Below are 57,671 nucleotides of genomic sequence, written 5' to 3' on the forward strand. Positions count from 1 at the left end.
GCTTTTACCTTATCATCTTGCTCTATATTTATAAGATTTTGGATAGCTCTTCCCTTAGATGTTTTGCTTCCCTCTGGAATTTCATAAACACGCATCCAGAAACATTTTCCTTTTTGAGTAAAGAACAACATGTATTGATGGTTGGTGCCTACAAACAAGTGTTCTAGGAAATCTTCATTTCTTGTTGAAGATGCCTTTTGACCAACTCCGCCCCTATTTTGGGTTTTATATTCGGTTAAAGGCGTTCTTTTTATATAGCCTGCATGAGAAATGGTAATTACCACTTGCTCATCTGGAATCATATCTTCTATACTAAGGTCACCTCCAGCAAAATTAATTTCGGATCTTCTTTCGTCTCCATATTTACCTTTAACCTCTAATAGCTCATCTTTAATGATTTGCATTCTTCGGTCTTTATTGGCCAAAATATCCTTTAAATCTTCAATTGTTTTAAGTATTTCTTCGTATTCTGACCTTAACTTATCTTGCTCTAGACCTGTAAGCTGTCTAAGGCGCATTTCAACAATTGCCTTAGCCTGAATTTCAGAAAGCTTAAATCTCTCCTGCAAGTTCTCACGAGCCTCATCTGCATTGGAAGATGCCCTGATAATAGAAATTACCTCATCTATATTATCAGAGGCTATAATAAGCCCCTCAAGGATATGAGCTCTGTCCTCTGCTTTTTTAAGTTCATACTTGCTTCTTCGTACCACTACATCATGCCTATGCTCAACGAAGTAATGTATCATCTGTTTAAGATTCAACAATTCTGGTCGCCCATTCACTAGAGCAATATTGTTTACACTAAAAGAAGATTGTAGGGCAGTGTACTTATACAATGTATTAAGTACTATATTGGGAATAGCATCACGCTTAAGAATATAAACAATACGCATTCCTTTCCTATCAGACTCATCTCGTATACTGGAAATTCCTTCTATTTTCTTATCATTGATTAAATCTGCGGTTTTTTTGATCATATCCGCCTTATTAACTTGATAAGGTATTTCCGAAACAATGATACATTCCTTTCCCTGAACCTCTTCAATGGTGGCTTTGGCCCTCATTACTACTCTACCTCTACCTGTATGAAAGGCTTCTTTTACACCATCATATCCATAAATTATTCCACCAGTAGGAAAGTCCGGAGCTTTAATATGGGTTATCAATTCATCGATTTCAATATCATTGTTTTCAATAAAAGCCACGGTACCATCTATAACCTCAGATAAATTATGGGGAGGCATATTGGTAGCCATACCAACAGCAATACCAGACGCACCATTTATTAATAGGTTTGGGATTCTTGTAGGCAATACGGTTGGTTCCTGCAAGGAGTCATCAAAGTTTAATTGATGATCAACTGTATCTTTATCAATATCTGCCAACATTTCATCGGCAATTTTTTGCATTCGTGCCTCTGTATAACGCATTGCAGCAGGGCTGTCACCATCCACAGATCCAAAATTTCCTTGTCCATCCACCAGCATATAACGAAGACTCCACTCCTGTGCCATACGCACCATAGAATCATAAACGGAAGTATCTCCATGAGGGTGGTATTTACCTAAAACCTCACCCACAATACGAGCAGATTTTTTATGGGCACTACCCGACCTAACACCCAATTCGTGCATACCATATAAAACTCTTCTATGAACAGGTTTAAAACCATCACGAACATCAGGTAAAGCACGTGACACAATGACCGACATTGAATAATCAATGTAGGCTGACTTCATTTCATCTTCTATATTTATAGGAATTAACTTCTCTCCTTCTGCCATACTAAATTTAAAAAATTTTACAGGTTAAAAAATCATGCCAATATACGGAAAATGCCACCTTTTAAGGCATTATAAAAAGAGTTTATTAAACAATTTATCAACACTTAATCGCTACTGCCAATTCAGCAACCAAATCCTATCATTTTTACATTTTCCTGTTTTTTTCGTCATTTCTGACATGTTTAACGAATATGGGTATAGTATTTGCCATAAATAAAGTTAGATTTACTATTTTTATAATGAAAAAGAATTTTATGGATGATAATTTCTCCCCTAGAGTAAAGGATGTAATAGCTTATAGTAAGGAAGAAGCTCTTAGACTTGGGCACGACTTTATTGGCACAGAACATCTTATGCTTGGGCTCCTTAGAGATGGCAATGGTAAGGCAATAAGCATTCTGGATGCTTTGGATGTAGATTTGGACCATTTAAGAAGAAAGGTTGAAATATTAAGTCCCGCAAATCCAAATTCGGACAACGTACAGAAGGACAAGAAGAACCTTCACCTAACAAGACAAGCCGAACGTGCCCTTAAAACAACTTTTTTAGAGGCAAAATTATTTCAAAGTTCATCTATTAATACAGCTCATTTATTATTGTGTATTTTAAGAAATGAGAATGACCCCACTACTAAATTGCTCCACAAATTAAAAGTGGACTACGATGGGGTTAAAGAGCAATTCAAATCCATGATTACCAGTGATGATGATTATTTGGATACTCCAACCTCTGAATCTTTTCCTAGTGATTCCGATGAAAGCAATGAAGGTAAAGAAGGTACTTTTGGCGCAACCACGGGCCAAAAAGGAAATAAGAAATCCAAAACGCCTGTTTTAGACAATTTTGGGAGGGATCTAACAAGGCTTGCCGAAGATGATAAGCTAGATCCAGTTGTAGGTAGAGAAAAAGAAATAGAACGAGTTTCACAGATTCTAAGTAGGCGAAAAAAGAACAACCCTTTATTGATTGGTGAGCCCGGTGTTGGCAAAAGTGCCATTGCTGAGGGTCTTGCCCTTAGAATAATCAATAAAAAGGTTTCTCGTATTTTATATAACAAGAGAGTTGTTACATTGGACTTGGCTTCATTGGTTGCGGGCACAAAATACCGTGGTCAGTTTGAGGAGCGTATGAAAGCCGTAATGAACGAGTTGGAAAAGAATGATGACATCATTCTTTTTATTGATGAAATCCATACAATTGTAGGTGCTGGTGGTGCCACAGGAAGTTTGGATGCATCAAACATGTTCAAACCAGCATTGGCAAGAGGAGAAATCCAATGTATTGGTGCCACGACTTTGGACGAATATCGTCAATATATAGAAAAAGATGGTGCTTTAGAACGTCGTTTCCAGAAAGTGATGGTAGAGCCCACTACTGTCGAAGAAACAATTGAAATTCTTCAAAACATTAAAGGTAAGTATGAAGATCACCACAATGTGAATTATACAGAGGATGCCATTATTGCCTGTGTAAAACTTACCAATAGATATATGACCGACAGGTTTCTTCCAGACAAGGCAATTGATGCCATGGATGAAGCTGGTTCCAGAGTACACATCATTAATATGGATGTTCCAAAGCAAATCTTGGAATTGGAAAAACAATTGGATGATGTAAGGGAACTAAAAAATACGGTAGTAAAAAAACAGAAATACGAGGAAGCCGCCAAGCTTAGGGATGATGAAAAAAGACTGGAAAAAGAATTGGCTCTAGCGCAGGAAAGATGGGAAGAGGAAAGTAAATTACATCGAGAAACAGTCAGTGAGGACAACGTGGCAGATGTAGTTTCCATGATGAGTGGCATTCCTGTTAATAGAATTGCACAGACAGAGAGCAATAAGCTTGCAGAATTACCCGCATTAATAAAAGGTAATGTTATTGGTCAAGATGAGGCTGTTGCCAAAGTTTCTAAAGCTATTCAAAGAAATAGAGCAGGACTTAAAGACCCTAATAAACCAATTGGTTCATTCATATTCTTGGGACAAACTGGAGTTGGTAAGACACAGCTAGCCAAAGTACTCGCCAAAGAACTATTTGACTCTGAGGAAGCTCTCATTAGAATAGATATGAGTGAGTATATGGAAAAGTTTGCAATATCTAGATTAGTTGGGGCACCTCCAGGATATGTTGGTTATGAAGAAGGTGGGCAATTAACAGAAAAGGTTCGTCGCAAACCCTATTCAGTAATTCTTTTGGATGAAGTTGAAAAAGCGCATCCAGATGTATTTAATATGTTATTGCAAGTTTTGGATGATGGTTTCTTAACAGATAGTCTCGGAAGAAAGATAGATTTTAGAAATACCATTATTATAATGACATCTAACATTGGAGCGAGACAATTAAAAGATTTTGGCCAAGGTGTCGGTTTTGGAACTGCCGCTATGAAATCACAGGCAGATACCCATCAAAAAAGTGTGATTGAAAATGCCCTAAAAAAAGCATTTGCACCTGAATTCTTAAATAGAATTGATGATGTAATTGTCTTTAACCCATTGGAAAGAGAGCATATCCATAAAATTATAGATATTGAATTAAGTAAACTCTTCTCAAGAATTAAAGATATTGGATACCACTTAAGTCTAAGTGACGCTGCCAAAGACTATATTGCAGACAAAGGCTTTGACAAACAATATGGTGCGAGACCATTAAAGAGGGCCATTCAAAAATATATTGAAGATGCTTTGGCCGAGGAAATAGTAAATTCCAAATTAGAGGAAGGCGATAGTATATTTATGGATTTGGACAAGAAAAAAGAAGAATTGACCATCAAAATTAAAAAGGAGACCAAATCTTCGAAAACAGAATAAGTTTTTTTTAAGAATGCAACTATATAAGAGTCAGCTTTGTCTGACTCTTTTTTTTGCGCTAAAACCCCGCATTGAAAAATAGTTATGATTCATATTGCAACAAATCCATATAAACGATATTTAAGCCTTTAATCTATTTTTTTTTAATAACCTGTTCCATAAATCTATTTTCGTCACGAGACACTATAATACAGATGGAATGAAAATTGGAAATACGAAGAGAACAGTCATCGTAAGAGAATATCATCTGGACATTGGAATTGTTCAGGTATATGATAATTACATGGTTTCCACTATTAATGAAGGTGCAACACTTTCATTGGAAAGAGCCTATCAAATAATTGGAATCGCAGAAATACATTTTAGGGACAAAAATTTTGGATATATAAGTCTTCGTCAAAATTCGTATGCGATTGACCCAACCATATACAACTACATTAGGGAAATAGAAAACCTAAAAGCTTTTGCAATAGTGTCGGTCAAAGAAATTGATATGCACAATTTCAACATTGAAAAGCTATTCTATAAAAAGCAAATGAAGTTCTTCATAAAATATGAAAATGCTTTACAATGGGTTAAAAGAAGGGTCAAAAACAGTTAATTCTCTTCAACACTTTCTGGCTGGGGCATTTCAGGAACTTCTAAAAGACTCATGAACGCCTCTCCAAAGTGCTCCACAATTTTGGTGGCAACCAACGATTGATACCCGCATTTCTCGATTGCAATATCAGCAGCTTTACCGTGCAGGTACACACCAAAAACTGAAGCCTGTAAAGGTTCATAACCTTGGGCAACCAACCCCGTAATCATACCTGCAAGCACATCCCCGCTACCTGCCGTAGCCATTCCCGGATTTCCTGTAGAATTTACATAGCCCACCCCATCATAAACAACAATTGTGTGTGCTCCTTTAATGACCAGCACACAATCATATTGTTCAGAGAATTTCTTAGTTTTTTCTAATTTTTCAAAATCATCCTTCCATGGCCCAATTAAGCGTTCCAACTCTTTTGGATGAGGTGTAAGAATGGATCTTGCCGGAAGCTTTTTTAGAAGTTTTTTATTTTCTGAAAGTAAATTAAGGGCATCGGCATCCACAACCAAATTTCCCTTATACTTATTTAAAAAATCGGAAAAAGCTTTGGATGTAGCCTCTTTTTTTTCCATTCCCATACCAATACCAACGACAGTCGGCACCATATCATAACTAATACCAGAGAGAATATCTTCATTTTCATCAGTTAAAACCATAGCCTCTGGTAAACTTGTCTGTAAAGGCAGACAACCACATTTTGGCACATATGCAGTAACCAAACCGCTTCCAGAATACAAACAGGATTTTGACGCCAATATCACCGCTCCTACCTTACCATAACTCCCCCCAATTATAAGAGAATGGCCATAAGTACCCTTATGGGAAAACTTCTCTCTAGGGATATAAATAGGTAAAACTTCATTCTTGCCAATAAATTCATAATCTGTTTTAGTGTTTGTAAGGTATTCAGCATCAAGGCCAATATCCAATATTTCCCATTGTTTTACATAATTACCAGTTTGTGGCAGAAAAAAAACTAGTTTAGGTGCCTGAAAACTTAAAACATAATCTGCTTCTACCACTCCCTCTGGATTTTCTGGAATGGTATTTACATAGAGACCAGATGGAATATCAACAGATAAAATAAAGGTTCCTGTATTATTTAAGTACTGCATTAAATTAACCACCCAAGTATCCGGAGTTCTATTAAGGCCTATTCCAAAAATGGCATCTACTATTATGTCATCTTTCCCTATTTCTGGGAATTCGCTGTCCGAATTCAAAAAAGTTGGCCAAACCTTTCTGTCCTTGAGCCTTTCCAAGTTCAATAAAAAGTCTTTAGACCGCTTATCACTGTAATTCACTACAAACACTTCAAAATTATAACCATGTTCTTGTAAATGCCTTGCCAAGGCTATTCCGTCTCCTCCATTATTACCAATACCACAGAATAAATGAATTTTAACAGGTGCTCCCTGCATTCTAAGATGCATCCAATTAAAAATTTGTACAGCTGCCCTTTCCATCAATTCATCACTGCTTATACCCTGTTTTTCAACGGTATATTTATCAGCTTCATAAATTTGACTTGCGCTAAAAATTTTCATTCGGTAAAATTATTTAAGAAACATTCCTGTTTTTGTAATATTCATTACAATTATTTGATTAGGCCTTCAAAAGTAGTACATTTGATTCTTTGTAGGAAGTATGTATTCTCATAGATTAGACATAAACGTTATTTTTTCTTCAGCAAACAATGGTTGTTTCAATTCTTTCACCATTAGTACGGCTACCCCTATGGGGTAAACAGCTATATTCATCCGTCCTATCATTTTTTGCATTACATCAATTTTTTTAACCCTTTTATACAATGAAAGTTCTAAAATTCGGTGGTACTTCTGTAGCCAACGCCCATAATATTAACTTAGTAAAAAATATAGTTGTTACTGCCAATGGTAATAAAACTATAGTCGTAGTATCTGCATTTGGCGGTGTCACAGACCAATTATTACAAACAGCTAAACTGGCAGCTTCGAATGATAAAAGTTATAGAACTATTCTCAATGAAATAGAGGAAAGACATTTAACCACCATTAAGGAGCTTATCCCTATTCATTCACAAAGCAAGGTGCTCAGCATAGTTAAAAGTGAATTGAACTCTTTGGAAACCTTACTGGAAGGAGCCTATTTAATTGAAGAAACAACACCCCAATTGTTGGATAAAATTGTTAGTTACGGCGAATCACTTTCTTCATATATCATTAGTGAATACTTTATTACCGATGGTTTAAATGCAATCCATAAAGACAGTAGAGAACTAATAAAAACTGATGAATCCCACGGAAAGGCGATGGTTGATTTTGAGCTAACAAACTCCAATTGTAGAGATTTCTTTTCAAATTCTTCAAATGAAATTATTATCCTGGGCGGGTTTATTTCTTCTTCTAAAAAGGGAAATCCAACCACATTAGGAAGAGGAGGTTCCGACTATACGGCAGCCATCATTGCAGGTGCGATAGATGCAGAAATATTAGAAATTTGGACCGATGTAAGTGGTATGTACACGGCCAACCCAAAAATTGTAAAGCAGGCTAAACCTATTCCCCTTATTTCATATGAGGAAGCAATGGAACTTTCTCATTTTGGGGCAAAAGTATTATATCCACCATCGATTCAGCCTGTATTCTCAAAAGGAATTTCCATTAACATTAAAAACACCTTTGATCCTCAACATCCTGGAACATTTATTACAAAAAATCCAAGTAGCAAGGAAGAATCTGTTCGTGGAATTAGCCATGTGGAACATATTAGCCTTTTGTCCATAGAAGGCCCGGGAATGGTTGGCATATATGGAATCTCCAAACGATTTTTTGAAGTGCTTTCCCTTGCTGAAATCAGTGTGGTTTTAATTACCCAAGCATCCTCTGAACATTCTATATGTGTGGGCGTTTCCATTTTAGATGCCGATAGAGCGGTAAAAGCACTCAATACATCTTTTGAATATGAAATTTCGCAAGGCAAGATAAAACCCATTATTGTTGAAGAAGACCTTTCCATAATTGCTCTTGTTGGCGATAATATGAAAAACCATCAAGGATTGAGCGGCAAAATGTTTAGTACTCTTGGAAAAAACAATGTGAACATTCGTGCCATTGCCCAAGGGGCTTCAGAAAGAAATATCTCTGCTGTCATTAACACAAATGATGTAAAAAAAGCATTGAATGCCTTGCATGAAGAGTTTTTTGAAGAAAACATAAAACAGCTGAACCTTTTTGTAATGGGAGTTGGCAATGTAGGCTCTAAATTTCTGAATCAAATAAAACAGCAAAAGAAATACTTAAAAGACAACCTAAAACTAAACCTTAGGGTCATAGGTATTTCCAATTCCCGCACCATGTATTTTGATGAAAATGGAATTTCATTGAACTCATGGGAGAATTTATTACCAACAGGGGAAAAAGCAGATAAAGCTAAGTTTTTTGATACCATTAATACCCTAAATTATCGTAATAGCATTTTTGTGGACAACACAGCTAGTCATGAAGTTTCAGAAACTTACAATAAGTATTTAAAAAACAGTATCTCAGTTGTTACGTGTAATAAAATTGCTTGTTCCTCGGAGTACAAAAACTATAAAAACTTAAAAGAATTGGCTAGACAGTACAATGCTCCTTTTCTTTTTGAAACCAACGTGGGTGCAGGATTGCCAATTATAGACACCCTCAAGCATTTAATAGCTTCTGGAGATAGAATCCTTAAAATCCAGGCGGTATTATCTGGAAGCCTGAATTTTGTTTTCAATAATTTTAATGACGAGACCACTTTTCATGATGTAGTAAAACAAGCTCAAGAAGAGGGATATACCGAACCAGACCCAAAAATTGATTTAAGCGGGATTGATGTGATGCGAAAAATATTGATTTTAGCAAGGGAAAGCGGCAATCAATTGGATATAGATGATATTGAAAATCAACCCTTTCTTCCGCAAGAAAGTCTGGACACTAAAAACAATAAGGACTTCTTCGCCTCCCTAAAAAAATATGAAGATGATTTTCAAAAAATGTATTCAGATGCTGTTAAAAATGATAGCAAATTAAAATATGTTGCTCAATTTGAAAATGGAAAAGCCAGTGTTGGTTTGCAACAAATTCCTAAAGGGCACGATTTTTATAACTTGGAAGGAAGTGACAACATTGTTTTGTTCTATACAGAGAGATACCCTAATCAGCCCATGATTATTAAAGGTGCCGGAGCCGGAGCAGATGTTACTGCATCGGGTATTTTTGCGGATATTATACGAATTGGTAATTTCTAACTAATGGATGAACTAAAAGTCTTTTGCCCTGCTACTATAGCCAACATCTCCTGTGGATTTGATGTTCTTGGGGTTGCCCTAGATTCTGTAGGTGATGAAATGGTCGTAAGAAAAACAAAAGAAAAGGGTATTAAAATCACGAAACTTATAGGACAAGAATTACCCTTGGAAACTAACAAAAATGTAGCAGGCGTAGCAGCTGTAGCTTTATTGGATGCAATTGGTTATAGAGAGGGGTTTGAAATAGAAATCTATAAAAAAATTAAAGCTGGTAGCGGAATCGGGAGCAGTGCAGCTAGTTCCACAGGAGCTGTTTGGGCCATAAATGAACTTCTGGGGAAACCATTTTCATCATTAGACTTGGTGAAATTTGCAATGGAAGGCGAGTATTTGGCCAGTGGCGTCCACCATGCGGACAATGTAGCCCCTGCACTATATGGCGGATTTACTTTGGTTAGAAGTTACGAGCCTTTGGATGTTATTAAAATTAATACCCCAGACAAACTATACGCTACCGTAATTCATCCACAGATTGAGATAAAAACATCCGATTCCAGAAAAATATTAAAAACCAGTATTACTCTAAAAGATGGTATTAAACAATGGGGAAATGTTGGTGGTTTGGTTGCCGGACTTTTCATTGAAGACTATGAACTTATTGGTCGTTCTTTAGAAGACCACATTATAGAACCCATCCGTTCCATATTGATTCCGGAATTTAACAAAGTAAAGTCAGAATCTATAAAGGCAGGTGCACTAGGGGGTGGCATATCTGGTTCTGGACCTTCTATTTTTGCATTGAGCAAAGGAGAAAATACTGCAAATGATGTTGCCGAGGCAATGAGAAATGTATATAAAAACATAGGGATTAATTTTGATGTCCATGTGTCCAAAATAAACCCTCAGGGAATAAAAACAATTGATTAAATGCACTTTTACAGTTTAAATCACAATGCACCAAAAGTTTCCTTTAAGGAAGCCGTTATAAGGGGAATTGCACCAGACAGAGGGTTATATTTTCCTGAAAATATTGAAGCTTTACCAACATCTTTTTTTAAAGAAATCGAAACTCTTTCTCACCAAGAAATAGCTTTTACGGCAATTCATCAATTTGTGGGTGATGAAATTCCAGATGAAGTCCTTAAAGAAATTTTAGCTGAAGTATTGGATTTTGATTTTCCAATAGTGGAAATTGAAAAAAATGTAGGCACTTTAGAGCTTTTTCATGGACCCACAATGGCATTTAAGGATGTAGGTGCTCGGTTTATGGCACGCTGCATGGGCTATTTTTCCCAAGACAAAAAAAATGAAGTGACCGTTTTGGTGGCAACATCTGGTGATACAGGGGGAGCTGTTGCCAATGGTTTTCTGTGTGTTGATGGCGTTAAGGTCGTTATTCTATATCCCAGTGGAAAAGTAAGTGACATTCAAGAAAAACAGTTGACCGCTCTTGGACAAAATATTACTGCTATGGAAGTGGATGGTACATTTGATGACTGCCAAAAAATGGTTAAAACTGCTTTTTTGGATTCACAAATCACTGATTCCATGCAACTAACATCGGCCAACTCCATCAACGTTGCCCGGTGGTTGCCACAATTGTTTTATTTCCTATTTGCTTATAAGCAATTAAAATCTAAGGGAAAAGAAATAGTATTTTCTGTTCCCAGTGGAAATTTTGGTAATATTTGCGCTGGAATGGTTGCCCAGAAATTGGGCATGCCCGTTAAACATTTTATAGCCTCTACCAATGTTAATGATGTTGTTCCCAATTTCATGAAAAATGGAGATTACAAACCAAAACCTTCAATTGCAACTATCTCAAATGCCATGGATGTAGGGGATCCCAGTAACTTTATCCGGATTCGGCATCTATATAAAGATGATTTAGTAGAATTGTCCAAAAACCTTTCCTCTTTATCTTTTACAGACATGGAAACCAAAAATGCAATGAGACACATCCAAAAAATTTCGGGTTATGTTGCCGACCCTCATGGAGCTGTCGGATATTTAGGTTTAAAAAAATATCAGGAAACTAATCCTGACACATATGGAATTTTCCTTGAAACGGCTCATCCAGTAAAGTTTTTGGATGTTGTAGAAGATACTTTAAATCTCAGTCTAGAAATTCCACAGCAAATTCAAAAGGTAATGGGTAGAGAAAAAGAATCCAAGTTCATTTCTAGCTATGAAGAATTGAAAAATTATCTTATAGATAGCTGATTTCTCTACTTTTTATTAACGTTTTTAGTTTAAAAGTTAATCGTTCTGTTTCTTTAAGCAGATTTTATTTCAATAAATTTGTTCCAGAAAAAACGATTAAATGAAAGATACTGCACTCACTGAAATCCATAAGGCACTTGGAGCCAAAATGGTTCCTTTTGCCGGTTATAACATGCCTGTTTCTTACGAAGGGGTCAACATAGAACATGAAACGGTTAGAAATGGTGTTGGTGTGTTTGATGTGTCCCATATGGGCGAATTTTTAATTGAAGGAACAAAGGCATTGGATTTGATTCAAAGAGTAACCTCAAATGATGCATCCAAATTAACAATAGGAAAAGCACAATATGGATACATGCCCAATGAAACAGGTGGCATAGTAGACGATTTAATTGTATATCGTATAAAAGAAGAAACTTACCTTATGGTGGTCAATGCATCAAATATTGATAAAGATTGGAGACACATTTCCAAATACAATGAGGAAATTGGGGCAGACATGCGCGATTTGTCTGAAAACTTTTCATTGTTGGCCATACAGGGTCCAAAAGCTGTTGAAGCCATGCAATCTCTTACTTCAATCGACTTATCAGCTATAAAATTTTATCATTTTGAAGTGGCGGACTTTGCCGATATAGAACATGTTGTTATTTCTGCCACGGGATATACGGGTTCCGGTGGTTTTGAAATTTATTGTAAAAACTCTGAAGTTGAACAGATTTGGAATAAGGTTTTTGAAGCTGGGGCAGATTTTGGTATAAAACCAATAGGCCTAGCAGCCCGCGATACTTTAAGGTTGGAAATGGGGTATTGTCTATATGGAAATGATATAAATGATGAAACCTCGCCTTTTGAAGCAGGTTTGGGCTGGGTAACCAAGTTCAATAAGGATTTTGTGAACTGTGAGGCTTTGGAGAATGAAAAAAACAGAACCCCAGAAAGAAAGCTTATCGCCTTTAAATTAACAGAGAGAGGCATTCCTAGGCACGATTACGACATAGTGGATGGACAGGGTAAAAAAATTGGAATAGTTACCTCCGGAACCATGTCACCTTCTTTAGGGGTTGGCATTGGGTTAGGCTACGTCCCCAAAGTTTTTTCCGAAATAGGAAGTACCATTCATGTACAAATTAGGAAAAATGCAGTACCGGCCACTGTAATTAAACTTCCATTTTATAAATCTTCATGATAGATTTTCAAAAAATCATTCAGGATATCCATGCTTCTATGTCCAATATAGAAGTAAGAGGAAAAATTGCCTCTTATATACCCGAATTGGCTTTTATAGATAAAAAAAAGCTTGGCATTCATCTTATAGACCAAGAAGGTAATAATTACTTTACTGGAGATTCCAAGGAAGCATTTTCCATCCAAAGTATTTCCAAAGTATTAAGCTTGGCAATGGCGTTTCCAATAATGGGGGATAACCTATGGAAACGGGTAGACGTAGAACCTTCAGGAGACCCGTTTAATCATTTGTCATTACTGGAGTTGGAAAATGGAATTCCAAGAAATCCTTTAATAAATGCAGGAGCATTAGTGATTGCGGACATTTTAGTATCTAACTTAGAAAATCCTAAAGAAGATTTTTTAAACTACGTTAGAAACATTGCAAATGACCAAACCATCAATTTTGACAAGAAAATTGCTTATTCAGAAAAAGAAACAGGTTTTAAAAATTACGCTGCGGCCAACCTGTTAAAGTCCTACGGGAATATTAAGAATAAGGTAGATGACGTGTTGGATTTTTATTTTCACCAATGTTCACTTCAAATGTCTTGCAAACAATTGGTAAATGCCTTTTATATATTTATGAACAAAGGTATGTGCCAACTAAATAAGAGTTATTTAACGGTTAAACAGACCAAACGTATCAACGCCATAATGTTGACCTGTGGTTTTTATGATGAAGCAGGGGAATTTGCTTTTGAGGTTGGACTACCGGGAAAGAGTGGTGTTGGCGGTGGTATTGTAGCACTATTGCCAAATAAATTTTGTGTCACAACATGGTCTCCTGGTTTAAACCAAAAAGGAAATTCCAAACTAGGAATGTTGGCATTGGAGCAGTTAACTACCAAAACAGGATTGTCAATTTTTTAAAATTTGGATAAAGAGAAGATTCTAATACTCGGGGCCAGTGGCTTTATAGGTAATGCTATATATAAGGAGCTCTGCTCCTATTTTGACACGTATGGAACCTACTTCTCCAATAAATCCTTTGGGCAAAACAAACAGTTTTTTAGCTATAATTTACAGGAAGATGACATTTTTAAAATACTAGAAACTGTACAACCTCAACTAATAATATCATCGCTTAGAGGAGATTTTAATGCACAGATACAAGCGCATCAACATATCATAGAATATTTAATGTCCCAATCTAATTGCAAGCTTTATTTTATTTCCTCTGCCAATGTATTCGATGCCTATAGTCAATACCCCTCCTATGAATATGACAAAACCTTATCTCTTAGTATTTATGGTAGACTAAAAATTAAAATCGAAAATATGTTATTAAGACTTCCAAAAGAGAAGATGGGCATCATTAGAATACCCATGGTTTTTGGTAAGTTATCCCCAAGAATCAAAGAGATTAAGACCTTGCTGGAAAACAAAGAACCTATTGAAGTTTTTCCAAACCTAATTATTAACGTCACACATGACAACAAACTAACCCAGCAGCTCCATTATTTAATAAATAGAAATAAAAATGGGATTTTTCATTTGGGTAGTAAAGACTTGGTTCATCATGAAGAGTTCATACACGAAATAGTAAAAAAAATTAGTGGTCTATCCCACCAGCCATTATATAAAAGGGTGTTTACAACCAATGAAGATAGATACTTGGCGGTGCTGCCCAAGGCAAATAAATTACCCAAAAATCTTCAGGTTACCTATCAAGAAATTATTGATTACCATACCTTTTAATTGTAATTTTCTCACTTAAAAACCAATTTATGGAAAAATTAACCGAAGAAGAGATTTATAAGAGAGTGGATAAATTAGTTGGTTGGGAATATAGAAATAATGTAATTGAAAGCTACTATGAGTTCAAGAATTTCAAAGAAGCTTTTGCTATCATGACCAGAATTGCATTTGAGTGCGAGGCACAAAACCATCATCCTGATTGGACAAACATTTACAACTCCTTACACATCCGATTAAATACCCACACCGCACAAGGGGTTACAGAAAAAGATTTTATACTTGCAAAAAGTATTGATGCTATTATTAGCAAGGCATAATCTTTACCTTGCACCCCTATTAAAAATTATTAAATTTGCTCACGTTACAAAAAACAAAATAAAAAATGGGAAGAGCTTTTGAGTTTAGAAAGGCGCGTAAAATGAAACGGTGGTCTGCAATGTCCAAAGCGTTTACAAGAATTGGAAAAGATATCGTTATGGCGGTAAAAGAGGGTGGCCCAGACCCAGATTCCAACTCAAGGCTTAGGGCTGTAATACAAAATGCCAAGTCTGTTAACATGCCCAAGGACAATGTAGAGCGGGCAATTAAAAGAGCAAGTGATAAAAGTTTAGGTGACTATAAAGAAGTATTATTTGAAGGGTATGCTCCCCATGGCATTGCCGTTTTAATTGAAACAGCTACAGATAATAATACAAGAACCGTTGCCAATGTTCGGAGCTATTTCAACAAATGCAATGGTAGTCTGGGCACTCAAGGTTCTGTTGAATTTATGTTTGACCATACCTGTAATTTCCGAATCGATGCAGAGGGAATTGATCCTGAAGAATTGGAATTGGAAATGATTGATTTTGGAGCGGAAGAAGTATTTGTTGATGATGACGGAATTTTAATCTATGCTCCATTTGAGAGCTTTGGTTCCATACAAAAAGAATTGGAAGAAAGAGGGATCGAAATACTTTCTTCTGGTTTTGAGCGTATTCCACAAGTAACTAAGGAGCTGAATGAGGAACAAGTTGCAGATGTAGAAAAACTATTGGAGAAAATTGAAGAGGATGATGATGTACAGAACGTATATCATACCATGCAGGAATAAGTCGTAATATACATTATAGATTGATAATGAACGAGGCCCCTTAAAAGGGCCTCGTTCATTATGGTAACTGACGATATATTAAACTTTATTTTTCGATAACCATTTGTTTTTGAAAGTTATTGCCACTCTCATCTAAGGTCTTAATAATATATGTCCCAGGCTGTAAAAAGTTAATATCCATTTCATAACCCTCTCCATTTTTAATTTCCTTGGCTTCATATGTCTGTACCAATCTACCCAACACATCAAACACCATTATTGTTTTGACATTTGAAGGCTCATCAAAAGTTGCCGTTACCTGGGATACCGCTGGATTAGGATAAATACTCATTACATTCAACATATTCTGTGGTTTATTGGAAACAACACCACTGCCTACAAAACTAAATGAGGTAGTAACTGTAGTACCCATAGTTCCTCCACTTCCCACTTCTGAATATGGGGTTGCCTCTAGACTATAGTTCCCCAAAACAAAATCTTGGCCAAAATAATCTCCACTATTGTCGCCAAAAAGAGCAAATGGAGCCACGTTTTCAGTTCGTGTATTAGAGATAGTACCTGTTAGGCTCAGCCTTACACTATTAACATCGTCTGTGGTGGTTGCTCTAATATTTATAGAATTGGTTGGCAATGACAACAAGTCTATTTGCGTTCCATTTTCAATAACCATAATGTCTTCGTTTGAATCTGCATTTACCAAAACAAAACCGATAATGGACAGAACCATATTCTCACAATTTTTATCTGCATCTATTATTTCCCAGCCATAATTATTTATCAGAATGTTTCTTCCTGTTTCACCCAAACAATATTGGCTGTTTCCTGCATCAAATATCATATCGCTCCGCAAAGAAGGTAGACTACTCCATCCATTTAAAATTGCATCATAGTTTTCTGTGGATAATTCTGTTTGATGAAACATAGAGTCTAAATCAAGTACATTGCCAATATTCCAATTTCCCAAATCCTGATCAAAACTAATACCTTCCTCAAACATATTTTGCATGTATTCCACATTACCAACATTCCAATTACCTATATCTTGATTAAAAACAAAGGCATTTTCGAACATACTCGCCATATTAGTAACTTTACCAACATCCCAACTACCAATATCTTGATTGAATAAACTTGCTCCATTAAACATCCAACTCATATCTGTTACATTTCCCACATCCCAAGTTCCTAAATTTTGATCAAAATTTTCAGCTCCTATAAACATATATGACATATCTGTTACGGTACTAACGTCCCAATCATCCAAAGGTTGGTTAAACTCTTTTATTTGACTGAACATAGCACTCATGGTTGTTACATTACTTACGTTCCAATTATTGAGTGGGTAATTTAGTTTAGTTTCATTAAACATCATTGACATGTTGGTTACGTTACTAACATCCCAGTTGTCCAAGGGTTGGTTAAAGCTACGTGCCATACTGAACATCCCCATCATATTTTCAACATTAGATACATCCCAATTATTTAAAGGTTGATTAAAAGAGTATGCAAAATTGAACATTCCAAGCATATTTCTAACATTGCTTACATTCCAATTACCAATGTCTTGATTAAACGATTCTGCTCCATTAAACATTCCGTTCATATCAATTACATTGCCAACATCCCAATTGCCAATTTTTCGATCAAAGGATGTTGCCCCTGAGAACATACTGCCCATATTAATTACGGTGCCTACATTCCAATTTCCAATATCTTGATTGAAAGAAACAGCTCCTGAAAACATGTGAATCATTCCTTTAACTTTAGACACATTCCATACACCAATATCTTGATTAAATGATTCTGCATATGAAAACATAAATGATGTATCTATAACCTCTCCCAAATTCCATCCTCCAATATCTTGGTTAAAAAGCTTGGCAGAATTAAACATCCCCAACAAACTTGTTGCCTTACTAACATTCCAACTGCCAATATTTTGATTAAAGATTGAAGCCCCACTAAACATATTGCTCAAATCCACAATTTCACTAACATCCCAATCATTAAACTTTTGATTACCAACAAGAGAACTACAGTCTGTAAACATACTTGATGTAGATAAAACATATGTTAAATTAGGCATGTCATTTGCCACAATATCCAAATTAGAACAACCTCTAAAAGCTGAATCCATTGATGTCCATTCATTACCACCCCACTGATCTATCGTTAGAATTTTCTCTTTATTACCATCAGTCATATAATTTACCCCATTAAAATAAATTCTAGGGAAATTTCCGGAAATGGAAACTTGGTAAGTACCAATAACATCGTAGGAATGTGTAATATCACCGCTAACTCCGGTATCAAAAGTTCCATCTCCCCAGTCCACAGAATAATTATAGGTTTCTCCTGGATAAGTAGGTATGGTTATTTGATTATCAGCAGAAGCCCCCTCGTTATCTGTTTTCCATGTGGTTACAAACGGTACTTCTACATTAGCACAATTGTCACTTTTTCCCCCATCAGTAATTATCCATCCATAATCGTCTATCAGTTTTTGCTTGGCATTCTCGGCTAAGCAATATTGGCTATTACCTCCGTGAAATACCACTCCGTTTTGAATAGATTCAAGAGCACTCCATCCAATTAAGGTATTGTCATAGTTTTCAACAGAAAGACCTGCTCCTATAAACATATCGGCCATTATATTGACTTTTGATATGTCCCAATTAGCTAAATCTTGATTAAAGGAAATTGCATTAACAAAAGTATTTGCCATGGCCTCAACTTTACCAACATCCCATGCAGAAATATCTTGATTAAAAGAAATAGCATCATAAAACATAGCATTAATAGATGTTGCATTAGACATATCCCAGTTACCAATATTTTGATTAAAATTTGATGCTCCAAAAAACATTCCTGCAAAGTTTGTAACATTCGCAACATTCCAATTATCTAGAGGTTGATTAAAGCTTGATTCGGAAAACATTCCTGTCATTAATTTAACCGAACCTACATTCCAATTATTGATATTTTGATTAAAATTGGATGTATTGCGAAAAGTATACTCCATATTTTCCACTGATTGCAAATCCCAATTTTCAAAACTTGAATTACCAATCAGTGAAGTACAAGAACCAAACATTTCTTTCATTGAAGAAACCTGGGATAAATTAGGAACATCTGTAGCAATTACATCTAAATTGTGACATTGATAAAATGCTTTTTCAAAAGATTTCCACAAAATGTCACCCCATTGTTTTACATTCAATAGTTTGTTATTTTCATCTGTGGTAACAAAAATTCCAGGGAACTCACCTGTTATAGAGACTTCATATATACCTACCACAGAATATGTATGAGTAATATCTCCAGTGACTCCTGTGTCAAAATTACCGTCTCCCCAATCCACTGTATAATTATATGTTTCTCTTGGATAAGTGGGAATTCTAATTTGACTGTCCTCAGAATATCCTTCATTATCTGTTTTCCAAGTTGTAATAAAAGGGCGTCCTAAATCAGGGCAATTGTCACTTATTCCTCCATCAGTAATTATCCATCCATTATCGTCCATCATTTTTTGTCGTGCAGCTTCACCCAAACAATATTGGCTATTTCCACCATCAAATAGTATATTACTCTGCAAAGGTTGATTTGACCATCCGTTTAAAGTGGCGTCATAATTAGTGATAGAAAGTCCTGTATTTAAAAACATTTCAGACATGTTCAAAACATTTGAAATATCCCAACTACCCAAATCTTGATCAAAAGCTGTTGCGTTAGCGAACATTCTTGAGAACGAAGATGCAGATGTCATATTCCAATTTCCAATGGGTTGGTTAAATGCAGTAGCAGCTTCAAACATTGCTGTAAACTCAATTGCATTTTGCAAATTCCAGCTACTTATATCCTGATTAAAATTTGCAGCTCCTAGAAACATAAATGGCATGTTAACTACATTTTTCATATCCCATGACTCAATGTTTTGGTTAAAAGCAGTTGCCCCTGTAAACATCCCTCCCATTTCAGTTACCTGGCCTACATTCCAATTGCCAATATCAATGTTAAAATTATAGGCTGCCGCGAACATTGCTCCAAGAATATTCACATTGCTTACATCCCAATTCCCAATAGCGTTATTCCCAATTAAATTACTACAACCAGCAAACATGTTAGCCATGCTTGTTACTTGTAATAAATCTGGAAAGTCAGACGCAATTACATCTAAATTGTAACAACCTGTGAAAGCACCATCCATGGATGCCCATTGAATACTACCCCAATTTTCAACTGTCAGCAGTTTACCCTTGTCCGGTTCTAATGTATCCAAACCATTATCATCGTAAAAATAAATTCTTGGAAATTGACCCACAATTGAAACCGTATAAATTCCCGGAGCCAAATATGTATGAGTAGCATCTCCGGTATAATTATTCTCAACAATACCATCTCCCCAATCCACTGTATAATTATAGGTTTCTCCTGGATAGGTAGGTATGGTTATTTGGTTATCCTCTGAGAGTCCTTGGTTATCCGTTTTCCATGTAGTCACAAAAGGTCTGAAGAGTTCTTCTTCTGAAATTGAAAAATTAACAGTTAATGGTATTCCTTGAACACCGCCCAAACTGCTTCCAGAATATGGGGTGCCCATTATTTCATATTCGCCAGGACCAAAATCCTGTCCATTATAATTTCCGTTATTATCACCAAAAAGAGCATATGGAGCAACATTCTCTGTCCTTGTATTGGATAATGCACCCTTTAGTTCCAATCGTACACTACCAACATCCTCAGATGTATTTCCCCTGATATTCAAGTTTGTAGTTGGCAACTCTAGAATATTAAAAATCATGCTATCACTTATCGGCATTATATCTTCATTGGTATCTGCATTGACCAATGTAAAACTTACTAGAGAAAGTACAGAGGGAGTTTCTTCAACAACTATTGTTTGGGTACACTCGGAAACATTGGAAACTTGATCACTTGCAGTCCAAGTTATAATTGTTGTTCCCATAGGAAATGGATTTTCTAAAGATAATCCATCACTTCTTGAGGCAGAAACATTGGTTGTTGGCCAATAGTTATCTGTAGCTGTGGCCATTTCAATATCAATGAATACAGAATTGTCATTTAAACTACTAACATTAATATCTGAAGGACAAGATATAACGGGCGCAATTATATCATCCAAAATCACTTGAGAATTACATGTACTTTCATTTCCATTATTGTCAACTACTTTAAGGGTAACCAACCCATCCCCGTAATTATTAAAAAAACTAGGGCTTACAGACATACTGGATATTCCTGCAGCATCATTTGATCCATCATCAATATCCAAAGGAGTAATATAGGCCTCACCGTTTTCGTCTAATCCGATTATCACACTACTTTTACATACAACTGTTGGTGCAACATTATCTTCAACAATAACTCTTGCGGTACACATAGAGTTTTTTCCGTTTGTGTCTAAAACAGATAATGTCACTATGTTTTCACCCACATTGTCAATTGAAAAAGTATTGGGAACAACTGTCATATTTTGAACCTCTGAAGTTTCTACAAAGCCATCAAAAACATCTTCGGCATCAATATTGGTTTTACCATTTGGGTTTAATTGTACTGTAATATCCTTACATATAATATTTGATAAAGAAATACTTTCAGAAAGCGAAAAAGCAATTAAAAACGGTTCTCCTTGGTCACCCCCCAAATTACTGTCCGAATATGGCGTTCCAGATATAATATAAGTGCCAATACCCAAATCCTGTCCATTATAGTTTCCATCATTATCTCCAAAAAGGGCATATGGAGCAACATTCTCTGTTCTAGCATTAGAAAAAGATCCAGAAAGTTGTAAACGAACACTATTAACCACTCCCGTAACATTTGCTCTTATATTGAAAGACTCTGAAGGCAATTCCAAAAGGTTAATTTCCGCTCCCTCCGTAATTTCCATAAGATCTTCGTTTGTATCCGAATTGATCAATGTAAAACCAACTATCGACTGGCCATAGGAATTTATAACAATAAACAAAAGACTGATAAATAGTAAAATTCTTCTCATGGGTAAGTTTTTAGAAGTAATTTGTTAAAAACTATACAATATACAAGCACAAACCTGTTGAGAATTATTTACATCGTTATAACGTTAAAAAAAAAGATGTAAGACTAATCCTAAGAAAAAACACTGCAAAAAATTACAAAATTTAATAACTATACTCAGGTATTTTTCCTTTTATACCCTTGAAAAAGTTTTTGTATTTTTTAAAGTCTTCCTCCTTATTATCAGTTAGGTATTGTAAGTCAGAAATTTTTACTTGCTTGTTTTCATAGTCAAAAGCAACCATTACTATTGGAACTTTCGCTTCCTGCGCTATATAATAAAAGCCTGTTCGCCATTCTTTTACCTTTTTCCGAGTTCCTTCCGGTGATAGGCCCAATCTAAATTTTTCTTTTTCATTAAAAATAGATGCTATGGTTTTGACCATATCATTATTCTTACTCCTATCGATGGGTGTACCTCCCACCCATCTAAAATACCAGCCAAAAGGCGGCGCAAACAAACTCTTTTTCCCTATAAAATTTATTTCTTCATTTATAACCTTTCTAACAAGTACCCCAAGAAAAAAATCGTACCAGTGGGTATGTGGGGCTACAATGACTACGCACTTGTCCACTTTCGGAAAACCACCAATAAGTTTCCATCCGAGAACTTTAAAATAGATAAACTTTGCCAGCCTATGCATTCATAAACAAATAAATTAATAAAAATTATATTTTCTGGTAGATAACTCTTAATTTCTCTGGAGTGATAACGCACTTCCAGTCTATCCCAATTGCATTTTCCCATAAAGGCTCTAAACTAAGTGCCACAGAAATCATAGTGTCAAAATCATTATCACTCAAATTAGAGCAAATACCGCTTGGCAATTCTATATTATGTTTTTCTTTCATTTTGTTAAAAAGAGCAACACCTTCTGGATAAAATTCCTTTAAATACTGAAATACCAAACAATTACCAATACCATGTTTTACTCCCAAAAGATATGACAAACCATAACTCAAAGCATGCGCCACACCAACTTGGGAGTAGGCAATGCTCATACCTCCATGCCAAGAGGCCATCATTAGTTTTTCTCTGGATTCGTTATCAGAAAGGTCTTCTAAATACACTTCCTTACAAAGTTCCAAAGCCTTTTCGCCATAACTTTGACTAAAGGCATTTAAATATGTACCACTAAGAGATTCAACACAATGGATAAAACAGTCCATTCCTGTATAAAACCATTGTTTTTTATCTACTCCAATGCATAATTCAGGGTCTAAAACAACTTGGTCAAACGTAGTATAATCAGAATTAATTCCCAATTTTTTATCAGGACCCAAAAGCACTGCCGTTCTCGAGACTTCCGCCCCAGTTCCACTAATTGTCGGAATTCCTACATGATATATAGCTGGTTTATTAACCAAATCCCATCCCTGGTATTTTTCTGAACTACCCTCATTGGTAAGCAAAATAGAAACTGCTTTTGCCAAGTCCAGCACGGTGCCTCCACCAATGCCAACAATTCCAGAGGGTAATTCTCGAAAGTCAAATTTAATTTTTTCTACCAAAGCATCAACCTGTTGGGTCTTGGGTTCTTCATCTGCCGAAATAAAAATAATTTTATCATTAAATAAAAGAGGTACTCTTCCTACAAGTTCCTTTCCTTCAAAAACATCATCTATCAAAAAAATAACCGGCGCATCGAAATGCTTCCTTTTTGGCAACAATATTTCACCTAATTGGTTAAAACTACCATTACCAAAAACCACTCTCGGCACCATAGGAAAATTCCTGTATGTATTCATAAGCTTTGGGGAATTATCTGCAATTCTATCTTGCTTCTTTGTCTGCATTCACTTTAATTAAAATACTTTAAAACATCTGATAACTTATTCAAAGTAAGGTGATTATCGTCATATTCATCATTAGATACTTCCTCGTGCTGCCAAGTAGTATGAAAAGGCACATGCACCGCTTGCGCTCCTATGTTCATAATAGGCAAAACATCTGACTTTAAAGAATTACCTATCATTAAAAATTCAGTTACCTCTATTTCCAAGTGATCTAAAAGGTTTTTATAATTAATCTCTTTTTTATCGCTCAAAACTTCTACATGATGAAAATACTGGGACAATCCTGACTTCTCCAACTTACGTTCTTGATCCAATAAATCCCCTTTTGTAAGAACAATTAAACGATATTCCTTTGATAATCTCTCCAGAACTTCCTTAACATCTTCCAGTAACTCTACAGGGTGGGAAATCATATTTTTTCCCAAATCCAATATTTCCGTCATGGTTTCTTGGGGAACTTTATTATTGGACAATTCCAAGGCAGATTCTATCATGGAAAGAACAAACCCTTTAATTCCATATCCATAAATCCCCAAGTTTTTCATTTCCATTTTAAAAAGTTCTTGGTCTATGGTATTCTTGGTCTCATATCCATCCAAAAGTGAGGCAAATTTTTCTTCTGCCTCTCTAAAATATGTCTCGTTCACCCAAAGGGTATCATCGGCATCAAAACCAATTACTTTTATGTTGCTAAAATCTACTTCCATGCCGCTTTTGCTCTTTCCAAGTCCTCAGGTGTATCTATTTCTATTCCTGTTGCGTTGGTTTCAACCATTTTAATTTTTCTGCCATATTCCAGGTACCGCAAGGCTTCCTGTTTTTCTGTTCCTTCCAGTGATCTCATAGAAAGCCTTTGAAAATCCATCAAGGCCCTTTTTCTAAAAGCGTAAATACCCTTGTGCTTATAATAAGTTGCCCCTGCATTTTTATCACGTGGGAATGGGATGGGAGCTCTAGAAAAATAGAGAGCAAAATCTCTATTATCAACTACAACTTTTACCACATTTGGGTTATTTATTTCATCCCAATCAGTTATTTCGGTCATTAAAGAAGCCAAATCTATCTCCTCATTTGGGTCATCGTTAAAAACTTCCAAAACACTTTTTAGGCTTTCCTTATCTGTAAAGGGCTCATCTCCTTGTACATTTACAACAATGTCCACGTCCATATCTGTAACAGCCTCTGCAATACGATCGCTTCCACACTCGTGCTCTTTTTTGCTCATCATGGCTTTTCCGCCAGCATTAGTAATGGTATCATAAATAATATCACTGTCCGTCACCACATATACCTCATCAAAAAGTTTAGTATTCACAGCAGCTTCGTACGTTCTTAAAATAACTGGTTTTCCTGCCAAATCCTGCATCAATTTTGCAGGGAATCTAGATGCCGCATAGCGTGCCGGAATCATCGCAATAATTTTCATTGAGTTTTGAAGGTTTATGATTTTTTTCTTTTGGGCCTAAGTTTTCTATACACTGCAAAAATGAATATTAATATAATAATCACCATAATAATTGCCAGAACAGGTGCAAAAATTGAAGCAGTGGACACTACGACAGCAGTTCCCGTTTCCACTGTAGAAACCACAGGATTTGCCAATCCTCCAGTTGTAGCGGTAGAAACAACCCTACTGCTTGCCCCTGCTCCTTTAATAGCAGTGGCGGTACCGCCACCCGCTATAATAGCCAATGACCAAGTAACCACAGGATCCAAATTTGCCACAGTTGAAACCATTACGGCCGTCCCAGCAATTGCTGCCAAAGGTATTGCTATAGTATCCAAAAGATTATCCACCCAGGGAATAAAATAAGCAAAAATTTCTATCACGGTTGCTACCCCTAAAGCCACAACGGCAGCAAGGCTTCCTATCCATTGCCAGCTCTCATTTAGATCCCACACATTAAAATAAGATGCCAAACTCAATGCAAAAAGAGGCAGGAACACTCTAAACCCAACAGAGGCCGCAAGTCCAATTCCTAAAAATATGCTTATAATAGTTTCTGCTGTCATAATAAACTTTCCTACTAAAATATGGTATTCCTATTCAACAAAAAAATCGTTCTTGAATCCTATAAGATATAATTTATTTTGTGCTCTGGTCACTGCCGTATACAACCATCTTAAATATTCCTTATCCACTCCATTGGGCAAATAAGGCTGCTCCACAAATACCGTATTCCATTGCCCACCCTGGGATTTATGGCATGTAATGGCATAAGAAAATTTAACTTGCAATGCATTAAAATATTTGTTGTTCTTTACTGCCAAAAATTTCTTGTATTTGGATTTTTCGTGGGCATAGTCCTTTTGCACCTCTTGATATAGTCTATTCCCATCCTCATAGGGCAACGATGGAGTTTCCGCCTTTATGGTATCCAAAAGCAGTACTGTTTCCAAAGGTTTTTGATTGGGATAATCTACCATTTTTACCTTTACTTCAGCAAAAGTAAATCCATACAACTCTTTAATGGCAAAAATCTCCAACACCTCAATTATGTCTCCATTAGCAATGAAACCCGCCTCAGAATTGGGCTTTAGCCAAAAATAATTATTCTTTACGACCATCATATAATCACCTACTGCCAATTCATTTTCCAAATAGAGAATCCTACTCCTAATATTTTCATTATACAAATTCGCTCTTTTATTGGAGCGAACAATTATCGCAGTTTCTTCCTTTCCGTTTTCACTGTACGACTCGTCTATGGCTTCTTGTATATCATGGCCATCAATCAAACGGACAATATCGGCATATCCTTCTACATCAAACTTAAATTCATCAAAAAACTGGGAGTGCAATTGTTCTCTAAGATTGGTGGCGTTTAATAAGATTCCAGAGTCCTCGGCCTGTCTTACAACTTCATCCAATTCCATTTTTGTAACTTCTTTGTTATAATTTAAGGAAAGTTTGTTTTCGTCCAAAGCCGGACTTAACTCCAAATGTACTGGTGGCAACTGCGCCGTATCTCCTATTAAAATGAGTTTGCAATTATGTCCAGAATACACATACATAAGGAGATCATCTAAAAGAGAGCCATTCTCAAAAAGTTTGGAATCAGCAGGTGAATCTGGTATCATAGAGGCCTCATCAACAATAAATATGGTATTCCGATGCTTATTGGGTGCAAGTACAAATTTCACACCTCCACCACTCTCCTTTTTTGGGAAATATATTTTTTTATGGATGGTAAATGCTTGTGTCTTAGAGTAATTCGACATTACCTTGGCTGCCCTTCCTGTAGGCGCCATCAATACTGCCTTCATGGTTGTCCTCCACAAATTACTTACAATAGTTCCAATAATAGATGTTTTTCCTGTACCGGCATATCCCTTTAACAAGAATAACTTTTCCTTTTCCTTGGACAGGATGAAACTGGAAATCCTTTCAAGACTTATTGCTTGTTTAAGCGTTGGGTCGTGGGGATATTTTTCCTTTAAAATCTTATAAAATGCATCGGCGGAAAGCTCTTTCATATGCTTCAAATATAATCATGATTTTTAAGGACAAATACTTTTGTGTTTAAAATAAAAATGTAAATTTGTGTCAACCACTAAATCTAAATTAACACTTAGTAAAATGAAGACCATAATACAAATAGCACTTTGGATAGTATGTATCTTATTGGGATACTTGATTTATAGATCGGTGAGCGGTCCAATTGAATTCAAAAAAATAAAGCAAGAAAGATTTGCCAAAGTAGTATCCTCATTAAAAGACATTAGAGATTCACAAGAAGCCTATAAGACAGTAAATGGTAAATTTGCCAAAGATTTCAATTCTTTGGTTGCATTTGTTGATACAGGAAAATATACCATTACCCAACAAAGAGATTCTTCTTTTATGCGTTATGATAAAACTTATCAAATTGACATGCAAAAAGATACTATTATTATAGATACTTTAGGTTTTGTCTCAGTTAAAGATTCATTATTTAAAGGAGACGATCGTTTTAAAACGATGATGAATGTTCCAGGCGCTCAAAATGGTGAAAAATTTGAAATGAAAACCGCTATGATCGACAAAAGTGGTTATAGAGCATCTGTTTTTGAAGCAAAAATCAAAAAGGATGTAATATTGTTTGACCAACCTAAAGATTTATTGGCCAGAGAGAATACACACAACAGTGTTGAAGAAATAAATGGAAGTGAAATTAAAGTTGGTTCATTGGTAGATGTAAGTACCAATGGTAACTGGCCACCAATATATGACAGAAAAGACGACCAATAATAAAGTAGACAGCTCGTCATCGGATTATAAAAAATTGTCCATTCAAGCAAGCTTGAATGGACTTTCTTTTTGTGTGATGGACACTATTGACAATTCCTTATTATTGTCTAAAAGTGTTGTTTTTGAGAAAGAACGCAACCCTTATGAACTTCAAAAAGAACTGAAAACTTTTCTGGAAAAACAGAACATTCATAATGCCAATTTTTCCGAAGTAGTGGTTATACACAAAAACAATCTTTTCAGTTTAGTGCCCAAATCACTCTTTAATGAAAATGAGTTGGCAAATTATCTAAAGTTCAATGCCAAGATTTTAGAGAGCGATCATTTTGCCCATGATGAAATTGAACCTTATGATATTGTGAATGTCTATGTGCCTTTTGTGAATATCAACAATTACATCTACGAGCTCTTTGGCGAGTTTGAATTTAAGCATAATGCTACAGTTCTTATACAAACTCTTTTGAACAACCACAGTAATGGAAAAGACCCTATGTGCTATGTACATGTATCCAAACAACAAATGGAAGTCACCATTATTTCCCAAAAAAAATTAGTGTTCTACAATAGTTTTGTCTATCACTCCAAGGAAGATTTTATTTACTATCTACTGTTTACTCTAGAACAGTTAAAATTAGATACAGAAACAACACTTTTAAGAATGTTTGGTTCTATAGATGAAGGAGATGACCTCCATTCCCTTTGTCATCATTATATAAAAAATGTTTCCATTTATGTTCCAGAGAACATTCCTTACTTAACAACGGAAGTAGACAAGGAAACCATTGATTTTACCGTTTTAAATGCACTCTAATGCGGATAATTTCTGGCAAGCATAAAAGCAAACGGATTAGCGCTCCCAAAAAATTACCGGTACGGCCAACAACGGATATGGCCAAAGAAGGGCTTTTCAATATCCTCAACAATACTTATTACTTTGAAGATTTGGCTGTTTTGGACCTTTTTGCAGGTACCGGTAACATAAGCTATGAATTTAGTTCAAGGGGAACCAAAGAACAGGTTGCTGTAGATGCAGACTATGGCTGTGTTAATTTTATAGGAAAAACTTCCAATGAATTGGAATTGGGCATAACCGCTATTAAAAGTGATGTCTTTAAATTCCTGGAAAGACAAAAAGGAAAATTTGATATTATTTTTGCAGATCCACCATATGATATGCCTTTTGAGGATTTTTGTAAAATTCCTCAATTAGTATTTGCCAATGATATGCTTTTGGAAGATGGCGTATTGATTATAGAACATTTTAAGCATACTGACCTCACTGGACAACCCCATTTCACAAAACAAAGAAAGTATGGTAGTAGTGTTTTTAGTTTTTTTGAATAAAAAAGCAGGTCATAAGCCGGATTCTGTCTAGCCCTATCATTTATCTAGACTTTTGGTTACCCAAAAGTTCAAACCGCCTACCCTTCAGCTCGGGCGTGCACCCTTAAACACTGATTTACATGGCGTTGCACCGCATAGAGTTTACCTGATTTCACTACAGCCTTACCTGTACATACTTTCTGTTGCACTTGTCCTCACCTTTCGGTGGACGGGCGTTACCCGCTATGCTGCACTATGGTGTCCGGACTTTCCTCCCCAATTACTTGGAGCGATAAGGTGACCTGCTGGTGGCAAAGGTAATAGAATTGTTAATAAAAAGTAGGTTAAACTCGTTCAAATGAAGCCTATAATACATTGCTATCTTTATATTTGTAATAAACTCAACGGCACCTAAAAAAACCGTTCAATTAGCATAATTTTTGGAACCTTTTGTAGTATCGGCACGAAAATACAGACCCCAGACATTTAAGGATGTTGTGGGACAAGAGGCTATTACCAACACTTTGCTAAACGCAATTGAAAACAATCATTTGGCGCAGGCGCTTTTATTTACAGGACCCAGAGGGGTTGGCAAAACCACGTGTGCCCGTATCTTGGCCAAAAAAATAAATGAAGACGGTGCGGAACATACCGATGAGGATTTTGCGTTCAACATTTTTGAACTGGATGCTGCTTCAAACAATTCCGTTGATGACATTAGGAGTTTAACCGATCAGGTTCGTATCCCTCCGCAGATAGGAAAGTATAAGGTGTACATTATAGATGAAGTTCATATGCTGTCCCAATCAGCCTTTAATGCTTTTTTAAAGACCTTGGAGGAGCCACCAAAACATGTCATTTTTATACTGGCCACTACTGAGAAGCACAAAATAATTCCAACTATTCTTTCCCGCTGTCAGATATTTGATTTTAAAAGAATTACAGTTAAAGATGCAGCAAATTATTTAAAGTATATTGCCGAACAACAAGGGGTTGTAGCTGAGGATAGCGCACTGCATATTATTGCCCAGAAAGCCGATGGTGCCATGCGTGATGCACTTTCTATCTTTGACCGAGTAGTAAGTTTCTCAGGAAAGCAATTAACTCGGAAATCGGTCACAGAGAATCTAAATGTGTTGGATTATGACACATATTTTACAGCTACAGATTTAATATTGCAAAATGATATACCCAATCTGTTGGTCTTGTTCAATGACACATTGACCAAGGGTTTTGATGGACATCATTTTATTTCTGGACTCGCATCCCACTTTAGGGATTTAATGGTCTGCAAACATGAATCTACCATAGCTCTTTTAGAGGTTGGGGACGATGCCAAAAAAAGTTATGGAGAACAAGCAAAAAAAGCTACCAGTGATTTTTTGCTAAAGGCCATTGATGTTGCCAACGATACCGATTTAAAATATAAAACCAGTCGAAACCAAAGATTGTTAGTTGAACTTGCCTTAATGAAATTGGCCTCTATCACTTATGATGGAGAAAAAAAAAATCCTGAATCCGTAGCTCTTGACGGCAAAACAATTGATTTCATTATTCCTGCCTCTTTCTACAGGTCAAAACATCCAATCCCAAAGAAGCCTAAACAAAAAGTAGCTGTCGAAGAAAAAATTGGTGTTCAACCTTCTAAAATTACCACCATTGAAAGCCCTGCCATTGTACAACATAAGAATTCTGATGTAGCAGTTGCCATAGAAGAACCCAAAGTTGCTATTGTTGAAGAACCTGAAATTGAAGAAATTGTACCTTCTACACCTAAAAAAATAAACATTAATCTAGATTCAAAAAGAGTTTCAGGACTTTCTATATCCAGTCTTAAGGCAAAAAAAGAGCACGAGCTCCAAAAGAAAGGTGAAGTTATAGATAAGACTCAGTTACCCAAAGAAATCTTTACTCAGGAAGACATGCAAAAACATTGGCATGACTTTGTCGAAATAATAGATAAAAAAGGACAAAAAATATTAGCATCCAACTTAGCGGCAGACACCCCTAAACTAAAAAGTAACAACACATCTATTTGGATTGAATTGCCCAACAGCACCATGAAAAAGGAAATTGAGCGAGAGCAATATGACCTTATGGAGTATTTAAAACAAAAGCTGAACAACTACTTCATCGAACTTCATATTACTGTAAATGAAGCTACTGCCAAAAAATTTGCATTTACACCAGAAGAGAAGTATCAAAAATTAAGGGAGAAAAATCCAGCAATAGACATTCTAAGAAAAGAGTTCGATTTGGACCTATGATGATTTACTGGAATATCTAATTCTAAGGGCATATACCAACATTAGTCCTGAGGCAATCAACAATCCCAAAGCTTCCCTCCCTCTTTCAATATTTACAATGTCACCCTCTCCAATAGTTACACCTTCAAACTTTTCTGGCCAGACAAAAATGGCAAAGCCAATATAAAATCCAAAAAGAAACGCCGCCCATAAAAATTTCAACTTATCTAGCGCAAAAAGTAACGATGCCAAAGCTGCTAATCCGTAAATAACATACCATTTTACGGCATCAGGATCATTATATTGTACAGCTATCGCATAAACGAACAATGCTGTAAAGACAAATCCTAAAATCTTAAAAAATACTTTCATAATCTTATGGTTTTAGTTATATTTTTTTACTTGCCAAGCACATGCCTTTCAATAATTGAAAATACTTCAATAGCATCAACAGTAGACTTCTCCAGTAATTTTTGGTGATTACTAATTAGAATAGGGTAGTCATCCATATTTTCCGGTATACGCCCATGCGAACCCTTTATTAATTCCGCTTGTAATGGAATTACATTCATTAAAGTTCTAAAGCCCAATTTTTTCTTTAAGAGTTTCCAAATGATCTTGGGAACAACAAACATATCCTTTGGATCAGTCAGCATTTCAACAGGGTCATACCCAGGTTTTTTGTGAATATCCACCATTCTAGCATAGTCCGGTGCTTTTTTGTCATCAAACCAAAAGTAATAGGTAAACCAAGAATCCTTGTCCGCTATAACAACTATATCTCCACAGCGTTCGTGGTTTAATTTGGCTTTGATAATTTCATCATCGGACAATACTTTTTCTACTCCATTAACAGCTAGTAAAAGCTTTTTCACTTCTTCCTTTAAGGACTTATCATTTAAGTAAACATGGGCGATTTGGTGGTCGGCCACAGCAAATGCCCTACTGTTACCAGCATCCAAAAGTTCCAAACCACGTTCAAGCCTTATTCCCAAATAACCTTTGGAACGGAATATTCGGTTTAAATGAATAGGATTATTTACATCTGTGATGCCATATTCTGACAACAGAATAATATTGGCGTCTTGATTTTCATAGTAAGTCACCAATTTTTTTACTTCTTTGTCAACCTCATGTAAGTCTTTGGCTATTTTATTGAAATTTATTCCGTATCGTTGAATATTGTAATCCAAATGTGGTAGATATACCAGTGTCAATGTTGGGTTATACAACGTATCTGTTTTTATGGCAGAATCCGCTATCCACTGGGTAGACCTAATAGAAGTTTTGGGACCCCAAAAGTGAAATAAAGGAAATTTACCCAACTCATTTTGAAGCGTATCCCTAAGTTCGGGAGGATATGAATATATATCTGGGATTTTTCTTCCGTCCGCCAAATAATTAGGTCTGGGAGTAACACTAAAATCTGCCGTTGAATACATGTTGTACCACCAAAACATATTGGCACATGTGAAATTGGGGTCCATCCTTTTGAGTTTGTCCCAAATTTTTTCACTTTGCACCAAGGTATTGGACTGCCTCCAAAATTTCACCTCGTGCTCCTCTTTAAAATACCAACCATTAGCAACAATTCCATGTTCAGAAGGCCATTTTCCTGTTAAATAGGTAGATTGTGCACTACAGGTTACCGCAGGAACCACCGGGGTAATATTCGCAGCTTTTCCTTTCTCTAAAAAAGATTTAATAAATGGTGTATGCTCCCCAATTAACCTTTGGGTTAGACCCACGACATTAAGCACAACCGTTTTTTTCATAGATTTAAAGGTTTTCCTTTAACCAATCCATTTCTCGGACTATAGAATCGGAAAGTTCTAATTTTAAAGATTTTGGAAGTACATCCCATGTATAGGTTTCTATTTCCAAATGATTGGAAACTACATCCTTTTTCAAATATTGCAACACTTTTAAAATATGGTCTTGGGTAGAATACAACTCATCAAATGTATCCAAAAAAATAGGCACATGAAAATGAGCTCTAAGTTCCGTGAATTGCTTTTTATTCTCCAATAGTTCAGGTAAATCCCAGTAGGTTTTTACCTTATCTTCAACTTTTTGCGTTACTTGGTGTAAATATGTAGGTTCGTTAAACCTAGACAAGGAATTCCATACTTCTTCATCATTTTTGCCATTAAAAATAATTTTTAAAGCAGCACTTACTTGTATTTTCCCTATTTTAATTCCGGCAGATTCTAGCTTATTAAAGGTATATTCTGGCTCCTCAAAAGCCAGTGCAAAATGACAAACATCATAGCAGACAGTAATATATTTTAAAATTAGCTCTCTAGCTTTTTCCTTATTACATCCTAGGGCATTCATTAACGTTTTTGAGGCAATTGGAATTAAATATTTTTGATAATACATAAGAACCTCATCACTGTTCTCCATCATTCCATCTGGTTCTGGCTCAATATCCAAATGCAAATATTTTCCAGTTGTGTTTTCAATATTAAACAACTGCAACACAATTTCGGCCATATATCTGGCCCCAATTGAAAAAGCCTCTTCGGTCTTTTCTTTTGAATTATGCCAATATTTATAGCTGATAGGGTTTGTGGAAATACCACCTTCAATTCCATCTGGCATTAAATAGGACAATTGTTGGAACAATCTTTTAGTATAATCAACCCGTTCTTTGGTAGTCCAGTCGGGGGCATGTACCATGTCTTTTACCTTTTCATTATGGAAATTTCCATATGGAAATCCGTTCATGGTAAAAACATAAATATCATTTTTATCCAACCAATTTTTAAAATTGGTCAGATTCTCTCCAACCCCTAATTCCTCACTTGCTGTATTGGACAATCTAAGCCCCAATCCAAAAGGTTTTTCCTTAGAAACTTTCTTTTTAATGATTGGAACAAACTTTTCAATATTTTTAAAAGTGACTTTCCAATTTTCACCAGGGTGGATATTGGTGCAATAGGTTAAATGAAAGTACTTGTTGAATAACATCTTAGCAAGATAACTTTTGTTGACTAATTTCTTTCCGCATAGTTATCGCTTCTCGCATTTTTTTTAGGTCTATCATATGAACATCATGCTTCTTTCCAATACCAGAAATAAGTGTGATGGTTAATTCCCCTCCTAAATGCTCTCTAAATTCCTCTATTCCATTTAAAAGCACATCTACTTCTTCCTCGCTTTTCAATGGTATCTGTAGATCAAATCCAATTTCTTCCATAACATCAAGGATGTTATTCAAGGTTTTCCCATCGATTAAATTAATTAAATGGGCATAAGTAACATCAAGAGCTATACCAATGGCAACAGCCTCCCCGTGTCGCAAACTATAATTGGTCATATGTTCCAATTTATGAGCTGCCCAGTGTCCAAAATCCAATGGTCTGGATGAACCACTTTCAAAAGGATCTCCACCTTGTGCTATATGGTGCATATGCATTTCTGCACACTTATAAATAAGAAAATCCATCGTTTCCATATCCCTGTTAGCCAATTTTGTGGCGTTTTTAGAAATGAAATTGAAAAACACCTCATCTTTTATGAGTGCCACTTTAATAGCCTCCGCAATACCAGAAATCCAATCACGTTGTTCTAAAGTGGTCAAAAAATGAGAATCATTAATAATAGCATAGGGCGGAGCAAAAGTTCCCAAGAAATTCTTTTTCCCAAATTCATTAATGCTATTTTTCACACCCACAGCTGAATCATTTTGTGAAAGGACAGTCGTTGGTATTCTAATGAGTTTAACTCCCCTATGGGCAATTGCAGCTGCGTAACCGGCCATATCAATTACAGCGCCACCCCCAATGACCACCACAAAAGAATGTCTACAAATACCCTGTTCATTTATACCTTTTAAAATTGCGGTTACATTACCATGGTCATTTTTACATTCCTCGCCACCTTTTACAACCAATATGTCCCTTAAACCAATGATATTCTGGTGAGCATTACAATAGACCTCTATCTCCTTTAAAAGATTAGGGTGACATTTGTGAACTCCCTCATCGACCACAAATAAAATTTTTGTTTTATTTCCATTACCATAAGAGAACAAAACATCATGGAACATTATGTTTTCCAATGAAAACAAATGCTCTGTAAAGAATAACTTATAATCATAAGCTACTTTAAAAGATTGTTCTATACTATTCTTCCGCTTCATTAAGTACAAATTTAAGTCACTGCAAAGAGTTTTGAGAGGAAAATTGACAAAGGCAACAATAATAACATACCTATTCCTACCCGCCAATTGGAAAAGCCAACTGCAAAAATTGCATCCAAAACAATTATTGAAAGGACACCGCCAATAACAGCCTTCTTTATGTTCACCGGAGTATTATCCATATATGCTTTAACCAAAGGTCTGTATATCAAAATTCCAAACAATAAAATAAACGGAATTACTTGCAATGTATTGTTACCATTAAGATAATGCAGACCCAAAACAGCCCCAATAACAAAAGCATAGAGTATTCCTGTTAAAATAAGATGATTTTTATTGTTCCCATGAACTTCTCCTCTACTTATTAATGTAATAGCCGCAATATATACTATTGGAACAAGACAATATTCCCAATGTAACAAAGTGCCAAATACCGACATTCCCAAAAGCAGGTTTAAACCTCTGCAAACACCCATATTCAAAGGACCAAAAAAGGAATATTTTTTTGCAACAATATCATACAACAAAATAGCCAAAGCCAGAACAAAAGCTATGGAGCCACTAAAAATGTTTACATAAAATGCAAAAGCTACCCCCAGAAGTAAAAGAGCCCCTCCAAATAAATATGCCGACTTAAGAGAAACCACTCCACTCGGGATTGGTCTTTCTGGTCGTTCTATCATATCCAATGGAAAATCAAAAACATCATTTAGGACTACACCTCCAGCATATAAAAATACCGATGAAGACATTAAAAAGATAGATGGCATGAGATTACCTTCACCCCAAAAGTAAGGGCTACCAATAGCCCCAAATATTCCCGCAATTACCATTCCTGCCATAACATCCGCCGCTGAAGTTGGTAGGTTGGCGGGTCTGGTTAATTGTAAATATCCCTTGAGCGTAGCATTCATTAGACTATTTTATCCCCATCAACTTTTGGTTGTTGACCTCTTAAAACACTGTTATCGTGAAATAATTCTCTTTGATCAACACCACTGGCATTGGACCAATCCGACTCTTTCATTACTCCAGTTTGTCCAAAGGCATCCAAAGCATTTTGATAACATGTTTTTACAACATCTTCTCTTGCAATTCCTTTTTTCAACATTAATGAAGCTGTTTTGGGTACTGAAAGTGGGTCACTTACTCCCCAATCGGCAGAACTGTTGACAATAATATTTTTACTACCATATTGCTCTACAACAGCTGCCATACGCTCATTTCCCATTTTTGTTTTGGGATATATTGTAAAAGCCGCCCAAAAGCCACGATCTAATACTTCTTTTACTGTTTCCTCATTATTATGATCTATAATAACTTTAGATGGTTCTATACCATGTTCCAAACACACCTCCATACTACGTATGGTGCCCGCTTTTTTATCCCTATGTGGCGTATGTACCTGCACCAACATATCCATTTCCTTGGCAAGGTCCAATTGCATCCTAAAATATTTATCTTCCGCCTCTGTAATATCATCATACCCTATTTCCCCAATACCCACTACATTTTCTTTGTGAAGATATAAAGGAAGTAATTCCACTACTTGCTCCGCAAGAGCTTCGTTATTGGCTTCTTTTGAATTTAAACCTATAGTGCAATAGTGTTTTATTCCAAACTGACTCGCCCTAAAAGTCTCCCAACCTACCAAACTACTATAATAATCTTGAAAAGAACCTACTTGTGTCCTAGGTTGGCCCAACCAAAAAGCTGGCTCAACAATGGCAACAATACCAGCCTCTGACATAGCCTGATAATCATCCGTTGTTCGGGATGTCATATGAATATGCGGGTCTATAAATTTTAATTTTTTCTCCATAAATTATGCATTGAGTGTGTCCCAATTTATTTTTTTATTTTCTACTTTATCCAATAACTCTGGATGCCCTTTAATTAATTCTCTTGCTTCAGGTATATCTGAAATAGAACAGGACAGTACGGCCGCTGCATTCTCCCGATTATCACTACTATTTAATAAGCGTTCCATATCTTTTAATAAATTTCCATTAAGATATTTTCCCACTGGTCTCCAAAATAAAGGATCAATTTTTCTTCCAGCTGCCCAACGCTCATGTGCATAATCCGAGATAATCCTTGCTAAATCGGCATTTGCCCTTTCATCAACATTCATAATCCCTTCCAAATCACTTTCAATAAAAATGGTCTTAAGATACATTTGGTTCCATTGTTTCTCACTAAAATATAGAGCTGGATAAGGGTTGTTCAGAGCAATGGCATTGAATACCGAACCAATATTAGTCCGCAAAGCATCAACAGCAACGTTTTTAAAAACTTCTGGTTTTGGAAGAAGAATTAAATACTTTAGAAAGGTTTCTAACTCTGTTTTATCCGCTACTTGAATAAGATTGCCAACTTTTTCTTCAAAAAAATTGTTATCAGCTTCCAAAACCTTTATCAAAAGATAAATTCTAACAAGTTCAATAGTATTTACATGGTGTTGCTCAAAATACCCTTTTAGGCTGTCCTTGACCAACGAAAAATCCAAAGCAACCAATGAGGTTTTAGATGGCACTAAACTATATGTGAGATATAAATCCTTTGTTGATTTATTTTCAACAATCAAGCTAATTTTATCAGAAATCCACTTCCAAGTTTCAGTATCAAGATTATTTTTTAAAACCTCCTTTAATTGTTTTCCGACTTCTTTAAACTGCATTAAAATTTAATTTTATACCCATAAATTAACCACTTCATTTGCCTACCTCTAACAAAGCTAATTATAATAGTTATAAAGACCATATGATAACTAGAATTATCTGAAATAATTATCGGCCTTATAATATCTTTTTTAGTTTTGTACAAACTAAAAAATATGCTGGGATTAAAACTACCAACGGATCCAAGATGGGTCAATATTGTAGAAAAGAATATCGATGAAATTCTTACCGACCATGCATTTTGTGAACAAAAGGCTGCCGCCACAGCAATGTCCCTTATTGTTAGTTTTCCTGAATATACCGAATTGGTGGGGGAAATGACGGCGCTGGTCCGTGAAGAAATGGCCCATTTTAAAATGGTTCATGACCGCATTATTGAACGTGGAAATTCATTAGGACGAGACCGAAAAGACGAATATGTGTTGGACTTATTGAAATTTTTCCCAAAAGGGGGAAGTAGAACTACACAATTGGTACATAGGCTTTTGTACGCTGCCCTGATAGAAGCTAGAAGCTGTGAACGCTTTAGACTGTTATCGGAAGAGTTAAAAGATAAGGAACTCGCCAAATTCTACCATAAATTAATGGTTAGCGAAGCCGGACATTACACTATGTTCCTTCAATTTGCCAGAAAATATGGTAACCGTGAAGAAGTGGATAAAAAATGGCAGGATTTATTGGATTATGAAGCCAGCATCATGAAAAAACTAGGAAAAAAGGAAACTGTCCATGGTTAAGATTTTAATTTTTCTTGATAGTAGGAATACAACTCAAATTGGGATCTAAGTTCAGGTTTAGTGGTTTTCCTATATCTGTTATCTTGTTTTTCATTAAAAATTCTCGCCTTTAAATTATCTTTCCATGATAAATCAAATGTATCCAACAATTCTTGTTTAATTTCCTCATCGTAAATCGGACAACCTACTTCCACCCTAAAATCAATATTTCTTGTCATCCAATCCGCAGATGATATATATATTTTAGGTTCCCCTTCATTTCCAAAAATGAAAACCCGTGGGTGTTCCAAAAATTTGTCAACAATACTTATGGCCTCAATATTTTCACTCATACCCTTCACACCGGGTACCAAACAGCAAATCCCCCTTATTATCAACTGGATTTTTACTCCAGCCCTACTGGCCTCATAAAGCTTGTCCACCATTTTGTAAGAGGTAAAGCTGTTCATTTTAATTTTAATGTAAGCCTCTTTACCTACTATGGCATTGGCTATTTCATTATCAATTAATTTTTCAAACGCAGATTGGGTATAGTGCGGAGAAACAATTAAATGCTTGTACTTATTTATTTTATAAGTAGTCTCAAAGAAATTAAAAACTTTATTCAACTCTTTTAAGATGGCTACATGGGCTGTAAACAAAGTGTAATCTGTATAAATTTTTGCAGTGGATTCATTAAAATTACCAGTACTGACAAACCCGTACCGTTTCATTTCATTACCTTCCTCTCTTTCTATAACACATATTTTACTATGTACTTTTAATCCTGGCACCCCAAAAATAAGCTTAATACCTTCTTCCTGTAATTGTTCGGCATATTCAATATTCGCTGTCTCATCAAAACGCGCCTGCAACTCAATTTGCACAGTAACCTGCTTTCCATTTTTCGCAGCATTTATAAGTGATGCGGCCACTTGGGAGTTATTGGCTAAACGATATACAGTAATCTTTATACTTCTGACTTTTGGATCCAACGCCGCCTCCCTAAGAAATTTAATCACATAAGAATAGGTATGATAGGGAGTGTACATTAAGTAATCCTTTCTTGCTATTTGCTCAAATAAGCTTCCTTCCAAGCTAAAACCTTTAATGGGCAAAGGATTTATTTTATCATACATCAAATCTGTCCTTCCCAAACTTGGGAATCCCATATAATCTCTTCTATTGTGATAACGCCCACCAGGAATAACACTATCCGTATCCTCTATTCCCATTTTTTCCTTTAAAAAAAGAAGTGTGTCCTTTTCTATATTTTTATCATAGACAAAACGTACAGGGTCACTTATTTTTCTATGCTCAACACTAGAAGATATCTTCTCTATAAAACTTTTACTAAGATCATTATCCATATCCAGCTCGGCATCCCTGGTAATTTTTATCATATGCGCTGATATGGATTCATACTCAAACATTGTGAATATACTTCTTAAACAATATCGTATTAAATCATCCAGAATAATAATATAATTCTTATCCCCTTCTTTTGGCAATACCACAAAACGGTCTATTCCTTTTGGAATCTCTATTAGGGCATACCTAATTTCTTCTTCATTCTCTTCATTTTCTTTGATAAGCACAAGCTTAACCGCCAAATATGCGGCAGTATCCTTAAGTGTAGGGAATTCTGCCAAATCATTTAAAATTATGGTCATCAATTGAGGACTGACCTTATTAACAAAGTAGCTCTTTATAAAACCGACTTGACTCTCTTTAACCTCAGTTTCGGTAATTAGGAAAATATTCTGCGCCTCCAGCTCACTCTCTATTTCCCTCAATATTTTTTCACTTTTAGATTGTTGAGTGATTACAATATTGGTTATTTCCTCAAGTAGATCTTTAGCTTTTTCACCTCCTAATGCACTTTTTCCTTTTTTACCAGCCTCTACGATTCTCTTAACAGTGGCATACCGTACCTTAAAAAACTCATCCAAATTATTGGAAAAAATACCCAAAAACCTTAGTCTTTCTATTAATGGCACCTTCTTGTCCATACTCTCTTGAAGTACCCTTTCATTAAAACGTAACCAGCTAATTTCCCTATTTATATATTGATTTTTCTCTTTCTTAACCATTTTTCATCTTAATTGCTTTGGAAACAGTACCTGTCTTATACTTCCTTTAGAAATATCACTCCAGCTGTCAACCTTAAAACTTAAATGCACCAACCCAGATGTTGTTACATTCTCTATGTATTGGTCTCCCCACGTATTGACCAAATTAGTAAAGGCATTATTATGCCCAAAAATCATAACATTATTAATGTCTTGGGGCAAGTTTTTCACAAACGAAGAAACTCCATCCCCCGAAAAATCATACAGTGTATTCTCCACTTGAAACTTTGAAAAAGGAAACTTTAAAGTTCTCAAAAAAATCATACAGGTATGCAACGCCCTATTTGCCGGACTCGAAAAAACTCTTTCGATTACAATATCTTGATTGGAAAATTTTGATGCGACCAAATGGACGTCATTTATCCCTTTCTCCAATAAAGGTCGATCTCTATCACCAACATTATAATCCCATGAAGATTTACCATGGCGTACAAGAATCAGGTTTTTCATTTTATTTCATTTTAAGGTGCCAACCTCTCCACTTTCCAATTATAATCTTCTCCTAAAGAATAGCGAATACGATCGTGCAATCTATTAGGTCTACCTTGCCAAAATTCTACCGATATTGGTTTTACAATATATCCACCCCAATATTTAGGTCTTACAATTTCTTTATTGGCGTACTCTGCCTCCATTTCTTTTAACTTCTTTTCCAAAACCTCCCGAGAGGGTATAACCTCACTTTGATTGGAAACTATTGCTCCCAATTTGCTTCCTTCTGGTCGGGATTCAAAATAACCGTCAGAAAGGTTCTCAGCTATCTTATCCGCCTTTCCTTTAATAATTATCTGCCTTTCCATATTTGGCCAAAAAAAAGATAGGCAAACATTAGGGTTTTCTGCAATGGCCCTTCCTTTTTCACTTTTGTAATTGGTATAAAAAATAAAGCCCTCGTATGTATACTTCTTTAGTAATACCACCCTGCTTTTAGGATAACCATCCAACCCAAGTGTAGACAAGGTCATTGCATTAGTTTCACTAACTCCATCTGCTTCCTCAACCTCATAAAACCATTTTTGAAAAAGCTCCATAGGGTTACTAGATATAGCCCCTTCAATCAAGGAGCTTTTCTCATACACTTTTCTATATTTCCCAAGGTCTTTTTGCATTTTATACGGTTAAGATATGCCATATTAACAAAGTTGCACAAAAGATAAGAAAAGACGAAAAGACTTTGCGCATTTATTTAAAGATAGGGTTAAATTTTAGTTATCAAACAAAGCAAGGAATATTATAGATAGGGGTATTAAAACTCAAATACCTTACCATCATCCGCTAACTCAACATTTGGAAAGATTTGCTGAGCTTCCTCTTTAAAGAGATCAATAGACTTATAACGAGTGGAATAGTGCCCCAATATTAATTGGCCCACTTTTGCTTCCCCAGCAACTGCAGCTGCTTCTTTTGCGGTTGCGTGTTTTGTTTTGTTCGCCAAATGTGATTCAGATTCCAAAAAAGTAGATTCATGATACAATACATCCACCTCTGCAATCTGCTGGACTATTTCGGGCATATAAGCAGTATCACTACAGTAAGCATAGCTTTTGGGTTTTTTTGGGTCAAAAGTAAGTTCAGAGTTTGGAACAAGCTCACCGTTTTCCAAAATAATGTTTTGCCCTTTTTTTATATTTCTAAATTGACTTTTATCAATGTTATATTTGTCCAAAGCATCTACATTTAATTTTCTCTCATCCAACTTCTCCCTAAATAGGAAACCATTTGTATACACCCTATGATTTAAGGGAATTGTGTGAACGCTGACTTTATCGTCCTCAAATACCAATTCCGATTCTTTGGACGATAGTTCATGAAAATACAAGTGGTAATTAGTCCATGAATCTCCAAGTTTCAATAATAAGGTTATAGCCTCTTTAATTCCCTTTGGACCATAAATATGCATTTCTTTTTCTCTCCCCAGTAACCTAAATGTAGAGATTAGACCAGGCAATCCAAAAAAATGGTCCCCATGCAAATGGGAAATAAAAATGTGGGTTATTCTAGAAAATTTTATTTTGTTTTTTCTAAGTTGAACTTGGGTTCCTTCTGCACAATCAATAAGAAACAAATGATTTTTAATTTCCAGCACCTGTGAAGTAGGATTGGTCAAAGTTCTTGGAGTAGCCGCATAACAACCTAGAATGTGTAATTTCATCAAATGTTCCGAGTTCTTATTTTGGGTTATATCTTAGCAATTCCTCCACTGTAAATTTATTTTTAAAGGTAAATGCATAAGGGGTTTCCCCATGTTGATTTAAATATAGCAGACGTTCCTTTGCGTCCTTGGAAGTAGGAACAACACCCTCTTCAATATACCAAAATGCCATGTGCATTTCGCTTATTTTACTAAACCATTCTTTTTTTCTTTTAAAAATCTCTATATGGTCAGATTTATATACATACTTAAACAAAGTATCAAGAGATTCCCATACCGATAGATTAATAATAAGAAACTTGTCCTCAAAAACTGAGATAGCCGTTGCATTATCTTCCTCTCCTGTCATTCTCCAAACAAAACCCTCACTTTGATCTGCAATGGCATTAATTCTATCTAGGTTATTTACAAAATCGGCCATAATTGGGCTATCCAAGGGCACCAACATTTTTGCAATGTTAACCTGAGCTAAATGATGGTTTTTCATAAATCCAAGTCCCTTTCTATTTCTTCCATTTCAATAATATCCTTAGCCTCTTGAATTGTTGGAACCACAAGTATTTCTTCTGGAACCTCTTCATAAGAAACCTTATTGGTCACTAAAACAAAAGATTTTTTTGATGCCCTATGGGTATTGGAAAGTTCTAAAAATTCCAGCACATCGTTAGCTGTCAAAGCTGAAAAAGAGAACAGATTAATAATGAGGTGATCATTCTTAATTCTTTGATACGCCTCATTTATATTTTGTAAAAACTGAGGTAGAGAAATATTCTCTTGAAAAACCGTGGTCGTAGACCCTTCTTTATCAAAAATCATAATCCTATTTTATTTTTGATGCCAATAAATATATCACCGCCATACGAATGGCAACGCCATTTTCCACTTGATGGAGAATAATGGATTGCTTGGAATCTGCCACATCGCTGGTTATTTCCACACCCCTATTTATAGGTCCAGGGTGCATAATCACAATTTCTTTGTCCAATTTGTCAAGTGTAGCCTTATTGACACCAAACTGTTGGGTGTATTCCCTTGTTGTAGGGAAATAACTTATATCCATGCGCTCATTTTGAATACGGAGCATATTGGCTACATCGCACCATTGCAAGGCTTTTTCCAAGTTTGTTTCCACATCTACGCCCAAAGACTTTATGTACTTAGGGATTAATGTTTTGGGGCCACATACTTTTACATTTGCCCCTTGTAATTTAAGAGCGAATATATTGGATAACGCCACTCTAGAGTGGAGAATATCTCCCACGATAACCACATTTTTCCCTGATACATCTCCCAATTTTTCCCGTATAGAATACGAATCTAGTAGTGCCTGTGTGGGGTGTTCATGAGCACCATCACCTGCATTTACTATAGATGCATTCACATGTTTGGATAAAAATATACCTGCACCTGGATTTGGGTGTCTCATTACCACCATGTCCACTTTCATGGACAGAATATTGTTTACTGTATCAATAAGAGTTTCCCCTTTCTTAACCGAGGATTGGGATGCTGAAAAATTTAAAACATCTGCTGACAATCTTTTTTCGGCCAGTTCAAAAGAAAGTTTTGTGCGGGTACTGTTTTCGAAAAAGATGTTAGCTATAGTTATATCCCGGAGTGAAGGAACTTTTTTAATGGAACGATTGATTACTTCTTTAAAATGGTCGGCAGTTTCAAAAATAAGCTGAATATCCTTTTCATTTAGATATTTAATTCCTAACAAGTGTTTTACACTTAATTCGCTCATATTTAATTATTTACCAAATATATTATATCCTCCCCATCATTTTCCTCCCACATTACTTTTACCTTTTCATTATTTATTGCATCTACTTGTCTACCCCTGTAATTTGGTTGAATAGGCAAGTGCCTACTAAACCTCCTGTCTATTAACGTTAACAGCTCAACATCCTTGGGTCGTCCAAAAGACTGAAGAGCAGTTAATGCGGCATTTATACTACGCCCTGTGTACAATACATCATCAATTAGAACAACATTTTTATCTTCTATTAGAAAATCTATTTTTGTTTTATTGGCTTCCAAGGTCTTATCTCCCCTTCTAAAATCGTCACGATAGAAAGTAATGTCCAAAAAACCTAAGCAAATATCCTTAACTTTATAATCCTCTGTAAGAATCTTGGCCAAGCGTTGGGCCAAAAAGGTTCCCCTAGGCTGTATTCCTATTAAAACTGTATTCTTAAAATCTAAGTGGGTTTCTAAAAGTTGGCAAGCCAAACGATGTAATATGATGTGTATTTCTTTTGAGGAAAGCAGTACTTTTTGACTCATGGGCTAATTGACCAACACTTTTGAATTACAAAAATAGGAATTTCTAACCAAATAGTTGTTTGCAATTGCATTATTAAGAATTGGTTCTATTCTCACAAAAAAAAATAAAAAAAAAGACCCAAGCATAATGCCTGGGTCTTTAAGGTTATTAGAAATTAAATACTACTATTTCTTGGCTTTAGCCTTAGTAGTTTTTCCTTCCATTTTATCCTTCAACGCTTGTAGTGCTTCATTGGCATCACCCAAAGTAGGCTTGGCTTCATCCGCAGCTGCAGCAGCTTTCTTAACCGCTTGCTTTACATTACGTTGCTCTTCTTCTCTAAAAATAGCAGTGTGGCTGGCAACAACTCTTTTGAATTCTTTATTGAACTCAATAATTTTAAATTCTGCCTCCTCACCTTTGGCTAATTTCTTACCATCTTCTTTCTCTAAATGACGAGAAGGAACAAAAGCTACAATATCTTCATTAAAATCGATAGTGGCTCCTTTGTCAACTATTTCACCAATAGAAGCTTTGTGTACAGTTCCCAAAGCAAACTCAGTCTCATATTTATCCCAAGGATTCTCAGTAGTCTGTTTGTGGCCTAAACTAAGTTTACGTCCTTCAACATCCAATTCCAGCACCTCAACTTCCAATGTATCACCAACGGTAACAAATTCTGATGGATGCTTAATTTTCTTAGTCCAAGAAAGGTCAGAGATGTAAATAAGACCGTCTATACCTTCTTCCAATTCCACAAACACACCAAAGTTGGTAAAGTTTCTTACAATACCTTTATGTCTAGAACCTACTGGATATTTAGTAGTAATATCAGTCCATGGGTCTGGAGTCATTTGCTTAATGCCCAAAGACATTTTACGATCCTCCCTATCCAAGGTCAAAACTACTGCTTCCACCTCGTCTCCTACTTTTACAAAATCCTGAGCGGAACGCAAGTGTGTAGACCATGACATTTCAGAAACGTGAATTAATCCTTCCACACCTTCAACAACCTCAATAAATGCACCGTAATCAGCAATAACAACAACCTTACCTTTAACTTTATCTCCAATCTTAATTTCATCGCTTAGAGCTTCCCAAGGATGCTTCTCTAATTGTTTAAGACCTAATTGAATTCTAGATTTATTATCATCAAAATCAAGGATAACAACATTTAATTTCTGGTCTAATTCTACCACCTCGTTTGGATGGTTGATTCTGCTCCAAGAAAGGTCAGTGATATGTACAAGTCCGTCAACGCCACCAAGATCAATAAATACACCGTAAGATGTAATATTCTTAACAACACCTTCTAATACTTGTCCTTTTTCTAATTGACCAATGATTTCTTTTTTCTGTTCCTCAATATCGGCCTCAATCAGTGCCTTATGGGAAACAACTACGTTCTTAAATTCATGGTTGATTTTCACCACCTTGAATTCCATAGTTTTATTTACATACTGGTCGTAATCACGAATAGGTTTAACATCTATTTGAGAGCCTGGCAAGAACGCTTCGATTCCGAAAACATCTACAATCATACCACCTTTAGTTCTGCATTTAACAAAACCTTGAACTATTTCTTCTTTGTCATGAGCAGTATTTACTCTTTCCCAAGCCTTAATAGTTCTCGCTTTTCTATGGGACAATACCAATTGTCCACTTTTATCTTCGCGTATGTCTATAAGAACTTCTACTTTGTCGCCCACCTTTAAGTCGGGGTTGTAACGAAATTCATTCAAAGAGATAACACCTTCAGATTTAGCGTTAATGTCGATTATTGCTTCACGATCCGTTAGGTAAACAACTTTTCCCTCTACTACTTCTTCATCTGCAGTATCAACGAAATTTTCTGTTACCAATTTCTCAAACTCTTCAAGCTTGGAATCTTCTACTCGCTCTATTCCTTGCTCGTATTTGTCCCAGTTAAAGTTTTCTAAAAATTCTTTTGGATCTTGTACTGGAACTTTAGCTTTTTCTTCCTGTACTGTTTCTGTAGTTTCCTCAACTACTGCTGCAGTTTCTTCAACTGCTGGAGTTTTTTCTTCAGCCATTTGCTGATTAAAATTTGTATTCTATAAGCTCCACAAGAGTTAACAATGCTTATAGAAGGATTAATTATTTTAATTTTTCCCTTTTCCTCTTGACTATTCGCTAAAAAGGAGTGCAAAAATACAATTAAATAATTGTTTTACAAACCTTATTTTTAGAAGGTTAGATTGCTTTCTACAAAAATTCTCTTTTTTTAGCAAAATAGCCCAATAATTGCTATCTTGAAACCCTTAATATTAACCATTAAAATAAAGTTAAAAATGAGTGTTAAAGAAAAATACCAGCCAGTTTTGGATTTGGGGGAAGAACTAGGTATCAAGGATGGTAAAGTAACCGTTGAAGAGGGTGTCCTTAAAGTTAAAGGCATGGCAGGTACTCAATATGAAAAGAACCTCCTTTGGGATAAAATAAAGGAAATATCCAATGGTGACCTTTCTGATATAAAAGCAAACATCACTGTTGAAGATGAGTCTGTTTATGCCAGACACACTGTAAAAAGTGGTGAATCTTTAAGTTTAATTGCCAAGCATTATTATGGTGATTTAATGAAGTACAAAGAAATTTTTGCCGCCAATAAAGGTATATTAAAGAATCCTGATGTAATACATCCTGATCAAGTTTTGGTAATACCAAATCTTTAATAAACAGTAAATATTATTAGATTAAATAGGGACGTTTTCTAAAGTCCCTATTTTTTTATGCCTGCTTTTTTATTACCCTTAGCGCATAATTATGAATACGCTCGAACTGTTCTTTTAGTCCCATATCACTATTATCAAACTCAATAGCATCATTAGCTTTTCTAAGAGGGGATATTTCTCTATGGGAATCTCTATAATCCCGATCCTCCACATTTTGTAATACCTCGGCATAACTAACCTTCTCCTGTCTATCCAATAATTCCTTATACCGTCTTGTTGCCCTTGCCTCTGGTGAAGCTGTCATAAATATTTTGAGTTCAGCATTGGGAAAAACTACAGTCCCTATATCTCTGCCATCCATGACAATTCCCTTTTCCTCCCCCATTTTTTTCTGCATGTCCACCAGCTTATATCTTACCTCCTCAACAGCCGCAATTTTACTTACTTGTCTAGAAACATCCATGCCGCGTATTTCTTTTTCCACATTCTCATCATTGAGATACATTTCTGCAAACCCCAATTTTTCATTGAAGACAAATTTTAGGCTTATTTTGGGCAAAAGCTTTACCAAAGCATTGATATTGTCCCTTTTTCCACCAATAAAACCGTTTTTGATAGCGAAAAGTGTAACCGCCCTATACATGGCGCCAGTATCCACATAAACATACCCCAATGCTTTTGCCAACTGTTTCGCAATAGTGCTTTTTCCTGTGGAAGAATAGCCGTCTATGGCTATAGTAATATTTTGCATGGCTTAAAAATAGTAATAAATGTATTGCTATAACTTTTTGGCTCCCTTTACCTTTTGATTAGTGATTGCAATATCTATTACCTCGCTCATATCAGAAACATAATGGAATGTAAGTCCTTTTAAATAATCTTCTTTTATTTCCAAAATATCCTTTCTATTGTCCTCACAAAGAATAAGCTCCTTGATTCTAGCTCTTTTGGCAGCCAAAATTTTCTCTTTTATTCCTCCTACGGGCAACACTTTACCCCTGAGTGTAATTTCACCTGTCATAGCCAAGCTTTTCTTTACCTTTTTCTGGGTGAATAAGGATACCAAAGACGTTAACATAGTAATACCAGCACTAGGTCCATCTTTTGGAGTAGCTCCCTCTGGAACATGGATATGCACATTGTATTTGTCAAAAACTTCAGAATTTACCCCATACAAGTCAGCATTGGATTTTATGTATTCCATAGCGATGGTAGCAGATTCCTTCATCACCTTACCAAGATTCCCTGTAATATTAAGGGTTCCTTTTCCTTTAGATAAAATGGATTCTATAAAAAGAATATCCCCACCAACACTTGTCCATGCGAGACCAGTAACAACTCCTGCTACGTCGTTATTCTCATACTTGTCGCGTTCCAATCTTGCAGGACCCAATATTTTCTCAACATCCTCATTGGATATTTTTACATTATACTCTTCCTCTATAGCAATAGATTTCGCTGCATAACGCACCATTTTTGCAATTTGCTTTTCTAATGACCTTACCCCTGATTCTCTGGTATAACCCTCTACAATTTTCTCCAATTGAGGCTTTCCAATTTTTAAATGTTTAGGCAGTAATCCATGCTCCTTTAACTGCTTGGGCAATAAATGTCTTTTAGCTATTTCTACTTTTTCTTCAATGGTATACCCTGTAACATTTATAATTTCCATTCTGTCCCTTAAAGCAGGTTGAATGGTAGATAAATTATTTGCAGTTGCAATGAACATAACCTTGGAAAGGTCGTACCCCATTTCCAAGAAATTATCATAGAACTCACTATTTTGCTCAGGATCCAAAACTTCTAACATGGCCGATGATGGATCCCCTTGATGACTGCTGGAAAGCTTATCTATTTCATCCAAAATAAAAACAGGGTTAGATGTACCAGCCTTTTTTAGGCTTTGGATAATTCTTCCTGGCATAGCGCCAATGTAAGTTTTCCTATGCCCTCTAATCTCTGCTTCATCTCGCAAACCACCCAAAGAAATTCTAACATATTCTCTTCCCAATGCTTCTGCTACAGATTTTCCAAGAGATGTTTTCCCTGTCCCTGGAGGACCATATAAACATAGAATAGGCGATTTCATATCATTTCTCAATTTAAGCACCGCTAAATATTCTATGATTCTTTTTTTTACATCTTCTAGACCATAATGATCCCTATCCAATATTTTCTGTGCACGTTTTAGATCAAACTTATCACTTGAAAACTCTTCCCAAGGCAAGTCTAAAAACAAATCCAAATAATTTCTTTGAATAGAATACTCAGCAACCTGTGGATTCATTCGCCGCATTTTAGCAAGTTCTTTCTCAAAATGTTCTCCAACTTTCTTGCTCCATTTTTTTGTTTTGGCTTTCACCATCATTTCATCTACTTCCTCTTCATAAGAAATACCACCCAATTCTTCTTGAATGGTTTTCATTTGCTGATGAAGAAAGTACTCACGTTGTTGTTGATCTAAATCACTACGGACTTTGGACTGAATATCATTTTTTAGCTCCAATTTCTGAAGCTCCACATTCATATATTTAAGTGTTGCCAAAGCACGATCTTGTAAATTTGGTATTTCTAACAACTCCTGCTTTTCCTTAACATGTAGATTTAGGTTAGAGGAGACAAAATTGATTAGAAAAGAATTACTCTGTATGTTCTTAATGGCAAAAGAAGCTTCGCTTGGAATATTTGGATTATCCTTAATAATCTGCAAAGAAAGTTCCTTGATGGACTCTATGATTGCCAAAAATTTCTCATCGGTCAAACTAGGTCTTTCTTCAACTGTTTCGCGTATTGTTGCAGTCATGTATGGCTTTTCGGTCAATACCTCGGCAACTTCAAAACGTTTTTTACCCTGTATAATAACTGTCGTATTTCCATCGGGCATCTTAAGAACCCTAAGAATCCTAGCAACTGTACCTAAAGTATTAATATCCTTAATTCCTGGATTCTCAACACTTTCATCCTTTTGGGAAACAACACCAATGACTTTGGAACCGTTGTTGGCATCTTTTATTAAATTTATTGATGAATCCCTGCCAGCCGTTATAGGTATTACCACCCCAGGGAACAATACCGTATTTCTTAAAGGTAAAATCGGTAAGGTTTCTGGCAATCCCTCTTTTGTCATTTCCTCTTCATCCTCCACTGTTAAAAGTGGAATCAGTTCCGAATCCTCATCGATTCCCTGTAACGACATATTGTCAAAATTTGAAAACTTAGAATCTCCCATATCTATATATCTGCGTCATTCTGTCATAATAAGACAGAAATCCAAATTCTTTTTTGTTAAAATAATTACTATAAAATACTAAACACTAAGCAAATGCAAGCATTCAGCTTTCTTTCTCATCATAATAATTCAATTCTCATGCCAACAAAGAAGAAAAATCTTAAAAAAAACTGTAACAATCCTTAAATTGAATCATCTCTATAACAAACCTTGAACTTTTTGAGCCAAACTAAAGGACATACTGATATTGATGTTTTATTGCAATTGTGTTTAAATGGAAAACAAACAGCACAATTGGAAGTTTACAACCGCTACTATAAGGCAATGTACAACACAGCTTTGAGGATTGTGAAAAATAGTGCTGAGGCCGAGGATGTTATGCAAGAATCATTTTTGAACGCGTTCACCAAACTGCAAACATTTAAAGGCGATGTAACTTTTGGATCCTGGTTAAAACGAATTGTAATCAACAACAGTATCTATCATTACAGAAAACAACAAAAAAGCAAGGAAGTTGGTCTGGATGATATTCTGTATAAGGTCGAAGATAATGATGTGGTTGCCTCTGATCATGGCGCAACAGAACTGAAGGCTCAAAAAGTGATGGAGACCATGAAAAAATTAAAGGACAATTACAGAATTTCTTTGACCTTACATTTAATAGAAGGGTATGACTATGAAGAAATTAGCAATATAATGGATATGAGCTATGCAAATTGCAGAACAACCATATCCAGAGCTAAAGAAAGCCTAAGGCAAAAAATGATAACAGCTTAATAATGAAAAAAGAAAATTTAGAAACCTTATTTAAAAACCTTGAAGGCTCTTTTGATATGGAAGAACCAAAGGTTGGCCATGAGGAACGTTTTTTGGAAAGGCTGAACAACAACCAGCAAACTGTTAGTTTGCATAAAAGGAAAACATGGTGGAAGCCATTGTCAATAGCTGCTTCCATTGTATTGCTTATCTCGGTTGGTACCGGTCTTTTTTTTAAGAGCACACCAAGTATTGATGAACAAGTGGCTGAAATTTCGCCTGAAGCATCCCAAACTGAATTTTACTTTGTGAATTTAATCAATGAACAAATAAAGCAGCTGGAAAGCGAAAGCACTCCAGAAACACAAAAAATAATAGATGATACTTTATTCCAACTTAAAAAATTGGAAACCAATTATGAGGTTTTGGAGCAAGACCTTTTAAAAGGTGGTAACAGCAAGCTCATCTTAAGTGCGATGATTACCAACTTCCAAACAAGAATTGACCTTTTACAAGAGGTATTAAACCAAGTAGAAAGAATTAAAAATTTAAAAAATTACGATGATGAAAACTTTACTATATAAATATACCGCAGTAATTCTATTTTTCCTGCCTACTGTGCTTTTGGCAAATAATGGAGATCTTACGGGCAGGTACACTAAAGAAAAAACAATTAAAAAAGAATACAATGTAAATCCCGATGCTTTGTTAAAAGTAAATAACAGCTATGGTAATCTCAACATTACCTCATGGAACGAGAATAGAGTGGTCATTGAGGTCCACATTAAAACCAACGGTAACAATGAGGAAAAAGTACAGAGAAAATTAGATCAAATCTCTGTTGATTTTGATGCAAACAACAGTATGGTCTCCGCAAGGACCATATTCAACAAAAATAAGAGCAGTTGGGGATGGAACTGGGGAAACAACAATGTAAACATGCAAATAAATTACACTATAAAGCTTCCTATAAAGAATAGTGTAAACCTAAGCAATGATTATGGAAGTATTATTTTAGATAGAGTGGATGGCCATGCCAAAATAAATTGTGACTACGGTAGATTGGATATAGGAGAGCTTAGAGGGCGTAACAATCAATTAAATTTTGATTACACATCCCGGTCTTCAATTGATTACATAAACAGTGGTGAAATAATAGCGGATTACTCAGGTTTCTCAATTAAAAAGGCCGGAGATTTAATTATAAAGGCTGATTATACCAATGCTGATGTTGAAAAAATGGGGAACCTTGAATATTCCAGTGACTATGGTTCAATGGAGATTGGTGAGGCCAATAATGTACATGGCACAGGAGACTATATTAATGTTAGAGTTGGAAATGTACACGGCAGTGTAGATATTTCTGCCGATTATGGCTCTGTGAAAATTGCCAATATGGAGGCAGATGCAGGGAACATAAATATTAGAACCGATTATACAGGAATCAAAATTGGATATGATTCGGGATATTATTTTGATTTTGATATTACAACGGAATATGCAGGAGTAAGTGGCAAGGACGATTTTGAAATCAGCATTAGTATAGAAAAATCCCAAGAAAAACATTACAAAGGGTATCGTGGAAAAGAAAATAGCGGCAACCATGTTTCTGTGGACAGTGAATATGGAAGCGTATCATTCAATAAAAATTAATCAATCTAAAACAAGAAATCAATCATGAAAAAATTAATGACACTAGGACTTGCACTATTAATGGTTGCCACCGTAACCGCACAATGGGGCAGAAAAATTAAGGGGAACGGTAACATTGTGACCATTGAACGCTCTGTAGGAGATTATGACGCAGTAGCCCTTTCAGGCTTTTTCGATGTTGACTTGGTTGCCGGAACGGAGGGAGAACTCACCCTTAAAGGAGAAGAAAATTTATTGGAATACATTAAAACCGAGGTTAAAGATGGGAAATTAGTTATAAAAGTAGAAAAGGGTGTGAACCTTAGGCCATCTAATTGGAACGAAGGTATTCATGTAACAGTTCCTATTGAAAGTATCGATTCGGCAACCTTATCCGGATCTGGTGACATTGTTGGAGAAACTACTATCAAAACACGCCATTTTAAAACTTCTATTTCTGGGTCTGGGGATATTTCCTTGGATGTAGAAGCAGATACGGTAAGTGCCAATATGTCTGGCTCCGGTGATATTAAATTAAGTGGAAAAACAACAGATTTTGAAGTAAGTATTTCTGGGTCTGGGGATATTAAGGCCTATGATTTAGAGGCTGATAATGTGGATGCAAGAGTATCTGGATCGGCAGATATTAAAGTAACTGTCAATGAAACATTAAAAGCCCGGGTAGCTGGTTCTGGAGATATTCATTACAGAGGAAATCCCAAAAAAATAGATTCTAAATCTTCAGGTTCTGGCGATATTTCTAAAGGATAGATTGAAATAAAAGTTGAGTTTATTCATCAAATAAAAAAGCCCCAAATTGGGGCTTTTTTTATTTTATATCATACATTTATGATTTAAGTTTTTCTTTGAAAAAATCAAGGCTGCGTTTCCAAGCAAGATTGGCAGCGGCGTCATCATATCTAGGTGTAGTATTGTTATGAAAACCATGGTTTACGTCTGGGTAAAAATGAGCCTTGTACTCAATTTTGTTTTCTTTAAGCACTTTTTCATAAGCAGGCCATCCTGCATTTACCCGTTCATCCAATCCTGCAAATTGAAGCATTAATGGAGCTTTTATCAATGCAGCTTCTTCATCTGATGGCTGTCCCCCATAAAAAGGAACGGCAGCAGCTAAAGAAGGAATTTTAACGGCCATCATATTAGAAATCCAACCTCCAAAACAAAATCCTACTACACCAACTTTTCCATTGCAATCCTCATGGTTCATTAGATATTCATAAGCAGCTACAAAATCTTCCAACATTTCGTTGCGGTCCCGTTTCCTTTGCATGGTTCTTCCTTCATCGTCATTGCCTGGATATCCTCCAAGGGGAGAAAGGGCATCTGGCGCCAAGGTCATAAAGCCTTCCAAAGCAGCTCTTCTACCTACATCTTCTATATAAGGGTTTAACCCCCTATTCTCATGTACAACAACAATTCCACCCAATTCACCCTTCGCCTCTAACGGTTTGGAAAAAAGTGCTTTAATATTACCACCACCTTTCGGGGAGTCATAATTAATAAATTCCGATTTTAACCTAGGGTCACCAGGCTGTACCAAAATAGAGTCTATATAATTGGGCATTATAAAACTAAGAAGTGATGAAACAGTAACGCCTCCAACAGCATACAGGGATAACTTTTTAAGAAATTGTTTCCTATCTATTTTATTGTGGGCATAGTCATCATAGAGATCGTATACCTCCTGATTTATGTCTTCCTTTGTGAGTTTTTTCATATCATACAGTTTAAAAATTGACTTTAAGTAAATTCAACTTATTTATTTCCAACCTATTAAAATTCAGATAAAAAAGAAGAAAACACAAATTTTTCTGTTTAAAAAACTTAATTCAACTCCCCTATTGTTCACCCTTGTCAATAAAATAGCTCCCGCAACAAAAAACAATCCCAGGAATATAGTAGCAGTTCTCATGTTGCTCACCTGGGCCACAAAACCGTCAGGGAAATTACTAATGATAAAAAGATTATACTTTCTTTAAAACCCCTTCCTCATTAATAATGAAAATTTTGTCTGATTCTTTTATTCTTATCTTGAATTCAAAACCGAAATTGGTCTTATAAAATGTAGCTATAATTGGTTCTTTTTCAGAAAATTTAACAGAAACATTCTTTATTTTTCCAACTTTCAGATTCATAAATTCCTTTAATGAACCAAATTTTGTTTGTCTAAACAATGCATAGGCTACCTGCTGTATTTCCATCTCCTCATTTTCTTTGTATACAACCCCTAATGACGAGACTTCATTCGTAAACTGCAGTACCCCCCACTTCTCTGGTTCGTGCATATTTATAACTTTTTGGTTGCTCCACACCCAATTATATTCTTTTAGAAATTTGTCATTGACTTTTTTTCTTTGATATTTCGAATCTACAATATCATAATTCCATTCTACTCTAGAAAAATTAATTCGCCATTGATCTCCATTATCAATTTTTGGATAGGGTTTTAACCCTAACTCCATAAGCGCTTTCATAGGAATAGCCATCTCAACACTCCACATGGAATCTATATCAGAGGAATCGTTTATTGTACCATTAATGTGCACTGCAGATTTTAATTTGTTAAGATTCCAATGATTATTTGGTTTTCCACTACTTCTATAGGGTTTATCCAACAATAAATCCCAAACAGTTCCCAATGCATTTATTTCAATTTCTGCATAATTTTTTGTAGTCCCAGACGGGTCTATAAATACTTCGAAATCATTATTATAAAAAATGACTTCATCCCTGTTTTTAATATCTGCCCAAATATGGGGCTCCTCCATTTCAGAGTAAACATATAGATATTCTTCATCCCATAGCATTTTAATCTTAGTATCATACTTTGGAGTGTCAATTCCCTCTATATCAATAAAGGAATCCGAAAATTTGGCCATTTTCCAACTAGATTCATTTGAAATCCCGTCAATTACTATATCTCCCTCGTTTTTTGAAACTATGTAGTGTTTAGGTACCACTATGTCCTCAGTTACATCTATATATGAAGTTAATTTTTCATTCATTCCATGCTTACATGAAAAGCAAACGAATATGGCTACCAATAATGGTATCTGTCTCACTTTAGAATAATTTAAGTTTTGTTTTCTTTAATTCTTTTGATTCTTCCCTTTTTTTGATTTTTTGAGCAACGCTATATTTACCCCAAGGAAATACCTAAACGATATGCTCACTAAAGTATGGAAGAATTTCATAGTTCTAAAACTGATTGAACAAAAAAAATCTTATTTCATGGACTCTTTAATCCCTTTTTTTTACCCTGGTCAATAAAATAGCTCCCGCTACAAAAAACAATCCCAGGAATATAGTAGCATTCCTCATACTGCTTACTTGGGCCACAAAACCATAAAGAAAAGTACCTATGATAATTCCTATTTTTTCGGATACATCATAAAAACAGAAAAATGAAGTGGTATCAGTAGTTTCGGGCAAAAATTTAGAATAAGTAGATCTTGATAAAGCCTGTATTCCCCCCATTACCATACCCACACACCCTGCCGCTATGTAAAAATCCATTGGTGTCACCATAAAATAGGCATAGATGCAGATAAGCACCCAAAGTATATTTACAAAAATTAGGGTTCTTATGTTTCCAAAAGCCTTGGAAGCCATAGCCGTCAAAGTAGCTCCCAAAATGGCCACTACTTGAATAACCAAAATACTTACAATTAGACCAGTAGTACGGTTATCATCCGTTCCCCATGCTATTTCTTCCTCCCCAAAATAAGCCGCAATCAACATAATGGTCTGTACTGCCATACTGTACACAAAAAAAGCTCCCAAATACCTTTTTAATTTGGTTTCTTTGCCCAATTGATTCCATACCCCTTTCAACTCCCTAAAGCCATTGAGAATTATATTTTTTCGTTCCCCTTCCCTTTTGTTTCCTTTTGGTAAATGC

50 protein-coding genes and 1 other RNA gene (2 of these 51 cut by a window edge) are annotated in these 57,671 nt (G+C 35.7%); 20 read left to right on the plus strand and 31 right to left on the minus strand.

Features of this window, described 5'->3' with window-relative positions; translation table 11 throughout:
* A protein-coding gene (gyrA, locus tag GGR42_RS04315; RefSeq protein ID WP_167961200.1) for a DNA gyrase subunit A crosses the window boundary here: on the minus strand, positions 1 to 1,787 show its 5' portion. Its footprint begins 745 nt before the window's first position; only the first 1,787 of its 2,532 coding nucleotides appear in the window; its start codon is at positions 1,785 to 1,787; its stop codon lies off the left edge, out of view.
* Between the two features lie 254 nt (positions 1,788 to 2,041).
* On the opposite strand from gyrA, the gene GGR42_RS04320 reads away from it, so the two are divergent.
* Entirely contained in the window at positions 2,042 to 4,594 is a 2,553-nt protein-coding gene (locus GGR42_RS04320) for an ATP-dependent Clp protease ATP-binding subunit (RefSeq protein WP_167964346.1), read from the plus strand.
* A gap of 199 nt (positions 4,595 to 4,793) precedes the next feature.
* The gene (locus GGR42_RS04325; protein ID WP_167961201.1) at positions 4,794 to 5,195 is read left to right on the plus strand and encodes an STAS/SEC14 domain-containing protein; all 402 of its coding nucleotides are present in this window, start codon (positions 4,794 to 4,796) and stop codon (positions 5,193 to 5,195) included.
* Here the strand turns inward: GGR42_RS04325 and GGR42_RS04330 are convergent.
* A complete protein-coding gene (locus GGR42_RS04330) occupies positions 5,192 to 6,736 on the minus strand; it encodes an NAD(P)H-hydrate dehydratase (protein ID WP_167961202.1) in 1,545 nt (514 codons plus the stop codon). The two genes, GGR42_RS04325 and GGR42_RS04330, sit on opposite strands and share 4 nt — an antisense overlap.
* Before the next feature lie 263 nt (positions 6,737 to 6,999).
* Here GGR42_RS04330 and thrA point away from each other — a divergent pair, with 263 nt between their 5' ends.
* From thrA to GGR42_RS04370, 8 genes are all read left to right on the plus strand, one after another.
* Positions 7,000 to 9,444, plus strand: a complete 2,445-nt coding sequence (gene thrA / locus GGR42_RS04335) for a bifunctional aspartate kinase/homoserine dehydrogenase I (protein ID WP_167961203.1) — start codon at positions 7,000 to 7,002, stop codon at positions 9,442 to 9,444.
* Positions 9,445 to 9,447: 3 nt separating this feature from the next.
* Positions 9,448 to 10,371 (plus strand): homoserine kinase, encoded by a 924-nt coding sequence (locus GGR42_RS04340; RefSeq protein ID WP_167961204.1) that lies wholly within the window; start codon positions 9,448 to 9,450, stop codon positions 10,369 to 10,371.
* Entirely contained in the window at positions 10,372 to 11,667 is a 1,296-nt protein-coding gene (gene thrC, locus GGR42_RS04345; RefSeq protein WP_167961205.1) for a threonine synthase, read from the plus strand. It abuts the gene before it with no gap.
* 100 nt (positions 11,668 to 11,767) lie between these two features.
* Positions 11,768 to 12,856, plus strand: coding sequence for a glycine cleavage system aminomethyltransferase GcvT (gcvT, locus tag GGR42_RS04350; protein ID WP_167961206.1), 1,089 nt, complete (start codon positions 11,768 to 11,770; stop codon positions 12,854 to 12,856).
* A complete protein-coding gene (locus tag GGR42_RS04355; protein WP_167961207.1) occupies positions 12,853 to 13,767 on the plus strand; it encodes a glutaminase in 915 nt (304 codons plus the stop codon). Before gcvT ends, GGR42_RS04355 begins: the two co-directional genes overlap by 4 nt.
* 3 nt (positions 13,768 to 13,770) lie before the next feature.
* Complete coding sequence (locus GGR42_RS04360) at positions 13,771 to 14,595, plus strand: sugar nucleotide-binding protein (RefSeq protein WP_167961208.1); 825 nt, start codon at positions 13,771 to 13,773, stop codon at positions 14,593 to 14,595.
* A 29-nt stretch (positions 14,596 to 14,624) separates the two neighbouring features.
* Positions 14,625 to 14,912 carry a 4a-hydroxytetrahydrobiopterin dehydratase gene (locus GGR42_RS04365; RefSeq protein ID WP_167961209.1) on the plus strand — a complete coding sequence of 96 codons (288 nt, stop codon included), beginning with the start codon at positions 14,625 to 14,627 and terminating at the stop codon, positions 14,910 to 14,912.
* A gap of 65 nt (positions 14,913 to 14,977) precedes the next feature.
* Positions 14,978 to 15,688 carry a YebC/PmpR family DNA-binding transcriptional regulator gene (locus GGR42_RS04370; RefSeq protein WP_167961211.1) on the plus strand — a complete coding sequence of 237 codons (711 nt, stop codon included), beginning with the start codon at positions 14,978 to 14,980 and terminating at the stop codon, positions 15,686 to 15,688.
* 85 nt (positions 15,689 to 15,773) lie between these two features.
* Here GGR42_RS04370 and GGR42_RS04375 read toward each other — a convergent pair whose 3' ends face one another.
* The 7 genes from GGR42_RS04375 to GGR42_RS04405 all read right to left on the minus strand — a co-directional run bounded on the left by GGR42_RS04375 (position 15,774) and on the right by GGR42_RS04405 (position 27,019).
* Positions 15,774 to 21,707 (minus strand): BspA family leucine-rich repeat surface protein, encoded by a 5,934-nt coding sequence (locus tag GGR42_RS04375; RefSeq protein WP_167961213.1) that lies wholly within the window; start codon positions 21,705 to 21,707, stop codon positions 15,774 to 15,776.
* A gap of 142 nt (positions 21,708 to 21,849) precedes the next feature.
* On the minus strand, positions 21,850 to 22,389 hold the full coding sequence (locus GGR42_RS04380; RefSeq protein ID WP_167961216.1) for a 1-acyl-sn-glycerol-3-phosphate acyltransferase: 540 nt from the start codon (positions 22,387 to 22,389) through the stop codon (positions 21,850 to 21,852).
* Positions 22,390 to 22,414: 25 nt separating this feature from the next.
* Positions 22,415 to 23,542, minus strand: coding sequence for an iron-containing alcohol dehydrogenase family protein (locus GGR42_RS04385; RefSeq protein ID WP_167961218.1), 1,128 nt, complete (start codon positions 23,540 to 23,542; stop codon positions 22,415 to 22,417).
* A 5-nt stretch (positions 23,543 to 23,547) separates the two neighbouring features.
* Positions 23,548 to 24,249 (minus strand): HAD family hydrolase, encoded by a 702-nt coding sequence (locus tag GGR42_RS04390; RefSeq protein ID WP_167961220.1) that lies wholly within the window; start codon positions 24,247 to 24,249, stop codon positions 23,548 to 23,550.
* Positions 24,240 to 24,968: a 3-deoxy-manno-octulosonate cytidylyltransferase gene (gene kdsB / locus GGR42_RS04395; RefSeq protein ID WP_167961222.1), complete on the minus strand. Its 729-nt coding sequence runs from the start codon at positions 24,966 to 24,968 to the stop codon at positions 24,240 to 24,242. Before kdsB ends, GGR42_RS04390 begins: the two co-directional genes overlap by 10 nt.
* A gap of 14 nt (positions 24,969 to 24,982) precedes the next feature.
* Positions 24,983 to 25,555, minus strand: a complete 573-nt coding sequence (locus GGR42_RS04400) for a DUF4126 domain-containing protein (RefSeq protein ID WP_167961224.1) — start codon at positions 25,553 to 25,555, stop codon at positions 24,983 to 24,985.
* Positions 25,556 to 25,585: 30 nt separating this feature from the next.
* Positions 25,586 to 27,019, minus strand: a complete 1,434-nt coding sequence (locus GGR42_RS04405) for an ATP-dependent DNA helicase (RefSeq protein WP_167961226.1) — start codon at positions 27,017 to 27,019, stop codon at positions 25,586 to 25,588.
* A gap of 103 nt (positions 27,020 to 27,122) precedes the next feature.
* Between GGR42_RS04405 and GGR42_RS04410 the strand changes: the two genes are divergently transcribed.
* From GGR42_RS04410 to GGR42_RS04420, 3 genes are read left to right on the plus strand one after another with little or no spacing between them, the layout of a single operon-like run.
* Positions 27,123 to 27,773: a hypothetical protein gene (locus GGR42_RS04410; protein WP_167961228.1), complete on the plus strand. Its 651-nt coding sequence runs from the start codon at positions 27,123 to 27,125 to the stop codon at positions 27,771 to 27,773.
* Positions 27,751 to 28,584 carry a DUF3822 family protein gene (locus GGR42_RS04415; protein WP_167961230.1) on the plus strand — a complete coding sequence of 278 codons (834 nt, stop codon included), beginning with the start codon at positions 27,751 to 27,753 and terminating at the stop codon, positions 28,582 to 28,584. The genes GGR42_RS04410 and GGR42_RS04415 overlap by 23 nt, the downstream gene beginning before the upstream one ends.
* Complete coding sequence (locus GGR42_RS04420; protein WP_167961232.1) at positions 28,584 to 29,117, plus strand: RsmD family RNA methyltransferase; 534 nt, start codon at positions 28,584 to 28,586, stop codon at positions 29,115 to 29,117. The genes GGR42_RS04415 and GGR42_RS04420 overlap by 1 nt, the downstream gene beginning before the upstream one ends.
* On the opposite strand, the gene rnpB is transcribed toward GGR42_RS04420, so the two are convergent.
* An RNA gene (gene rnpB, locus GGR42_RS04425) (RNase P RNA component class A) lies at positions 29,115 to 29,405 on the minus strand. The genes GGR42_RS04420 and rnpB overlap by 3 nt on opposite strands.
* A 131-nt stretch (positions 29,406 to 29,536) precedes the next feature.
* On the opposite strand from rnpB, the gene GGR42_RS04430 reads away from it, so the two are divergent.
* Positions 29,537 to 31,363: a DNA polymerase III subunit gamma/tau gene (locus GGR42_RS04430; protein ID WP_167961234.1), complete on the plus strand. Its 1,827-nt coding sequence runs from the start codon at positions 29,537 to 29,539 to the stop codon at positions 31,361 to 31,363.
* Here GGR42_RS04430 and GGR42_RS04435 read toward each other — a convergent pair.
* Genes GGR42_RS04435 through GGR42_RS04465 form a run of 7 tightly spaced genes read right to left on the minus strand, consistent with a single transcriptional unit; the run spans position 31,358 to position 38,169 of the window.
* Positions 31,358 to 31,714 carry a transmembrane 220 family protein gene (locus GGR42_RS04435; RefSeq protein WP_167961236.1) on the minus strand — a complete coding sequence of 119 codons (357 nt, stop codon included), beginning with the start codon at positions 31,712 to 31,714 and terminating at the stop codon, positions 31,358 to 31,360. The genes GGR42_RS04430 and GGR42_RS04435 overlap by 6 nt on opposite strands.
* Positions 31,715 to 31,740: 26 nt before the next feature.
* The gene (locus tag GGR42_RS04440; RefSeq protein ID WP_167961238.1) at positions 31,741 to 33,117 is read right to left on the minus strand and encodes an alkaline phosphatase family protein; all 1,377 of its coding nucleotides are present in this window, start codon (positions 33,115 to 33,117) and stop codon (positions 31,741 to 31,743) included.
* A gap of 4 nt (positions 33,118 to 33,121) precedes the next feature.
* Entirely contained in the window at positions 33,122 to 34,315 is a 1,194-nt protein-coding gene (gene eboE / locus GGR42_RS04445) for a metabolite traffic protein EboE (RefSeq protein ID WP_167961240.1), read from the minus strand.
* Position 34,316: 1 nt separating this feature from the next.
* Positions 34,317 to 35,489 carry a 3-dehydroquinate synthase gene (locus GGR42_RS04450; protein WP_167961242.1) on the minus strand — a complete coding sequence of 391 codons (1,173 nt, stop codon included), beginning with the start codon at positions 35,487 to 35,489 and terminating at the stop codon, positions 34,317 to 34,319.
* A gap of 11 nt (positions 35,490 to 35,500) precedes the next feature.
* Complete coding sequence (eboC, locus tag GGR42_RS04455; RefSeq protein ID WP_167961244.1) at positions 35,501 to 36,403, minus strand: UbiA-like protein EboC; 903 nt, start codon at positions 36,401 to 36,403, stop codon at positions 35,501 to 35,503.
* Positions 36,403 to 37,311 carry a TatD family hydrolase gene (locus GGR42_RS04460; RefSeq protein ID WP_167961246.1) on the minus strand — a complete coding sequence of 303 codons (909 nt, stop codon included), beginning with the start codon at positions 37,309 to 37,311 and terminating at the stop codon, positions 36,403 to 36,405. Before GGR42_RS04460 ends, eboC begins: the two co-directional genes overlap by 1 nt.
* A 3-nt stretch (positions 37,312 to 37,314) precedes the next feature.
* Positions 37,315 to 38,169: an EboA domain-containing protein gene (locus GGR42_RS04465; protein WP_167961248.1), complete on the minus strand. Its 855-nt coding sequence runs from the start codon at positions 38,167 to 38,169 to the stop codon at positions 37,315 to 37,317.
* Positions 38,170 to 38,325: 156 nt separating this feature from the next.
* On the opposite strand from GGR42_RS04465, the gene miaE reads away from it, so the two are divergent.
* Entirely contained in the window at positions 38,326 to 38,907 is a 582-nt protein-coding gene (miaE, locus tag GGR42_RS04470) for a tRNA-(ms[2]io[6]A)-hydroxylase (RefSeq protein ID WP_167961250.1), read from the plus strand.
* Here the strand turns inward: miaE and ppk1 are convergent.
* From ppk1 to rpsA, 9 genes are all read right to left on the minus strand, one after another.
* Positions 38,904 to 40,979 carry a polyphosphate kinase 1 gene (gene ppk1, locus GGR42_RS04475; protein WP_167961252.1) on the minus strand — a complete coding sequence of 692 codons (2,076 nt, stop codon included), beginning with the start codon at positions 40,977 to 40,979 and terminating at the stop codon, positions 38,904 to 38,906. The two genes, miaE and ppk1, sit on opposite strands and share 4 nt — an antisense overlap.
* Positions 40,980 to 40,982: 3 nt before the next feature.
* Positions 40,983 to 41,468: a SixA phosphatase family protein gene (locus GGR42_RS04480; RefSeq protein ID WP_167961254.1), complete on the minus strand. Its 486-nt coding sequence runs from the start codon at positions 41,466 to 41,468 to the stop codon at positions 40,983 to 40,985.
* Positions 41,469 to 41,479: 11 nt separating this feature from the next.
* On the minus strand, positions 41,480 to 42,127 hold the full coding sequence (pdxH, locus tag GGR42_RS04485; protein ID WP_167961256.1) for a pyridoxamine 5'-phosphate oxidase: 648 nt from the start codon (positions 42,125 to 42,127) through the stop codon (positions 41,480 to 41,482).
* Positions 42,128 to 42,264: 137 nt separating this feature from the next.
* Positions 42,265 to 43,170 carry a ribonuclease Z gene (locus GGR42_RS04490; protein WP_167961258.1) on the minus strand — a complete coding sequence of 302 codons (906 nt, stop codon included), beginning with the start codon at positions 43,168 to 43,170 and terminating at the stop codon, positions 42,265 to 42,267.
* Positions 43,171 to 43,186: 16 nt separating this feature from the next.
* Positions 43,187 to 43,657, minus strand: coding sequence for a DUF3291 domain-containing protein (locus tag GGR42_RS04495; RefSeq protein WP_167961260.1), 471 nt, complete (start codon positions 43,655 to 43,657; stop codon positions 43,187 to 43,189).
* Positions 43,654 to 43,986 carry a ribonuclease Z gene (locus GGR42_RS04500; protein WP_167961262.1) on the minus strand — a complete coding sequence of 111 codons (333 nt, stop codon included), beginning with the start codon at positions 43,984 to 43,986 and terminating at the stop codon, positions 43,654 to 43,656. The genes GGR42_RS04495 and GGR42_RS04500 overlap by 4 nt, the downstream gene beginning before the upstream one ends.
* Positions 43,987 to 43,990: 4 nt before the next feature.
* Positions 43,991 to 44,917 carry an aspartate carbamoyltransferase catalytic subunit gene (locus tag GGR42_RS04505; RefSeq protein WP_167961264.1) on the minus strand — a complete coding sequence of 309 codons (927 nt, stop codon included), beginning with the start codon at positions 44,915 to 44,917 and terminating at the stop codon, positions 43,991 to 43,993.
* 2 nt (positions 44,918 to 44,919) lie between these two features.
* Positions 44,920 to 45,459, minus strand: a complete 540-nt coding sequence (gene pyrR / locus GGR42_RS04510; RefSeq protein ID WP_167961266.1) for a bifunctional pyr operon transcriptional regulator/uracil phosphoribosyltransferase PyrR — start codon at positions 45,457 to 45,459, stop codon at positions 44,920 to 44,922.
* 165 nt (positions 45,460 to 45,624) lie between these two features.
* Positions 45,625 to 47,493 carry a 30S ribosomal protein S1 gene (gene rpsA, locus GGR42_RS04515; protein WP_167961268.1) on the minus strand — a complete coding sequence of 623 codons (1,869 nt, stop codon included), beginning with the start codon at positions 47,491 to 47,493 and terminating at the stop codon, positions 45,625 to 45,627.
* A gap of 258 nt (positions 47,494 to 47,751) precedes the next feature.
* Here rpsA and GGR42_RS04520 point away from each other — a divergent pair, with 258 nt between their 5' ends.
* Positions 47,752 to 48,132, plus strand: coding sequence for a LysM peptidoglycan-binding domain-containing protein (locus tag GGR42_RS04520; RefSeq protein WP_167961270.1), 381 nt, complete (start codon positions 47,752 to 47,754; stop codon positions 48,130 to 48,132).
* Positions 48,133 to 48,187: 55 nt separating this feature from the next.
* Here the strand turns inward: GGR42_RS04520 and cmk are convergent, their stop codons facing one another.
* Positions 48,188 to 48,883: a (d)CMP kinase gene (cmk, locus tag GGR42_RS04525; protein WP_167961272.1), complete on the minus strand. Its 696-nt coding sequence runs from the start codon at positions 48,881 to 48,883 to the stop codon at positions 48,188 to 48,190.
* Positions 48,884 to 48,910: 27 nt separating this feature from the next.
* Positions 48,911 to 51,361 carry an endopeptidase La gene (gene lon, locus GGR42_RS04530; RefSeq protein WP_167961274.1) on the minus strand — a complete coding sequence of 817 codons (2,451 nt, stop codon included), beginning with the start codon at positions 51,359 to 51,361 and terminating at the stop codon, positions 48,911 to 48,913.
* A 219-nt stretch (positions 51,362 to 51,580) separates the two neighbouring features.
* On the opposite strand from lon, the gene GGR42_RS04535 reads away from it, so the two are divergent.
* The 4 genes from GGR42_RS04535 to GGR42_RS04550 are packed head-to-tail and all read left to right on the plus strand — an operon-like array spanning position 51,581 to position 54,520.
* Positions 51,581 to 52,138: an RNA polymerase sigma factor gene (locus tag GGR42_RS04535; RefSeq protein ID WP_167961276.1), complete on the plus strand. Its 558-nt coding sequence runs from the start codon at positions 51,581 to 51,583 to the stop codon at positions 52,136 to 52,138.
* A 2-nt stretch (positions 52,139 to 52,140) separates the two neighbouring features.
* A complete protein-coding gene (locus tag GGR42_RS04540; RefSeq protein ID WP_167961278.1) occupies positions 52,141 to 52,701 on the plus strand; it encodes a hypothetical protein in 561 nt (186 codons plus the stop codon).
* Positions 52,682 to 53,770 carry a DUF4097 family beta strand repeat-containing protein gene (locus GGR42_RS04545; RefSeq protein WP_167964348.1) on the plus strand — a complete coding sequence of 363 codons (1,089 nt, stop codon included), beginning with the start codon at positions 52,682 to 52,684 and terminating at the stop codon, positions 53,768 to 53,770. The genes GGR42_RS04540 and GGR42_RS04545 overlap by 20 nt, the downstream gene beginning before the upstream one ends.
* A 24-nt stretch (positions 53,771 to 53,794) precedes the next feature.
* Positions 53,795 to 54,520, plus strand: coding sequence for a head GIN domain-containing protein (locus GGR42_RS04550; RefSeq protein ID WP_167961280.1), 726 nt, complete (start codon positions 53,795 to 53,797; stop codon positions 54,518 to 54,520).
* 76 nt (positions 54,521 to 54,596) lie between these two features.
* Here the strand turns inward: GGR42_RS04550 and GGR42_RS04555 are convergent, their stop codons facing one another.
* The 3 genes from GGR42_RS04555 to GGR42_RS04565 form a co-directional block, all read right to left on the minus strand.
* A complete protein-coding gene (locus GGR42_RS04555; RefSeq protein WP_167961282.1) occupies positions 54,597 to 55,487 on the minus strand; it encodes a dienelactone hydrolase family protein in 891 nt (296 codons plus the stop codon).
* Positions 55,488 to 55,734: 247 nt separating this feature from the next.
* A complete protein-coding gene (locus tag GGR42_RS04560; RefSeq protein WP_167961284.1) occupies positions 55,735 to 56,832 on the minus strand; it encodes a carbohydrate-binding family 9-like protein in 1,098 nt (365 codons plus the stop codon).
* Between the two features lie 178 nt (positions 56,833 to 57,010).
* Positions 57,011 to 57,671, minus strand: partial view of an MFS transporter gene (locus GGR42_RS04565; protein ID WP_167961286.1) — the 3' end only. It continues 719 nt past the right edge of the window; only the last 661 of its 1,380 coding nucleotides appear in the window; the start codon falls outside the window, past its right edge; its stop codon occupies positions 57,011 to 57,013.

It is taken from the genome of Saonia flava (assembly GCF_011927795.1).
GTDB classification, from domain to species: Bacteria; Bacteroidota; Bacteroidia; order Flavobacteriales; family Flavobacteriaceae; genus Saonia; species Saonia flava.

What these genes read in the sequence shown, in the direction of transcription:
- GGR42_RS04390 (WP_167961220.1), bottom strand. Translation starts at nt 24,249, where the DNA reads ATGGAAGTAGATTTTAGCAACATAAAAGTAATTGGTTTTGATGCCGAT.
- kdsB (WP_167961222.1), bottom strand. Translation starts at nt 24,968, where the DNA reads ATGAAAATTATTGCGATGATTCCGGCACGCTATGCGGCATCTAGATTC.
- GGR42_RS04450 (WP_167961242.1), bottom strand. Translation starts at nt 35,489, where the DNA reads ATGAAGCGGAAGAATAGTATAGAACAATCTTTTAAAGTAGCTTATGAT.
- GGR42_RS04540 (WP_167961278.1), top strand. Translation starts at nt 52,141, where the DNA reads ATGAAAAAAGAAAATTTAGAAACCTTATTTAAAAACCTTGAAGGCTCT.
- GGR42_RS04410 (WP_167961228.1), top strand. Translation starts at nt 27,123, where the DNA reads ATGAAGACCATAATACAAATAGCACTTTGGATAGTATGTATCTTATTG.
- GGR42_RS04440 (WP_167961238.1), bottom strand. Translation starts at nt 33,117, where the DNA reads ATGAAAAAAACGGTTGTGCTTAATGTCGTGGGTCTAACCCAAAGGTTA.
- eboC (WP_167961244.1), bottom strand. Translation starts at nt 36,403, where the DNA reads ATGAATGCTACGCTCAAGGGATATTTACAATTAACCAGACCCGCCAAC.
- GGR42_RS04370 (WP_167961211.1), top strand. Translation starts at nt 14,978, where the DNA reads ATGGGAAGAGCTTTTGAGTTTAGAAAGGCGCGTAAAATGAAACGGTGG.
- GGR42_RS04340 (WP_167961204.1), top strand. Translation starts at nt 9,448, where the DNA reads ATGGATGAACTAAAAGTCTTTTGCCCTGCTACTATAGCCAACATCTCC.
- pyrR (WP_167961266.1), bottom strand. Translation starts at nt 45,459, where the DNA reads ATGAGTCAAAAAGTACTGCTTTCCTCAAAAGAAATACACATCATATTA.
- thrC (WP_167961205.1), top strand. Translation starts at nt 10,372, where the DNA reads ATGCACTTTTACAGTTTAAATCACAATGCACCAAAAGTTTCCTTTAAG.
- GGR42_RS04355 (WP_167961207.1), top strand. Translation starts at nt 12,853, where the DNA reads ATGATAGATTTTCAAAAAATCATTCAGGATATCCATGCTTCTATGTCC.
- pdxH (WP_167961256.1), bottom strand. Translation starts at nt 42,127, where the DNA reads ATGCAAAAAGACCTTGGGAAATATAGAAAAGTGTATGAGAAAAGCTCC.
- GGR42_RS04495 (WP_167961260.1), bottom strand. Translation starts at nt 43,657, where the DNA reads ATGAAAAACCATCATTTAGCTCAGGTTAACATTGCAAAAATGTTGGTG.
- GGR42_RS04480 (WP_167961254.1), bottom strand. Translation starts at nt 41,468, where the DNA reads ATGAAAAACCTGATTCTTGTACGCCATGGTAAATCTTCATGGGATTAT.
- GGR42_RS04365 (WP_167961209.1), top strand. Translation starts at nt 14,625, where the DNA reads ATGGAAAAATTAACCGAAGAAGAGATTTATAAGAGAGTGGATAAATTA.
- eboE (WP_167961240.1), bottom strand. Translation starts at nt 34,315, where the DNA reads ATGTTATTCAACAAGTACTTTCATTTAACCTATTGCACCAATATCCAC.
- GGR42_RS04520 (WP_167961270.1), top strand. Translation starts at nt 47,752, where the DNA reads ATGAGTGTTAAAGAAAAATACCAGCCAGTTTTGGATTTGGGGGAAGAA.
- cmk (WP_167961272.1), bottom strand. Translation starts at nt 48,883, where the DNA reads ATGCAAAATATTACTATAGCCATAGACGGCTATTCTTCCACAGGAAAA.
- thrA (WP_167961203.1), top strand. Translation starts at nt 7,000, where the DNA reads ATGAAAGTTCTAAAATTCGGTGGTACTTCTGTAGCCAACGCCCATAAT.
- GGR42_RS04415 (WP_167961230.1), top strand. Translation starts at nt 27,751, where the DNA reads ATGACAGAAAAGACGACCAATAATAAAGTAGACAGCTCGTCATCGGAT.
- miaE (WP_167961250.1), top strand. Translation starts at nt 38,326, where the DNA reads ATGCTGGGATTAAAACTACCAACGGATCCAAGATGGGTCAATATTGTA.
- gcvT (WP_167961206.1), top strand. Translation starts at nt 11,768, where the DNA reads ATGAAAGATACTGCACTCACTGAAATCCATAAGGCACTTGGAGCCAAA.
- lon (WP_167961274.1), bottom strand. Translation starts at nt 51,361, where the DNA reads ATGGGAGATTCTAAGTTTTCAAATTTTGACAATATGTCGTTACAGGGA.
- GGR42_RS04490 (WP_167961258.1), bottom strand. Translation starts at nt 43,170, where the DNA reads ATGAAATTACACATTCTAGGTTGTTATGCGGCTACTCCAAGAACTTTG.
- GGR42_RS04400 (WP_167961224.1), bottom strand. Translation starts at nt 25,555, where the DNA reads ATGACAGCAGAAACTATTATAAGCATATTTTTAGGAATTGGACTTGCG.
- ppk1 (WP_167961252.1), bottom strand. Translation starts at nt 40,979, where the DNA reads ATGGTTAAGAAAGAGAAAAATCAATATATAAATAGGGAAATTAGCTGG.
- GGR42_RS04385 (WP_167961218.1), bottom strand. Translation starts at nt 23,542, where the DNA reads ATGCAGACAAAGAAGCAAGATAGAATTGCAGATAATTCCCCAAAGCTT.
- GGR42_RS04555 (WP_167961282.1), bottom strand. Translation starts at nt 55,487, where the DNA reads ATGAAAAAACTCACAAAGGAAGACATAAATCAGGAGGTATACGATCTC.
- GGR42_RS04325 (WP_167961201.1), top strand. Translation starts at nt 4,794, where the DNA reads ATGAAAATTGGAAATACGAAGAGAACAGTCATCGTAAGAGAATATCAT.
- GGR42_RS04405 (WP_167961226.1), bottom strand. Translation starts at nt 27,019, where the DNA reads ATGAAAGAGCTTTCCGCCGATGCATTTTATAAGATTTTAAAGGAAAAA.
- GGR42_RS04420 (WP_167961232.1), top strand. Translation starts at nt 28,584, where the DNA reads ATGCGGATAATTTCTGGCAAGCATAAAAGCAAACGGATTAGCGCTCCC.
- GGR42_RS04320 (WP_167964346.1), top strand. Translation starts at nt 2,042, where the DNA reads ATGGATGATAATTTCTCCCCTAGAGTAAAGGATGTAATAGCTTATAGT.
- GGR42_RS04380 (WP_167961216.1), bottom strand. Translation starts at nt 22,389, where the DNA reads ATGCATAGGCTGGCAAAGTTTATCTATTTTAAAGTTCTCGGATGGAAA.
- GGR42_RS04550 (WP_167961280.1), top strand. Translation starts at nt 53,795, where the DNA reads ATGAAAAAATTAATGACACTAGGACTTGCACTATTAATGGTTGCCACC.
- GGR42_RS04460 (WP_167961246.1), bottom strand. Translation starts at nt 37,311, where the DNA reads ATGGAGAAAAAATTAAAATTTATAGACCCGCATATTCATATGACATCC.
- GGR42_RS04330 (WP_167961202.1), bottom strand. Translation starts at nt 6,736, where the DNA reads ATGAAAATTTTTAGCGCAAGTCAAATTTATGAAGCTGATAAATATACC.
- GGR42_RS04435 (WP_167961236.1), bottom strand. Translation starts at nt 31,714, where the DNA reads ATGAAAGTATTTTTTAAGATTTTAGGATTTGTCTTTACAGCATTGTTC.
- GGR42_RS04545 (WP_167964348.1), top strand. Translation starts at nt 52,682, where the DNA reads ATGAAAACTTTACTATATAAATATACCGCAGTAATTCTATTTTTCCTG.
- GGR42_RS04500 (WP_167961262.1), bottom strand. Translation starts at nt 43,986, where the DNA reads ATGATTTTTGATAAAGAAGGGTCTACGACCACGGTTTTTCAAGAGAAT.
- GGR42_RS04465 (WP_167961248.1), bottom strand. Translation starts at nt 38,169, where the DNA reads ATGCAGTTTAAAGAAGTCGGAAAACAATTAAAGGAGGTTTTAAAAAAT.
- rpsA (WP_167961268.1), bottom strand. Translation starts at nt 47,493, where the DNA reads ATGGCTGAAGAAAAAACTCCAGCAGTTGAAGAAACTGCAGCAGTAGTT.
- GGR42_RS04375 (WP_167961213.1), bottom strand. Translation starts at nt 21,707, where the DNA reads ATGAGAAGAATTTTACTATTTATCAGTCTTTTGTTTATTGTTATAAAT.
- GGR42_RS04505 (WP_167961264.1), bottom strand. Translation starts at nt 44,917, where the DNA reads ATGAGCGAATTAAGTGTAAAACACTTGTTAGGAATTAAATATCTAAAT.